The sequence below is a fragment of the Clostridium sp. JN-1 genome, assembly GCF_003718715.1.
Taxonomy (GTDB): domain Bacteria; phylum Bacillota; class Clostridia; order Clostridiales; family Clostridiaceae; genus Clostridium_AV.
The window spans coordinates 1-57,671 of record NZ_CP033465.1; the positions used below are offsets into that span (position 1 = coordinate 1).

Consider the following 57,671-nt stretch of genomic DNA (forward strand, 5'->3'; position numbering starts at 1 on the left):
ATGGATGCCCATTTAAAGGAAATATGGGAAAAAACTTTAAACATAATAAAAGGAGAATTGACCGAAGTAAGTTTCAATACATGGATTAAAAGCATAACTCCTATTTCTATTGATAAAGATACATTAAAATTAGGCGTTCCAAATGATTTTACACGCGGAATATTAAATACAAGATATAAGGATCTTATTTCAAATTCATTAAAATTAATAGGTTCTAAAAAATATACTATAGATTTTCTTATATTATCGGAAGAGGATACATCTGATGACTCCAAAAGCAAAAAAGTGAAAAAAAGTTCTATTAATATTTCTGTAAATGAAAAAATGTCTGCAATGTTAAATCCTAAATATACTTTTGATTCTTTTGTAATAGGTAATAGTAATAGATTTGCCCATGCAGCATCCTTAGCTGTTGCAGAAGCACCCGCTAAGGCTTATAACCCTCTTTTTATATATGGAGGCGTTGGACTTGGTAAAACTCACTTAATGCATGCAATAGGTCATTACATATTACAAAATAATTCTAAATGTAAAGTTATGTATGTTTCTTCAGAAAAGTTTACTAATGAACTTATAAACTCTATAAAAGACGATAAAAATGTAGAGTTTAGAGATAAGTACAGAAACATAGATGTGCTTCTTATAGATGATATTCAATTTATTGCAGGCAAGGAAAGAACTCAAGAAGAATTTTTCCATACATTTAACGCTCTATACGAAGCAAACAAACAAATAATATTATCAAGTGACAGACCACCTAAAGAAATACCTACTCTTGAAGATAGATTACGCTCTCGTTTTGAATGGGGACTTATAGCTGATATACAAGCTCCTGATTTTGAAACAAGAATGGCAATACTCAAAAAAAAGGCTGATGTAGAACATTTAAATATACCTAATGAGGTTATGGTATACATAGCTACAAAAATTAAATCAAACATAAGAGAATTAGAAGGTGCTTTAATTAGAATAGTAGCATTTTCTTCTTTAACTAATAGTGAAATAAGTATTGAATTAGCTGCAGAAGCACTAAAAGATATAATATCAAGCAGACAATCCAAATTAGTTACCATAGAATTAATCCAGGACGTTGTATCAAATTACTTCAACTTAAAAGTAGAAGATCTTAAGTCTTCTAGAAGGACTAGAAGCATAGCTTTCCCAAGACAAATAGCTATGTATCTCTCTAGAAAATTAACAGATATGTCACTTCCTAAGATAGGTGAAGAATTTGGAGGTAGGGATCATACTACAGTAATACATGCTTATGATAAAATATCTCAAAATTTAAAGACTGATGAAAGTCTGCAAAGTGCAGTAAATGATTTAACAAAGAGGATTAATCAAAAATAGTTATCAACATGTGTTTATAATTTTTAAAGAATATCCTGTTAATAAAAAATCAATACTTAGTTAAATGTTAATTGTGTGGATAAAGTTACATAAATATGTTTTACTTATCCACAATTATTTTTTTCTATTTTCTAGTGTTTTCAACGGATTAACAAGATATTAACATAATCACAGCCCCTACTACTATTACTACTAATATAATCTTATTATCTTATCTATATTTACAAAAAGGTATGCTGTGAATAAGGAGGATATAATTAATGAAATTTGTGTGCAATAAAAGTATACTTCAAAATGGAATATCAATAGTTCAAAAATCAATTACAGGAAAATCTTCACTGCCTATATTAAATGGTATTTTGATAACAGCATTAGATGGTAAACTAACTTTAATAGGATCAGATATAGACTTAAGTATCCAAACTAAAGTAGAAGCTGAAGTATATGAAGAAGGCAGCATTGTATTAGATTCAAAAATATTTGGAGAAATAATAAGAAAGTTACCAAATGATGATATACATATAAATACCATAAATAATAATTCAGTAGAAATACTATGTCAAAAATCAAGATTTACTTTAATATATATGGATCCATCTGACTTTCCACCATTACCTAGTATTAATGAAAATGATATATTTTCTATACCTCAAAAAATACTTAAAAATATGATAAAAAGTACTATATTTGCTACTGCTATAGATGAAACTAGACCAATACTTACAGGAGTTTTATTTGAAATAAAAGAAAAAAAGTTAAATTTAGTTGCACTAGATGGTTATAGATTAGCCTTAAAATCAGAAAATCTAGATACTGATAATACTATAAATGCAGTAATACCAGGAAAAACATTAAGTGAAGTATCAAAAATATTAGAAGAAAAAGACGATGTAAAAATTACATTTACACCTAATCACATTTTATTTAACATAAATGAAACTAAAATAATATCTCGACTTTTAGAAGGTGAATTTATTAAATACAATTCAATAATACCAAACGAATTTAACCTAAAAGTAACAGCAAAAAGAGTAGAGTTATTAAATTCTATAGAGAGAGCTTCATTAATGGCTCAAGAAGGTAATACAAACCTTATAAAATTGAGTATACAAGATGAAAGTATGATTATAACATCTAATTCTCAATTGGGAATGGTCAGAGAAGAAACAAGTATAATTTTGCAAGGAGACTCACTTGAAATTGCATTTAATTCAAAATACTTAATAGATGTATTGAAAACTATGGATGAAGATGAGATAATCATGGAATTTTCAAGCAGTATAAGTCCTTGTATTATAAAGAATAGAGAAGTAGATAATTGTATATATCTTGTTTTGCCTGTAAGGTTATCAAAAAATTAATTTTAAGTAGGAGATAGTTTAAATGAATGAAATTAAAATAAATACAGACTTTATAAAATTAGATTCTTTTTTAAAATGGTGCGGTGCGGTAAGTTTAGGCTCGGAAGCTAAAATGCATATATTATCTGGAAATGTAAAGGTCAATGGAAGTATTGAGACTCGAAGAGGAAAAAAGTTAGTAAAAGGTGACATAATTAACTTTTGTGACAATGATTATAAAATTATTTAGTTAGGAGTTAATTTTATTGTTAATTGTACAATAGCTGCTTTATGGTATAATTATGATAGGTGTTTTTTATGTATATTAAATATTTAAAATTCGTCAATTTTAGAAATTATAAAGAAACCAATATTGAATTAAATAAAAATACGAATATTTTTATAGGAGATAATGCCCAGGGCAAAACAAATATTCTAGAAGGGATTTACTACTGCAGTATAGGAAAGTCCCAAAGGACTAGTAGAGATAAAGAACTCATAAATTGGAATGGAAAAGAAGCCTATCTTAGTTTATATGTTGTCAAAGACAGGTTAGATAAAAAAATAGAAATTAAAATATTTAAAGAAGGAAAAAAGGGTATAAATATAAACTCAATCAAAGTAAATAAAATGTCAGAACTTATGGGAGTTCTGAATGTTGTTATGTTTTCACCAGATGATTTAAAAATTGTTAAGGAATCACCAAGTTACAGAAGAAAGTTTTTAGATATAGAGCTTTGCAAATTAAGTAAAAGATATTATTTTAATTTACAGCAGTATAATAAAGTTTTAACTCAAAGAAATATGATATTAAAAAGTTCAAATCAAAAACAGCTTAATATGCTGGATATATATGATGAACAACTATCAAAGTATGGTTCGGAAATAATTAATTTAAGACATAAGTATGTAAAAAAACTTGAAGAAAAGGGTAAAATAATACATAAGGATATAACATCTGGAAAAGAAAAGTTAGAGTTGAATTATATAACTAATGTCGGTAATGTAGAAAATCCCAGAGAAAATATGTTAAAAAAATTAAAGGAAAGTAGGGCTAAAGATTTTCAAAGAAAGTCGACTTCGTTTGGTCCGCATAAAGATGATTTTGAAGTAAAGATTAATGACATGAATGTGAGAAACTATGGCTCTCAAGGACAGCAAAGAACGTCAGTTTTAACTATTAAATTTGCATCATTTGAAATAATAAAGGATGTAACAGGAGAGTACCCGGTGCTCCTTTTAGATGATGTCTTATCAGAACTTGATGCAAGTAGACAAAAGTATATATTGAATTCAATAAATAATATACAAACTTTTATAACATGTACTGGAATTGGAGATATAAAAAAGTATTTAAAAGATGAATATTATCTTTTTATTGTACAAAAAGGTAAGGTTAAAATGGCTTAAAGTTTCGAAAGGAGATTTTTTATGTTTTTACATTTAGGTGAAAATGTAGTTGTACCTATAAAGGATATAATTGGAATTTTTGATATGGAGACTTCAATGTACAGTTCTGATACCATTCAGTTTCTGAGGATGGCTGAAGAAGATGGTTTTATTGAGAGAATTACTAAAGATAAGCCTAAATCTTTTATCATAGCTGAAGTTGATAAGAAAAGTAAAATTTACCTGTCACCAATTTCTTCATCCACATTAGCTAAGAGATCAGAAACTCTGTATTATGAACTTTAAAGGAGGATGAGTATGTTAGAACAAAATAAGCAAGCATATGATGAAAGTCAAATTCAGGTTTTAGAAGGATTAGAAGCCGTTAGAAAAAGGCCTGGAATGTACATAGGGAGTACAAGTCAAACAGGACTTCATCATTTAGTGTATGAAATAATAGATAATAGTATAGATGAAGCTCTAGCGGGATTTTGCAAAAATATAGAAGTTTACATACATCTTGATAACTCAATAACTGTAGTAGACGATGGGCGAGGAATGCCTGTAGGTATGCATCCTAAAATGAAAAAACCTACTGTAGAAGTTATAATGACCATACTTCATGCAGGTGGCAAGTTTGGTGGAGGCGGATACAAGGTTTCTGGTGGTTTGCATGGTGTAGGAGCATCTGTTGTAAATGCACTTTCAGAAGTATGTGAAGTTGAAGTAAAAAGAGAAGGACATGTATGGAAACAAGTTTATAAAAGAGGAAAAGCGGTAACAGGACTAGATATAATTGGTGATAGTTGTGAACATGGTACTAAAATTTACTTTAAACCTGATAGTGAAATATTTGAAGAGACAGAATATGATTATGATACTTTAGTAAAGAGAATAAGGGAATTAGCGTTTTTAAACAAAGGTATAAGAATAACTCTAAGTGATGAAAGAAATGATAAAAAAGAAACTTTCCACTATGAAGGTGGAATAAAGTCTTTTATAAAATACTTAAATAGAAATAAGCAGGTAATTCATAAGGAACCAATATACGTTGAAGGAATTAAAAATGATTGTTCAGTTGAAATGGCATTTCAATACAACGATAGCTATACTGAAAACATATTTGCTTTTGCAAATAATATAGATACTATTGAAGGTGGAACACATTTAGCAGGATTTAAATCTGCGTTAACAAGAGTATTTAATGACTATGCAAAAAAGTTTGGAATATTAAAGGAAAACGATAAAAACCTTGCAGGAGAAGATATAAGAGAAGGACTTACAGCTGTTATATCTGTTAAATTAATGGATCCACAATTTGAGGGGCAGACTAAGACAAAGTTGGGAAATAGTGAAGTACGTGGAATAGTTGACAATGTATTAGGTGAAAATGTTAGTGCCTTTCTAGAAGAAAATCCTCAAGTTGCTAAGGCAATCTTAGATAAGTCGTTATTGGCATCTCATGCCAGGGAAGCAGCTAGACGTGCTAAGGAAATTACAAGGAGAAAATCTGTTTTGGAGAATACTTCTCTTCCTGGAAAACTTGCAGATTGTTCATCTAAAGATCCATCGGAATGTGAAATTTACTTGGTTGAGGGTGATTCAGCCGGAGGATCTGCAAAACAAGGGAGAAATAGAAACTTCCAAGCAATTCTTCCTTTGCGTGGTAAAATAATGAATGTAGAAAAACAAAGAATAGATAAGATACTAGGCTATGCGGAAATAAGAGCAATGATAACAGCATTTGGAGCTGGTATAGGAAAAGACTTTGACATAGAAAAGATAAGGTACGACAAGATAATAATGATGACAGATGCCGATGTAGATGGAGCTCATATAAGAACACTCTTATTGACATTTTTCTTTAGGTATATGAGAGAGTTAGTTGAACAAGGACACGTCTATATTGCACAACCTCCTCTTTACAAGGTTAGTAAAAGTAAGAAAGAGATATACGCTTATTCAGACAAGGAATTAGAAGTAGTACTTAAAGAGTTTGGTGGAAAAGACTCTAATACTAATATTCAAAGATACAAAGGTCTTGGAGAAATGGATGCTGCACAACTATGGGATACTACTATGGATCCTGAAAAGAGAACTCTTCTTAGAGTTAATGTTGATGATGCTATGGCTGCTGATCAAATTTTTACTGTACTTATGGGTGATAAAGTTGAGCCCCGTAGAGAATTTATCCAGCAAAATGCTAAAAATGTTGTAAACTTAGATATATAAAGAGGTGGAATAGATGTTTGATGAAGGAAAAATTTTACCAGTAGACATTAGTAGTGAAATGAAAAAATGTTATATAGATTATGCTATGAGTGTTATAGTTGGCCGTGCACTTCCTGATGTAAGAGATGGTTTAAAGCCTGTTCATAGAAGAATTTTATATTCTATGCATGAACTTGGTATTACACCTGATAAGGGTTATAGAAAATGTGCTAGAATTGTCGGAGATGTTTTAGGTAAATATCACCCACATGGAGATTCATCTGTCTATGATGCTCTTGTTAGATTAGCTCAAGATTTTTCTATAAGATATACTTTAGTTGATGGTCATGGAAATTTTGGTTCAGTAGATGGAGATAGTGCAGCTGCAATGAGATATACTGAAGCAAAATTAAGCAAGATTTCCATGGAAATGATTAGGGACATAAATAAAAATACTGTTGATTTTATGCCTAACTTTGATGGTGAAGAACAAGAGCCTACTGTACTGCCTTCAAGATTTCCTAATTTACTTGTTAATGGTTCAGCAGGCATTGCCGTGGGTATGGCAACTAATATACCTCCGCATAATCTAAATGAAGTTATAAATGGAATAGTTATGCTCATAGATAATCCTGAAGTTACAATAGATGAACTTATGACTCAAATAAAGGGTCCTGATTTTCCTACAGCTGGTGTAATTATAGGTGTTTCTGGAATAAGGTCAGCTTATAATACAGGTAGAGGAAAAATATTAGTAAGGGCTAAAACAGATATAGAAGAAGACGAAAAAGGAAAAAACAAAATAATAATAAATGAACTTCCATATCAGGTAAATAAGGCAAAGTTAATAGAAAACATTGCAGACTTAGTTAAAAATAAAAAAATACAAGGAATTTCAGACATTAGAGATGAAAGTGACAGAGAAGGCATGAGAGTTGTAATAGAACTTAAGAGAGATGTAAATGCAAATATAGTTCTAAATCAACTTTATAAGCATACTAAACTTCAAGATACATTTGGTGTAATAATGCTTGCATTGGTTAACAATGAGACTAAAGTTCTAAATTTAAAGGAAATATTAGTACACTATTTAGACTTTCAAAAAGAAATTATAAGAAGAAGGACTAAGTTTGATTTAGATAAAGCTTTAGCTCGTGCACATATTTTAGAAGGATTGAAGATAGCATTAGACAACATAGATGAAGTAATAAAACTAATTAGGGGATCAAAAACTGGTCAGGAAGCTAAAATTGGTCTTATAAGTAGATTTGAACTTTCTGAAAAACAAGCACAGGCTATTTTGGATATGAGACTGCAAAGGCTTACTGGATTAGAAAGAGAAAAAATTGAGCAAGAGTATAGTGAGCTTGAAAAAAGTATTGCACACTTTAACGATATACTAGCAAGAGAAGAATTAGTACTAGACATAATAAAAGAAGAGCTCATAGAGATAAAAAACAAATATGGCGATGAGAGAAGAACTAAGATAGAACAAAGTGCGGATGAAATAAATATTGAAGATCTAATACATGAGGAAGATGTAGTAATAACCCTTACTCATAGTGGTTACATAAAGAGAATATTAGCAGATACTTATTCATCCCAAAAAAGAGGTGGAAAAGGAATACAGGCAATGACTACAAAAGAAGATGATTTTGTAGAACATATATTCATAACGTCCACACATAATAACATATTATTTTTCACAAATAAAGGTAGAGTATATAAATTAAAGGCTTATGAAATACCTGAAGCAGGAAGAACAGCTAAGGGTACAAATTTAATAAATTTAATACCAATAGGACCTAATGAAAAGATTCAGGCCGTTATAACATTTAAAGAATTTGATGAAAAAAATTACTTTATAATGGGAACAAGAAAAGGACTAATTAAGAAAACTCAAATAAGTAAATATTCCTCTATAAGAAAAACAGGATTAAATGCAATAAATTTAAAAGATGGAGATGAACTTATAGGAGTAAGAATGACAACAGGAGAAAGTGAAGTCTTGGTATTTACTAGAAATGGATATGCCATAAGATTTAGCGAGAAAGATGTTAGACCTATGGGCAGAATAGCAACAGGTGTTAAGGCTATAACTTTAAGAGATGGTGATATAGCTGTTGCTATGGAGATTGTAGATACTCAAGGAGACATTCTTGTTGTAAGTGAAAATGGATTTGGAAAGAGAACATCTGTAGATGAATATACTCCTCACAAAAGAGGCGGAAAAGGCATGATAACCTACAAAGTAAGTGAAAAAACTGGTCATATAGTTGGTGCAAGAGTAGTTAAAGATGAAGATGAAATAATGCTTATAAATAGTAGTAATGTAGCTATAAGAATAAATGCAGCTGATATTTCAATTACTAGTAGAAATACAATGGGTGTTACACTTATGAAAACGCAAGAAGAACAAAAAGTAGTAGCTATGGCTAAAATAAATAATGAGAATGAATAAAAAAAACATCCTTTTAAATTGGCTTATACACTTAAGTATAGGCCAATTTTTAGTTCTACAAGGTAGATAAACATTTCCTAGTGTATCAACATATAAAAAAATGAGAAATATGAAGAAAAATAAAGTATAAGTAATATATATTCAAGTATATATCAAAATAATTTATACATTTAAGAACAAGTTTGATATAATAACACTTGTCGCTTACGAGTGGCAAAACATTAAGACTTAAAAATAATTAAATTAATATATTGACAAGTTAATTTTATTATGTTAAGATTTAAAAGTCGCTTGATTGTGACAAATAACTTATTAAAAAAAAGTTATTGACAAGTTTTAATGTATGTGATAACATATAGAAGTCGCTTAAATAAAGCGATGATGAACCTTGAAAATCAAACAGAGAAGAGAATAATAAACCAGCAATTCTTTTGAAAGCTGTGAAAACAGCTTAAAAGTAAGTAAATGAGCTTAAATTGAACTTGAAACTCTGGAAAGAGTTTATATATAAGAAATTAAATTGAGAGTTTGATCCTGGCTCAGGACGAACGCTGGCGGCGTGCCTAACACATGCAAGTCGAGCGAGAGAAATTCCTTCGGGAATGGATCTAGCGGCGGACGGGTGAGTAACACGTGGGCAACCTGCCTCAAAGAGGGGGATAGCCTCCCGAAAGGGAGATTAATACCGCATAAAGTTATTTTATCGCATGGTAAAATAACCAAAGGAGAAATCCACTTTGAGATGGGCCCGCGGCGCATTAGCTAGTTGGTAAGGTAACGGCTTACCAAGGCAGCGATGCGTAGCCGACCTGAGAGGGTAATCGGCCACATTGGAACTGAGAGACGGTCCAGACTCCTACGGGAGGCAGCAGTGGGGAATATTGCACAATGGGCGAAAGCCTGATGCAGCAACGCCGCGTGGGTGATGAAGGTTTTCGGATTGTAAAGCCCTGTCTTTTGGGACGATAATGACGGTACCAAAGGAGGAAGCCACGGCTAACTACGTGCCAGCAGCCGCGGTAATACGTAGGTGGCGAGCGTTGTCCGGATTTACTGGGCGTAAAGGGTGCGTAGGCGGATATTTAAGTGGGATGTGAAAACCCCGGGCTCAACCTGGGGACTGCATTTCAAACTGGATATCTAGAGTGCAGGAGAGGAAAGCGGAATTCCTAGTGTAGCGGTGAAATGCGTAGAGATTAGGAAGAACACCAGTGGCGAAGGCGGCTTTCTGGACTGTAACTGACGCTGAGGCACGAAAGCGTGGGTAGCAAACAGGATTAGATACCCTGGTAGTCCACGCCGTAAACGATGAGTACTAGGTGTAGGAGGTATCGACCCCTTCTGTGCCGCAGTAAACGCAGTAAGTACTCCGCCTGGGAAGTACGATCGCAAGATTAAAACTCAAAGGAATTGACGGGGGCCCGCACAAGCAGCGGAGCATGTGGTTTAATTCGAAGCAACGCGAAGAACCTTACCTAGACTTGACATCCCCTGAATTACCTGTAATTAGGGAAGCCCTTCGGGGCAGGGAGACAGGTGGTGCATGGTTGTCGTCAGCTCGTGTCGTGAGATGTTAGGTTAAGTCCTGCAACGAGCGCAACCCTTATCATTAGTTGCTACCATTAAGTTGAGCACTCTAGTGAGACTGCCCGGGTTAACCGGGAGGAAGGTGGGGATGACGTCAAATCATCATGCCCCTTATGTCTAGGGCTACACACGTGCTACAATGGTGAATACAGAGAGATGCAAACCCGCGAGGGTGAGCCAAACTTCAAAATTCACCTCAGTTCGGATTGCAGGCTGAAACCCGCCTGCATGAAGCTGGAGTTGCTAGTAATCGCGAATCAGAATGCCGCGGTGAATGCGTTCCCGGGCCTTGTACACACCGCCCGTCACACCATGAGAGTTGGCAACACCCGAAGTCCGTGGGGCAACCGTAAGGGGCCAGCGGCCGAAGGTGGGGTTAATAATTGGGGTGAAGTCGTAACAAGGTAGCCGTAGGAGAACCTGCGGCTGGATCACCTCCTTTCTAAGGAGTCGTAAGATAGTTAATTCTATCTTAAAAGACTGGTTTTATTATACTCTGTTTGATTTTGAGGGATTAAAAACCTAAATGGTTTTTAACAGATAATGAATTAATTATCTGTCATCACTCTCAAAAATTGTTCTTTGAAAATTGCACAGAGAAAATAAGTTAAAAGTAAAGCATATTCATGTATATTTATTCTAAAAAGAATATTTATACTGAATAAAGATTAATATAATTAATCGTACTTTGTAGAATTAAAAGATTCTTATAGTTATAGTTGGTGTAATAATATATCAATTATGAAACAAAAATTAATAATAGCGAGCAAGACAATGAAAAACTTGAGCGAGGAGCGGAGTTTACTTATGTAAATGAGCACCGCAGGGAGAGTTTTGAAGCAGTATTACGAAGCTAGTAGTAATTTTTGAACAAAAGGTCAAGCTACAAAGGGCGCATGGTGAATGCCATGGCACCAGGAGTCGAAGAAGGACGTGATAAGCTGCGATAAGCTTCGGGTAGGCGCAAATAGCCTGTGATCCGGAGATTTCCGAATGGGGAAACCCACATGACTAACGTCATGTACTTTAAACTGAATTCATAGGTTTATAGAGACAAACCCGGGGAACTGAAACATCTAAGTACCCGGAGGAAGAGAAAGAAAAATCGATTTCTTAAGTAGCGGCGAGCGAAAGAGAAAGAGCCCAAACCAGGAACTTGTTCCTGGGGTTGCGGGTAGATCATAAACACTTTTATTTCCTAATTGAAGAGAGCTGGAAGGCTCCGCCGCAGAAGGTAAAAGCCCTGTAAATAAAAAGAAATTTAAGTTAGATCTATTCCAGAGTACCACGAGACACGTGAAACCTTGTGGGAAGCTGGGAGGACCACCTCCCAAGGCTAAATACTACCTGGTGACCGATAGTGAAGCAGTACCGTGAGGGAAAGGTGAAAAGAACCCCGGAAGGGGAGTGAAATAGAACCTGAAACCGTGTGTCCACAACCGGTCGAAGCACATTTAAGTGCGACGGCGTGCTTTTTGTAGAACGAGCCAGCGAGTTGCGGTATGCAGCAAGGTTAAATACTTAAGGTATGGAGCCGAAGGGAAACCGAGTCTGAATAGGGCGACTAGTTGCATGCTGCAGACCCGAAACCGAGTGACCTATCCATGGACAGGATGAAGCGAAAGTAAAATTCCGTGGAGGTCCGAACCGCGTTGGTGTTGAAAAACCATGGGATGAGCTGTGGATAGCGGAGAAATTCCAATCGAACTCGGAGATAGCTGGTTCTCCTCGAAATAGCTTTAGGGCTAGCGTCGAGATTGAGTAATGGAGGTAGAGCACTGAATAGGCTAAGGGCTGAAAACAGTTACTGAACCTTATCAAACTCCGAATGCCATATACTCGTATCTCGGCAGTCAGACTGCGAATGATAAGATCCGCGGTCAAAAGGGAAACAGCCCAGATCATCAGCTAAGGTCCCAAAGTGTAAGTTAAGTGGTAAAGGATGTGGGATTTCTAAGACAACTAGGATGTTGGCTTAGAAGCAGCCACTCATTTAAAGAGTGCGTAATAGCTCACTAGTCGAGAGATCCTGCGCCGAAAATGTCCGGGGCTAAAACTTACCACCGAAGCTATGGACTCGAAAGAGTGGTAGAGGAGCTTCCTGTATGGATTGAAGCTGTACCGTAAGGAGCGGTGGACTGTACAGGAGTGAGTATGCTGGCATAAGTAGCGAGAAATAAGTGAGAATCTTATTGGTCGAAAACCTAAGGTTTCCTGGGGAAGGCTCGTCCTCCCAGGGTTAGTCGGGACCTAAGCCGAGGCCGAAAGGCGTAGGTGATGGACAATTGGCTGACATTCCAATACCGCCAGCTTCCATTTGACAGATGGGATGACGCAGGAGGATAGGATGTGCACACTGTTGGATGTGTGTCTAAGCACTTAGACGTGCCCAGAAGGTAAATCCGCTGGGATTAGTTGAGGTGTTACAGGGATTTCTTTTCTAAGAAAGAAGTATCCGATTCCACGCTGCCAAGAAAAGTCTCTATGGAGGAAACTGGTGCCCGTACCGCAAACCGACACAGGTAGGTGAGGAGAGAATCCTAAGACCATCGGAAGAATTGCTGTTAAGGAACTCGGCAAATTGACCCCGTAACTTCGGGATAAGGGGTGCCGTCCTTACGGACGGCCGCAGAGAATAGGCCCAAGCAACTGTTTAGCAAAAACACAGGTCTCTGCTAAAGCGAAAGCTGAAGTATAGGGGCTGACGCCTGCCCGGTGCTGGAAGGTTAAGGGGAATACTTAGCGCAAGCGAAGGTATGAACTTAAGCCCCAGTAAACGGCGGCCGTAACTATAACGGTCCTAAGGTAGCGAAATTCCTTGTCGGGTAAGTTCCGACCCGCACGAATGGCGTAATGATTTGGGCACTGTCTCAACAGCAAATCCGGCGAAATTGTAGTGCAAGTGAAGATGCTTGCTACCCGCAGTTGGACGGAAAGACCCCGTAGAGCTTTACTGCAGCTTAACATTGAGTTTCGGTATTGTCTGTACAGGATAGGTGGGAGACTTAGAAACTAGGGCGTCAGCCCTAGCGGAGTTATCCTTGGGATACCACCCTGACAGTACTGAGATTCTAACCGGAGGCCATGAAACTGGCCACGGGACATTGTTAGGCGGGCAGTTTGACTGGGGCGGTCGCCTCCTAAAAAGTAACGGAGGCGCCCAAAGGTTCCCTCAGAACGGTTAGAAATCGTTCGAAGAGTGCAAAGGCAGAAGGGAGCCTGACTGCGACACATACAGGTGGAGCAGGGACGAAAGTCGGGCTTAGTGATCCGGTGGTACCTCGTGGGAGGGCCATCGCTCAACGGATAAAAGCTACCTCGGGGATAACAGGCTGATCTCCCCCAAGAGTCCACATCGACGGGGAGGTTTGGCACCTCGATGTCGGCTCGTCGCATCCTGGGGCTGAAGTAGGTCCCAAGGGTTGGGCCGTTCGCCCATTAAAGCGGCACGCGAGCTGGGTTCAGAACGTCGTGAGACAGTTCGGTCCCTATCCGCTGCGGGCGCAGGAAATTTGAGAGGAGCTGTCCTTAGTACGAGAGGACCGGGATGGACTGACCTCTGGTGTACCAGTTGTTCCGCCAGGAGCACGGCTGGGTAGCTATGTCGGGACGGGATAAACGCTGAAAGCATCTAAGCGTGAAGCCCACCTCAAGATTAGATTTCCCATAGCATAAGCTAGTAAGACCCCTTGAAGAACACAAGGTTGATAGGTCAGAGGTGTAAGCATGGCAACATGTTCAGCTGACTGATACTAATAGGTCGAGGGCTTGACCAAATTAACTTAAATCATTTAATTTGACTTTTAACTTAACTGTGCAATTTTGAGAGAACAATTTTCTCAAATAAAGTATCAATTAACAATAAAAATTGATAGAAGCGAACAGTAATGTGAAGCTTATAGCAATTTTTAAAGTAAATCTGGTGGTAATGACGTAAAGGTAACACTCCTTCCCATACCGAACAGGTAGGTTAAGCTTTACAGTGCCGATAGTACTTCAGGGGAGACCCTGCGGGAGAGTAGGTCGCTGCCAGGTATAAATACAATTATATTGTTAGGATCTTTAGCTCAGTTGGTTAGAGCAACCGGCTCATAACCGGTTGGTCCGGGGTTCGAGTCCCTGAAGGTCCACCATATGGGGGTATAGCTCAGTTGGGAGAGCATCTGCCTTGCACGCAGAGGGTCAAGAGTTCGAGTCTCTTTATCTCCACCATAAAAAGTATCTGTAATATTTTATTATTATAGATACTTTTTTTATTTTACAATTTGTTTGTATTGAACTAAAATATAATTATATAGACAATAAGGAGTTTTAATTATGAACTTTTATAGAATAAAACAATTTTATTGGGCTATAAATTCTAACTTAACTCAAGATGATATAAAATTTATAAGAAATAATTTGAATAATGATGAATTTAATTTATTTAGTAAATTAACTATGAGTGAACAAAAGCATTGTATTAATGTTGCATATGATGTAAAAAGTGAATGCGAATTAAAAAATGTTAATTCAAGCTTGTTAATAAAAGCAGCACTATTGCATGATATAGGTAAGATACATAAAAAACTTAATGCAATTGATAAGTCGATTATGGTTATAGCCGATAATATATCTAATGGTTATTTTGAAAGGTTTTCTAACATAGAAAAAGTAAATGTGTATTACAATCATGATAAAATAGGCAAAAAGATACTTGAAAACTATAATGAGCAGGAAAGGTTGTTATATTTAGTAGAAAATCATAATAATTTTAAGATACAGGATGATATAGAACTGGATATATTAAGACAATGTGATAGTAGAAACTAAGGCACTTTTGATAAGTTATATTTTATTTATATTAATAAAGATGGTCATGGAGGTTTTTATGAATTCAATTGAACGAAGAAAGTATATAGAAAAATTATTGAATGAGAGTGATAAACCACAAAAAGGACATGTAATGGCTGAAAACTTAGGGGTAACAAGACAAGTAATAGTAAAGGATATTGCTATACTTAGAGCAGAAGGTAAGAAAGTAATAGCTACCCCAGATGGTTATATAATTTCTAAACAAGAGACAAATTTAATTAAGAAAGTTATAGCAGTTTCTCATAATACTGAAGATATAGAAGATGAACTTAAAACTATAATAAAGTATGGAGGCATTGTTGAAGATGTAATCGTAGAGCATAAAATATATGGAGAAATAAAAGGTATGCTTATGCTTAAAAACTTTTATGATGTTGAAAATTTTATAAAAAAGGTTAATCAGTATAAAGCAGAACCACTTTTGATACTCACAGGGGGATTACATCTGCATACAATTGCAGCTGAAAATTATAGTATAATTCAAAATATAATAAATGACTTAAAGAAAAAGAATTATTTAGTATCAGATTAGATTGATATTATGTAATATATTTAAAATGAAAGAGGTGACGACATGAAGTTTAGTAAAAAGATTGCATTAGGAATTGGCTTGTTTTTATTATTTATATTATTAATTTTCCTTAATAAGATTTCCAATTTTATAGTAAATATAGAATGGTTTAAGGAAGTAGGGTATTTATCTGTATATTTTACTAAAATTATAGCAGTAGTCAAACTTATGATTCCAATTTTTATAGTAAGTTTTATAGCAATTTGGATGTACTATAAAAGCTTACATATGAGCATTATAAAGTATAGAAAAGTAGTAGAAGTAAATTCACGAAGAGATTCTATAAGAAAAAAAGTATTTTTTACATTTAATTTTATAATATCTTTTGTTATATCATATGTATTTTCTGTAACCTATTGGTATAGGATATTACAGTTTACCCATTCTGTTAAGTTTGATACATCTGATCCAATATTCCATATAAATGTATCTTTCTATGTATTTAAATTGCCGCTTATACAATCATTATTTAATAGTGCAGTAAGTTTATTATTAGTTCTTGTGTTTATTACTTTTTTAGTTTATTTCAGTCTAGTTATTAGTGATAAATTAGTATCTACAAGAAAACTTAAAATAAGATTATCACCTATAAGTATATTAAATAATGGTCTTACTAAATTTGCAGGTAAACAACTTGCTGTAATAGCATCACTTTTAATGCTGTGTGTATCAATAGGATATGTACTTAAGTCTCTGAATCTAGTATACAGCCGTAGGGGAGTAGCGTTTGGTGCAAGTTATACGGATATACACGTTAGTCTATTTTTTTATAAGATTGTAATTGTAACTTCTATTATTGCAGCTGGAATTATATTTTGGAGCATAGTTAAGTCAAAAGCAAAACCTATATTTTTATCTATAGGAGTAATAGCCATACTAATTGTATTGGAAAATGTAACTGCAATTGGAGTTCAGAACTTTTTAGTTAAATCTAATGAAAAAACTTTAGAACAGCCATATATAAAATATAATATAGACTATACTAGAAAAGCATTTAATATAAACAATACTGAAGTTGAACCTTTTGAGGTTAAGGATGACTTAAGTTTACAAGATTTAGAATCAAATAAAGATACTATAAATAATATAAGGATAAATTCAATTAATCAAGCATTAGAATTTTATAACCAGGTTCAAATTATAAGATATTATTACGGATTTAATGATGTAGATGTAGATAGATATAATATAGATGGAAAGCTTAATCAAGTTTTTATAGCTGCTAGAGAAGTAAATACACAGTCGTTAGATCCAGGTACATGGCAAAATAAACATCTTATATATACACATGGTTATGGAGTTGTAATGAATAAGGTTAATTCAGTTACATCAGAAGGTCAGCCTGATTTTGTTATAAAAGATATTCCACCGCAAAATAGCACAGATATAAAGCTAAATAATCCTAGAATTTATTTTGGAGAAAAGACTAATGATTATGCAGTAGTTGATACTAAATTGAATGAGTTTGATTATCCACAAGGTGGAAATAATCAAATGAATAAATATGATGGTACTGCTGGAATAAAGTTGAACTTTATGAATAGGCTCCTGTTTGCAATTAATCAAAAGGATTTTAATTTTATTTTATCTAGAGATATAACTAGTAATAGTAAAATATTAATAAATAGAAATGTAGTTGATAGGGCAAAGAAGATAGCTCCATTTTTAAAATATGATTCCAATCCTTATGTAGTGATAAGTAATGGAAAACTTTATTGGATATTAGATGCGTATACTACATCTGATGCATATCCTTTTTCAGAACCTCAAAATAATGTAAATTATATAAGAAATTCTGTAAAAGTTGTAATTGATGCAGAAAACGGAGATACAAATTTCTATATTGTTGATAAAAGTGATCCTATAATAAATAGTTATTCTAAAATTTTTCCAGGACTATTTAAGGATACGTCACAGTTATCTCCAGATATAAAACAGCATTTTAAATATCCACAGGATATGTTTGATATTCAATGTAATGTTTTTGGAAAGTACCATATGACAGATCCAGGGGTATTTTATAATGGAGAAGATTTATGGCAAGTAGCTAAAAATCAAAAACAAGTTGAAGGAGAGAAGAACTCAACTGAATCTCCTTATGTAGTAATGAAGCTGCCTGATAAAGAAAAAGAAGAAATGATATTACTACAGTATTTTAATATGAGAAATAAAGATAATATGGTTGCTTTGTTTGGAGCTAGAATGGATAATGACAACTATGGAAAATTGGTTGTATATAAATTTCCGCCGCAGAAGACAATATATAGTCCATATTTATTTAAGCAAAAATTGAATCAGGATACTACTATATCTCAACAATTATCTTTATGGAATAAAAATGGATCTAAAGTTCAATTTGGTGATACCATGATAGTTCCTATAAATAATTCTCTTTTATATGTTGAACCAATGTATTTAAGAGCAAATGGTAAGAATAGTATTCCTGAAGTAAAGAGGGTTATAGTGTCTTATGGAAACAATATGGTTATTGCAGAAAGTATAGATAGTGCACTTGAACAATTATTTAATTATGATGATAGTGATAATGCTGGCGAAAAACAACAAGATAATAAACAGGGTACTGGTGCTGTAGATAATTCTAAAGCACAGTATATTAAACAGGCTAAAGAATTATATGATAAAGCTATTAATGCACAAAAAAGTGGAGAATGGTCTCAATATGGGGAGTATATAAATAGCCTAGGACAAGTAATAGATTCTTTGAATAAATAAAATGTATAAAAAAACACTTGATTTTCAAAAGTTAAGTGTTTTTTTATTATATATGTGTATATATATATAATAAAGTATTTTTTAATTTTACAAGATAAGTATGATTACAGGATTATTAATTAGTTCCATTAATGAAAAAGTTTATATAAAGGTTTATAAATTTTTATATAAATAGAAGGATTTATAAAAAACATGTCGAATGTATTTATAGATTAATGTGAGGTATAGTATGAAAAGTATATATAATAAATTAGTTATTAAAGATAAGTGTAAAAAGTTGCTGTGTGTAGAAACTGAAAAATTAAATATTGAAAAACATGTGCCTAAAATTATTAGAAACTTTATACTTAAAAGTCTTTTAAACAATGAGAAAGTGATTATATTTATAGATAGTATGCTGCATAAAGATATTATAAATATGTATGGCGGCAGAAAAAATTTAATAACGAATTGTTTCAAAAGCAGATGTTTAAATATTGAATATTATGATGTGGTTGATTTGGGTGTAAATCCACTGCAATTTTTACATATGTTGAATATAATCGCTAAGACTAAGGAAAAGCTTCATGTCATCTGGGACTTCAAGAGTATATCTAAAAGATTTAGTAAGTTAAGTGAAATAAAAAAATGTGTTGAGGATATATTTTCATATTCAAATAAAAATGTATGTAATGTTATATATATGTATAATGTTATTTATGATTTTCCAGATATCGAAAGTTTTTTAAGAAAATTTGATGATATCGTAATTGAAAATCAAAATTCACAAGTTTTATTTTCTTGTCCAGACGAAATTGATAAAGCAGTAGCATCACTTAAATATAGTGAAAGGTTGAAATGTGAAGATAATGCCATACTATCATTTAACAATATGTTTTACAAAATACCGCGGAATATAAAAAAAAATAAATTTAAAGACTTTGTGATAAATGAACTAGTAAATGTTTGTGATGCAGACTTTTGTATAATTCATACTTTAAATAATGAGGAAAATGATGTTTTTAGTCTAGATGTTTCTAGTGGAATAACTAAAGAGTATAAAACTTATTTAGCTGCAAATATTGAAAAACTAAAGTTTAGAAAATGTGTATTAATAAATGCAAATAGTGATATAGATGAATCCGTAAAAAAATGTTTTAAAAAGATTGGAATTAAATCATGTGCAGTAGTATATGCAAAATACTATAATACAGCGGAAGGCTTTATATATGTAGGAAGATATCATAATTATATGTCAGAATTTGATTTAAGATATATACAGTCAATATGTAAAGCCGCATTTTGTATAATACAGCATCAATATATGAATTTTAACTTAAAAAGTAAGCTTATAGAGAATGAAAAATCAAAGCTTATGGGCGAAATTGGAGGAGGAATAGCTCACGATATAAATAATATATTAACACCCATAATTGGATGTACACAACTTTTAAAGGATAAAATAAATGATAGAAATTTATTAAAACAACTGAAAATAATAGAAATTTGTGCTTATGATGGAATGAATATAACGAGTAAAGTTAAAAAGATTTTTAAACAGTGCAATAAAAGCGATACAAAAATATTTGATATTGATGATTTAGTAACAGATGCAGTAGAGCTTACTAAAAATAAGTGGCTTATGGAAAGTGCTGCAAATGGAATAAAAGTAGGAATGTCTATTTCACTTAATTCAAAAGCTAAAATTAAAGGAAATTCAACTGAAATAAGAGAAGTTTTTATAAATATTATAAGAAATTGTGTAGATGCTATGCCAAGTGGAGGTATTATAAGCATAAGTAGTAAGTGTGTTAAACAAAAAGTGATATTACGCATAAGTGATAATGGCATAGGGATGAGTAAAGAAGTTACAGAAAAAGTATTTGATCCTTTTTTTACTACTAAAGGAAATAAAGGTTCAGGGTTAGGACTTAGTGTATCTTATGAAATAATACGATCACATGATGGATTTATTAGGGTGTTTAGTAAAGAAAATGTTGGCACGACATTTGAAATTGAGCTGCCTATATCGACAGAACTTATAAATGTTAATGATAACTTAAATGATAAACAAATAGACTTTAATGGAAGTATCTTAATAATAGATGATAGACCGCAGATAAGAAGTGTAGTAGCAGATATGATAAAATCTATAGCTAATTGTAAAGTGAAAAGTTGTGGATGTGAAGATATAGAACAAGAAATACACAGAAGACGATATGATATTGTCATATGTGATTTCTGTATGCCGGATATTAATGGATTACAAGTAGCTAGTATGGTAAAGGACTTATATAAAGACAGTTACTTTTGTCTTATGACAGGATGGATTGGAAGTTTTAAAGAGGATAAAGTTAGTAAAGTAGATTTTATATTAAATAAGCCTATTAGTAAAGAAAAAATAATAGAGCTGTTTACAAATTATAATAGAGTCAAATTATAGAAATTAAAAAATACAGGTTTAAGGTATAAGATTGTTGTAAATAATACCAGTAGTTATATGTTGGAGGATTTTACAATGAAAAAAATCTTTATGTATAGTTTTATACTTACCTGTGTTTTTATTTTTTGCCCTTTATTCAATACAAATTTTAATAAGGAAAATGCATACGGAAGTGATAAAAGTAGAGAAGCTGTGTGCAATAATATGAAAATATCGTACTATACTAAATTGGATAATACAAAAGTATATGATGATAGTTCTAATGTACATAATGTAAAATATGTTTTGGGTAAAAATGAAGAAGTAATAGGGTACTATAAAAAAAATAGATATGTTTATTGTGAAGAAAATAAAAATGGAAGATTTGGCTGGATAAAAGAAAATGATTTAAAAGATGTTATCTATAAAGATACAGAATATATATTGGATGTCGATTTAAATTCTTCAAATATCAATGTTATAAAGAAAAATAAAGTTATAAAAACCATTCCTTATTTTTTGAATGATGAACAACATTCTTATAGCCAAGTTCCAGTAGGTACGTTTTATATAAACAGCAGAGGAAGTTATAATTACGAAGGTCAAAAAAGATATTATCTTAAATTCTTTTCAAATTATTTAATACACTCTATACCACTAGATGAAAAAGGTAATATAATAGAATATGGAAAGAATAAATTTGAATTTAATATAGCTTATGGTAGTATTAGAGTATCGACTCAGGATTCAGGCTGGATATTCAAGTTTGTTCCAGATGGTTCTGCTGTCATTATACATTATTAATTCTCTAATTGAGTTTTTAATAAGGAAGGTTTGTTAATATGGATTATGATGTACTTATATTAGGCGGTGGAGTGATTGGGTGTGCTGCTGCTTATGAACTTTCAAAATATAGTTTAAATATAGCCCTTATTGAAAAAGATTATGATATAGCAGATGATGTTGCATTATTTAATTCAGCTATAATATATGATGGACTAGAATGTCAAAATAACATAATGTCAAAATTGGAGGCCTCAGGTAATAAGCTTGTAAGAAAAATGGCTAAAAAATTTAATGTAAATTTAAAAGATTATAATTATATGATTATTACAGAAGATAAAAAAGATGAAGATAAACTTATAGAAATGTATAATAATGCCCAAAGTATCGGAATAGATAATGTATATTTATTAAGTAGTGATGAGGTTTCTAAAATAGAGCCTGCTTTAGCTGGTAAAGTAAATATGGCACTATACTCCAAGAATACTGCAGTAATAGAGCCCTATGACTTAGCTTTAGCTTATGGAGAAATAGCATTTGATAATGGAGTTAATTTTAAACTTGAAGAAGAAGTTTTAGATATACAAAAAATATCCAAGGGTTTCAGGGTAGTAACTAATAAAAATAAGTTTACGTGTAATATGGTGTTAAATACAACACCGGGTAAAAACTACAGCATAGGTAGTTTAAATAAGACAAATAAAAACAGAAGTAACCAAAGGTACTTCCTACTTAATAATAACTTTAAAAAAACATTTAATGGTATAGTAGCTGCCTTGGAGAAAAACGGCAATCAAGTTTATATAACACCTACAATTGGAGGAAATTCTGGAGTTTATGTAAAGTCAGATGATGATATAAATTATGATGAAGCTTTAAATGAAATTCTTAAGTTTAATAGTTGTATAAAAGGAGAGAATATAAATCAATTTTATGAAATCCCATTTTATAATGATACTTTAATTATAGATGACAGTTTTATTGAAAATGGTTATATAAGTGTAAACGGTAAAAGTTATGCTCAAGTTACGGTTACACCTGCTATAGCAAAAATAGTATGTGAAATTATAGTTAATAATTTCAATTGTGTATTAAAGAAAGATTTTATAGATAAGAGAAGAGAATTTTATAAGTTTAGGGATTTATCCAATGATGACAGAAAAAAGATTATAAAATTAAATAAAAGTTATGGCAAGATAATATGTTACTGTAATAAAATAACTGAAGGTGAAATAATAGATGCAATAAGAAGACCTTTAGGTGCACGTACTTTAGAAGGAGTTAAAAGAAGAACTGGTGTAACATTTGGTGAGTGTATGGGAACTCAATGTCTAAGTAAAATAGTAAAGATTCTAGCAAGGGAAATGAATAAAAATATGACTGATGTTGTTAAGAAATCTAAGGATTCAAAGCTTATAGCTGGACGAATAAAAGAATTTGATGATATGTGATTTAATGGGGGAGTTAAATTGATAAGACAGTGTATTTGTCCTAAATGTAATAAAAGATGTATACTGGACATAGATAAATATGATGGTAAAATAGAAGTATCAGGAAATCTATGTAACCAAGGTATAAAATATGCGAATGTGGAAATGAATAATAATAAAGCTACATTAACTACACTCGTGAGAATAAAAGGAGCTAAATGTAATGTAATACCTGTTAAAAGCAATAAACCTTTAGATAAATCTATGTGGATAGAGTGTTCAAAGGCACTAAGTAGATTGCATGTTGGTGCTCCTATAAAATGCGGCGATATAGTATGCACAAATATATTAAACACAGGAATCGACATAATATGCACTAAAACTGTGAGTAAAGGTGCTCCATAAGTGTATAGTTACGTTTACATGAATGAATTAAAATAATTATTGACATAAATAATTAAAGTATATATAATTAAGTAAAAACTACAAGTTAAACCTAAGATGAGGCTAGTAATGATATTGAAGTTTAAGAGAGTCAGTGGTGATTATTGGTGAAAACTGATACGGATATATTGTGAATCCACCTCGGAGTGACTGCTATAAAAACAGTACGGTAATGCCGTTATAATTTTAAGAGAACCAAAATGAATTTAATTTATTTTGATTAATCAGGGTGGCAACGCGGAAGTCTTTCGTCCCTTTATAGGGATAAAAGGCTTTTTTTATATTAAATGCAAAAATATATATAATTAAGGAGGAATTTAAAGTGTTAGATCTAAAAAGAATTAGAAATAATCCTGAAGAGGTAAAAGTAGCATTACAAAATAGGGGTGAGGAGTTTGACCCTAAGACCATAGATGAAGTTTTATCATTAGATGAAAATAGAAGAAAAATCTTAGTTGAAGTTGAGGCTTTAAAAAATAAGAGGAACCAAGATTCAGCTCAAATACCAAAGTTGAAAAAGGAAGGAAAGAATACTGATGATATAATGGCTGAAATGAAAAAACTTTCCGATACTATAAAAGGTTATGATGTTGATCTTGCAGATATAGATAAAAAAATAGAATACATAATGCTTAGGCTGCCTAATATACCAAATCCAGCAGTTCCAGCAGGTGAATCAGATGCAGATAATGTAGAAATAAGAAAATGGGGAGAGCCTACTAAATTTGACTTTAAAATAAAACCTCATTGGGATTTAGGTACTGACTTAAATATACTTGATTTTGAAAGAGCAAGTAAGGTCGCTGGATCAAGATTTACATTTTATAGAGGGCTGGGAGCAAAGCTTGAAAGAGCTGTTATAACTTATTATTTGGATTTGCATACAGAAAAGCATGGTTATGAAGAATTATTCCCTCCATACATGGTAAATAGGACTAGTATGATAGGAACAGGCCAGCTCCCAAAGTTTGAAGAGGATGCATTTAACGTTTCAAATAATGACTTTTTCTTAATACCTACAGCAGAAGTACCTGTAACTAATTTCTATAGAAATGAAGTACTAGATGGTAATAAGTTACCAATAAAACATGTTGCTTATAGTGCATGCTTTAGATCAGAAGCAGGTTCAGCTGGTAGAGATACAAGAGGTCTTGTAAGACAGCATCAATTTAATAAAGTTGAAATGGTTAAGTTTACTAAACCAGAACAATCTTATGATGAACTTGAAAAGTTAACCCACGATGCAGAAGAAGCACTGCAAATTTTAGGATTACCTTATAGAGTAGTTAGAATATGCAGAGGAGATTTAGGATTTACAGCAGCTTTAAAATATGACATTGAAGTTTGGATGCCAAGTTATAATAGATATGTTGAGATTTCAAGCTGTAGTAATTTTGAAGATTTCCAAGCAAGACGTGCTAATATAAAATACAAAGATAACCCAAAAGATAAGCCAAAATATGTTCATACTTTAAATGGTTCAGGTTTAGCTGTAGGAAGAACAGTTGCTGCACTACTTGAAAACTATCAACAAGCAGACGGCAGCGTAGTAATACCTAAGGCATTAAGACCTTATATGGGTGGAAAAGAAGTAATAAAATAAAATAAGATAAAAAAGGCTGTTGACATGTGCTCTAAGTATGTTATAATAGTACATGTCAGCAAACGTGGAAAGATGGTCGAGTTGGTTTAAGGCACCGGTCTTGAAAACCGGCGTGCGGGTAACCGCACCAAGGGTTCGAATCCCTTTCTTTCCGCCACATATATTTATTAAAAAGTAAGGCATGGAGAAATACTCAAGTGGCTGAAGAGGCGCCCCTGCTAAGGGCGTAGGTCGGGTAACCGGCGCGAGGGTTCAAATCCCTCTTTCTCCGCCAGAAGACACCTAGTTAAAAGGTGTTTTTTATTTTTAATGTTTATTAGTCAGTTCATCCTATTGCTGGATGAAGTGGCTTTTTTAATATAAATTTAGAAAAATAAAAACTGCTGAAACTTAATAGTTTCAACAGTTTGTGGTGCGTCAGAGAGGATTCGAACCCCCGGCACGCTGGTTCGTAGCCAACTGCTCTATCCAACTGAGCTACTAACGCAAGTTAACATTATTATATTAACATAATGCTAATAAAAAATCAAATTACTTTTAATTTATAATCTTTACAATTTCTTGCCTATGTGTTCGCCCATTATAATTTTAGTTTCATAACCTTTTTTAGATTGATTTAATATATCATCATCTATACTTACTGTACCTTGTTTTAAAAATAAGATAGCAGTAGAACCTCCAAATTTAAAGTATCCTTTTTCATCACCTTTTTGAACTGTTTTACCAGGTGTATAAGTTTGAATTATTGATCCAACACAAGTAGCTCCTACTTCGATATACAGTATGTCATCAAAGTTTTGTGAATGAAATAAAGCATATTCACGTTTATTTTTACAAAATAGCTCTGGTATCTTTTTTAGAGCTGCTGGATTTACGGAGTAATAATCTCCACTAATTTTTTTAGTTTGATCACAGATTCCGCTGTCTATAAAATGAAACCTATGGTAATCAGTTGGACATAACCTTAATATCAAACAAGTTCCATTTGAAAATTTAGAAGCTATTTTATCATCTAGTATGAGATCTTGCAGTCTATATGTAAATCCTTTTACTTGAACAATTTTATCCATATCTATGTTTTGATATGCTGTAAGACGTCCATCACCAGGTGACATCAAAGTATCTTTGTTTGTATCTATAGGTCTTGCATTTGAATTTAATTTTCGTGTAAAAAAGTCATTAAATGATTTAAAGTCTTTTATTGAAGCTTTAGATTCAGTTATGTTTATATTAAATGTTTTAATAAAATCATCAATTTTTTTCTTACTAATATGACTGTCACAATAAATGCCATATAATTTTGAAAATATCTTTTTCTTAATAAACATCTCTAAAAACTTCATTCCAATAGGAGAAGAATAAGTCCAATTTAAGTATGTATCTCCTGCAACTTGTTCTATTTCATATTGTTTAGTTTTTCTATTATAGTACTTTATCATATTATTAACCTTTCTATATTAACAAAATTTCCAACTTAAATTATTCACTACTAAATATAAAATGTCAACTTATATTTTGATTTTAAGTGGTTAGCATTATAAATAAAAAATAATAGTTATTAGACTATTGAGTTATTAGAATAAGATAGTATAATGTAATTGAGAAACTGTACTGACTGGTCAATAAATATTGATAAGTGATCGGAGTGAGGTTAAAATGAATAAAACCAAAAAAGCTATATATGAATCAGCTATGAAAGTTTTTTCTAATTGTGGATATAGTGGTGCTACAATGGATATGATAGCATCTGAGGCAGGAGTAGCAAAGGGAACTTTGTATTATTATTTTAAAGGTAAACAAGAAATTTTTAAATATATAATAGATGAAGGAATGAAGATAATAAAAGAAGAGATAGAAGCTATGGCAAAAGAAAAGAAAGATCCTCTATCTAAGCTTAAAGTACTATGTGAAGTTCAATTAGATTTAGTTCATGATAAAAGGGATTTTATTAAAGTTGTATTAAGCCAATTTTGGGGAGAAGAGACCAGACAAATTCAACTGAGAGACGTAGTAAAGATGTATATTACTTATATACAATCTTACATAAAGGATGCTATGGCTGATAAGAAAGTAAAAAATGGAGATTCTCTTGCAATGGCTTATAGTTTATTTGGAACTATGTATGCAGCAGCAACCTATGAACTATTCAATAATAATGAAGAAAATCCAGAAGAGTTTAAAAAGGATCTAACAGATCATTTATTAAATGGTATTCAGGTGTAGTATGGTAAATTTGGGGATTGACTTTTTAAATGATTTATAATAAAATACTAAGGTAGTACAAAAGAATATGCACTCGTAGCTCAGCAGGATAGAGCAGCGGTTTCCTAAACCGCGTGCCGGAGGTTCGAATCCCCTCGGGTGCACCAATTAGAAAGTCAGTAATCCCGATTGATTACCGACTTTAGTTTTTTTTTAATATATAGAAAAGTTTAATTTAGAACAGCTGTGCAGTAATATTTTTAATTACAATATTCTATCTTCTATATTTCTAAAATTTATTAAATATATCTTGTATAAATTTCTCAAAATTTTCTCTCTGAGTATGATTATTATCTTGATATATTTCTTTTGAAGTTACTATACTATTTAATTCATATCCATCTAATGAGTTCATTTTTTGAAATTCATTATTTTCATACAAATATCTTAAAGTTTTACCTATTTTTAAAAGGCTTTCATAATACATGCTATTAGAAAATCCTCTAATCATCGAACTATCCCTATATTTCATCGGAAAAAATAAGGATTTAGCCAGCCATCCCTCATCTGCTATTCCCTTTCTTGTAGTGTTTGTCAATACAAAATTTAGATATTCTGTAAATTCTGTAAATGTTCCCGTACGGGTCTTTATTCCAACAATAGGATACCATAATCCTTTGATTTTTCCACTATTAGTTCCTGATGATCTAAAGTATGATAAAGTTACTTTTTCTATTCCATAAATATATTTAATACTTACATCTATCAATCCAATCATCCTAAAAGGTTCGACAGAGTATAAATTAGCTCTGAAACTTTCAGGGTATATTTTTAATATTTTTATTGAATTTGGCATAATAAATATCTCCTCAATTTAATCCTGCGCTTATCATATGGCAAGACCATATGATATTTAGAACTAAAATTCCTAATCATATGGTCTATTTCAAATATCAATTTGCATTTTTAATTTTTTCAAGCTGTTTCTTTATTTCTTCAATGCTTTTATAATTTTCTTCGATATTCATTAACTTTTTTAAAAAAATTTCTTCTTCTGAATTTAAATCAAGTTCTTCATACCAAGGTTTGTCTTCTGTATCAGTTACTTTATATGACGAATAATATAGATGGATTAAAAAATCACCTATAAACCAATAATCTATATCTTTTACATATCTTTTATTATCGATGATTCTAGCTAGTCCAAAATCAATCAAAGCTATATCTTTGTTTTCTTTCAATATTACATTAGGAAGCCTAATATCACGGTGTACTATACCATTATTATGCAGTACCTCCACTAATTCTAAAAGCTGCTGCCCAATTTTGTAAATCTCGCCTTTAGTAAATTCATATTTATCTATGACTAATAAATCTTCAAATACTTTTCCTTCAATATATTCTAATATATAACCTTCTCTATCTTCATCTTTGAATTTTGATATGAATTTGGGAAAGCTTGGATTATCCAAAGCTTTTAATATCTTTTCCTCATAAAACAATTTTTTTCTAGTATCATCAAGCATATCTTTTTTTAATTGTTTTATCACACATTTTTCATGTTTGTCATTCACTGCTAAATATACAATTCCATATCTGCCTTCACCTATTATTTTTATAATGGAATATCCATTTACCTTTTCTCCAGTTTTATAATATCTATCCACATTACTAATTTCATGGCTGCTCATTTCAAACAATATTATCGACTATATGATTCACTATATGGTCTGCTATATGATCTACTATATGATTCACTGTATGATCTGCTTCTTGAACTACTTCTAGATCTACTTCTAGATCTGCTTCTAGATCTGCTTCTTGAACTACTTCTAGATCTGCTTCTTGAATTACTCCTTGATGCACTGCTAACTTTGTAATAATTATGGCCATGACATGATTCATTAACATAATAACTCATACATAACACCTCTTTTGTATTTTTAAAAATATTATAATTTGTTTTATAGTTATATAATATGTATTACATAAGTATTATGTTACTTATTTAGAAATAAGTTTAAGCATTTATATCATATCAAAAGTAAAAATAACTTATAAAGGATGTGTATAAAATAAGACTTTAAGGAACAAAACATCATTGTATAAAATATTCTTTAGTATGATATAATTACCATACAGGTAATTTCATTACTTACAGTATAATTATTTAAAGATTATATTTAGGAGGAAAATGCATTGTGTAAAAGGACATCAATTTTTATTTGTACGTTATTTATAGCATTTGGAATTTTAACAGGACCTCATGTTATGGCTGATTCTTCTATAAAAACTAAGAGAATATGGGGAAGTGATAGGTACATTACCTGTTCTGAAGTGGTAAAAACAGGATGGGAAAGTTCGGATTATGCAGTAATAGTGAATGGAGAAAATTTTCCAGATGCCTTAAGTGCTTCAAGTTTAGCAAAAAAATTTAATGCACCTATTTTATTAACTCAATCAAATACAATTGACCAAAATGCTTTAGCTCAATTGCAAAGACTTAAAGTAAAAAATGTATTCATAGTTGGAGGGGACTTTGTAGTAAGTAAAAACATTGAAGAACATATTAGAAGCTTAGGGGTAAATATTACAAGATGCAGCGGACTTGATAGAAATGAAACTTCAGCTGCAGTTGCAGAACAAATTGGAACTAATAATGGAATTATAGCAGCTGTAGATAGTGATTTTACAGATGCACTTTCTGCAGCACCGATCGCAGGAAAGTTGAATATGCCTATTATATTGGTGCCTAAAGACAAAATGCCTGATTCAGTTAAGAACTTTATTTCGAATAAGTATATTCCTAAAACTTATGTATTAGGTGACAAAAATATAATTAGTGATAAAGTAGCAAATGAATTTCCAAATGTACAGAGAATAACAGGCAGGGATAGTTATGAAAGAAATATAAATATTATAAATACATTTTCAGATAAATTAGATTTTAGCAGTGCATTTTTAGTTTATTCAGGTGGATTTGCAGATGCTTTAAGTGTGTCAGCTCTAGCAGCTTTGAAGGGAAATCCAGTAATTTTAGTAGGAGATCAGCTTGCAAGTGTAACACAGAATTTTATGAAATCAAAACATTTTACGAATCTAACTATATTAGGTGGTAAGAATTTAATAACTGATACAATTTTAAATGAACTAACTGGTACAAATCAAGATAATAATTATAACACATAATTTAATAAAGAAATAGTTTTTAATTAAAGAACTGACAATCCAGTGTGAGGAGAATGATTATGGGCAAAAAAGTTTATGCTATAAAAGAAGGATTTGACTTTGAAAATAATGAAAAAATAGAAAATAAGATAGTTAGTACGTGGAATGAATGCTTAAAGTATGTAAAGGGAGTAAAGGGTGCTAAGTATAAGAGTTTCTTAAAAGTTGAAGATGCAAATAAGTATTTAAATGAAGGCAGTAAGATGCTGAAAAAGGGAGTAGATGATTATCCTAAAGACTGTCTGCACATTTATGTTGATGGAAGTTACAATATAAGTACAGAAAAATACTCTTATGGTATGGCAGCCGTTAGAGATAATGTAGTTGAATACATTGAAAGTGATGTATCAAAAGATAATTCTAAAAAAAGTATAAGACAAATAGCAGGTGAACTTAAAGCCGCAGTTAGAGCTGTGGAGTATGCCTTGGAAAATAAAGAAAAAAGGGTAGTTATCTTCCATGATTATGAAGGGGTTAGTCATCATGCTACAGGCTTTTGGGAGAGAAGGGGAGAATCTTCAATTGAGTATTATAAAAAGATGAATGAACTTATGAACTCGGGAATTGAAGTTATTTTTGTCAAAGTAGACAGTCATACTGGCGATATATTTAATGAACTTGTTGATGAAAAGTGTAAGGAAAAGGTTTTCTTAAAGTCAGATAAGGTTGTAGAAAAGTGGCTTACTAAGAATACTTTAAGAGTTATAAGTGAAGATATTAAAAATGAAATTTTAAAAATTGCACCAAATTCAAGTGAAAATATAGTTGTAATTGGATCTGAAGTAATTAAAAACATATAGAATCAGGTGGAGTTTTCTTACTAGGCAGGTGTTAAATTTATGGAGGATTTTATGATGAAGGCAATAGATGAAGCAAAAAAGTCAATGGAGCTTTATGAAGTTCCTGTAGGAGCAGTAATAGTCAAAAATGGAGTTATAATAGCTAGGGCACATAATTTAAAGGAAAAATTGAAAGACCCTACAGCTCATGCAGAAATCCTTGCTATAAAAAAAGCATCAGCATTTCTTAATAATTGGAGACTTATGGATTGCAGTATGTATGTGACATTGGAACCATGTCCAATGTGTGCAGGAGCTATACTTCAATCCAGAATAAGCAAATTATATATAGGAACATTTGATCCAGTATGCGGAGCTTGTGGATCTGTTATAAATGTAATTCAAAATAATAATTTAAATCGATGGACTGACATAAAGTGGTGTTATGATGACAGATGCAGTGATATTTTAAAAGACTTTTTTAAGAACAGGAGATAGATACCTCAAAATGCAAGGGTTTTTAAATGTAAAAGTTGTTGACTTATTATACAAAAGGCAATATAATTTTTTTAAACAAAGATTAACATATTGAACAAATGTAAAAATGCACGTTAAACATCGCTGTATATAAAATAGTGATGGAATAAAATTATATTGTTTTTAATAAAACATTGAATATTTAAGTTATACAATCAATTGAGGTGATAAAAATGCTAAATCAATTAAAAGTCTTGCAAAATGGCACTGATATAAGAGGAATTGCAATTGATCATGAAGATAAGAAAGCCAACTTAACTTTTGAATCGGTAAAGTCTATAAGCTGTGGATTTGTAAAATGGCTGGGAGAAAAGATGAATGTAAATTCTAGTGAATTAAAGATAGCTGTTGGTATGGATTCAAGGTTATCAGGACCAAAAATAAAAGATTCTGTTATTCAGGAATTGATTAATTTAGGATGCAGTGTTTATGACTGCAAAATGTGTACAACCCCAGCAATGTTTATGACTACAATTTTAAAAGGCTGTGAATGTGATGGAGCCATAATGATAACTGCAAGTCATTTACCTTACTATTATAATGGAATGAAGTTCTTTACTAAGGAAGGTGGATGCGAGAAAGAAGATATAACAAATATCATATCTAAATCTTCAGTTCAGAAGTACGGTAAACTTCAAAATAAAGGGAAAGTATATAAAATAGACTTTATTTCTGAGTATTCAAATTTACTAGTTAATATGATTCGAAAAGGTGTTTCTTCAAGTCAAAATTATGACAAACCTATGTCAGGTTTTAAAATTGTAGTTGATGCTGGAAATGGTGCAGGGGGTTTCTTTGCACATAAAGTTTTAGAAGTACTTGGAGCAGATATAACTCAAAGTCAATTTATTGAACCTGATGGAAGGTTTCCAAATCACATTCCTAACCCAGAATCTGAAGAAGCTATGGAATCTATAAAAAATGCAGTATTAAAAAGTAATGCTGATCTTGGAATAATATTTGATGCAGATGTAGATAGAGCAGCTATTGTAGATTCAAGCGGCACGGAGATAAATAAAAATACACTTATAGCTTTAATTTCATCTATAATTTTGGAAGAACATCCAGGTACAACGGTAGTTACTGATTCTGTAACCTCAATTGGATTGAGTGAATTTATTTCTGAACTTGGAGGAATACATCATAGGTTTAAAAGAGGCTATAAAAATGTTATAAATGAAGCAAAACGACTTAATGATGAAGGTAAGGAGTGTTACTTAGCAATTGAAACATCGGGACATGCAGCACTAAAACAAAATTACTTTTTAGATGATGGAGCATATTTAGTATCAAAAATACTTATAAAAATGGCAAAGTTAAATTTTGAGGGCAAGAACATACATAGCCTAATAGAAAAGCTAAAAGTTCCTGTTGAAAGTTCAGAGCACAGAATAAATATTAAAAGTGATAGCTTTCAAAAAGTTGGTAAGTCTGTTCTGCAGGAGTTAAAAGGTTATGCTCAAGAGATGGAAGGCTGGAGCATAGTACCTAATAACTATGAAGGAATTAGAGTAAATTGTGACAAATCAAGTGGTAATGGTTGGTTCTTATTAAGAATGTCATTACATGAACCTGTTTTAGTATTTAATGTTGAATCAGATTCAAATGGCGGAACAAAGATTGCTGCAGATAATTTAAAGCCGCTTTTATGTAAATATAAAGAGCTTGATATATAATTTAAAAAGATGTCTCAAAATAATTTATAGCTAATCTATAAGTTATCTTGAGACATTTTTTTTAATACTTTTCATAAATGATTTTCGCATTACTATAGTTAGTTATTAAGACGTTAATTAAATTTCCATTTAATGCTCCGACAATGGCTTCTATTTTCCCTTTCCCATTAGCTATACCAATTACCGTGTTTATTTTCTTTATATTGTCTAAGTTAACTCCTATAATATGATTATTTGGTTTAAATTCTCTGAAGTTACCGTTGATATCATAAAATTGTAAGCATATATCACCAACAGCTCCTTCTTTTTTGAATATTTTTAAATCATTTAATGAAAAATAACCACTGCTCATCATCGTAGAGTTTTCCATTGCAGGTGATCCAATGCCTACAATTGCAATATCAACATGTTTTCCACTCTCGATTATATCTTTTATGCTTTCTTCTTGTAAAAAGTCATTTCTAATAAGGGTATTAGATACAACTGCAGGTGCGTGTAATAACTTAAAGCTTCCCCCAAATGCTCTTGCCAAATCTACTACTATTTGATTAGGGTGAATTTCAATTTGAGTTTGACCAATACCGCCTATAAGAGGAATGAATGTTAATTTTAATTTGGGGTTTGGATTAATATATCTTGCAATATTTCTCATGGTTGTCCCCATAGAAACTCCAATTTTGTTGTCCAACTTTATTATTCTTTCCAAGTAATCAGCACAAGACTTTGCAATATGCTTCTTTTCAATATTATCATCAGCATCATCATCAACTATAATAACTTCCCTAAGACCAAACTTCTTTTCAATATTTCTTTCTAGAACTCCATAGGTGTTCCCTATAGGGCTTACTATTTCAATTTTTACAATTCCAGACCTTCGACCTTCATCTAATAGTCTAGATACAGTAGGTCTTGAAACGCATAATATATTACTGATTTCGTTTTGAGTAAGTGAATCTTCGTAGTATAACTTACAGCATTTTATCATTAAATTTGTTTCTCCAACAATTTTTTTCATAATAAACATTTCCCCTATCTATATTAGTTTTTATAAAAGTCCTAATTTTGCAATTAAGCATGTTGATTATATCATCTCTTTAATTTATGTTCAATTTAATATTGCTTTTTTAACTGAATAAGTATATAATTAACGTTGCAATTTATAATTATGTATATGCTTTAATTTGTTTGGATTTTGGAGAGATGTCCGAGTGGTCGAAGGTGATTGACTCGAAATCAATTGTACAATTAACATTGTACCGGGAGTTCGAATCCCCCTCTCTCCGCCATGTTTTAGGCAATTTATGTACAAGTTAATTTATAATTCAATTATTTTAAAAAAAGAGTTGAATTATATGAAAATTAATAGTATAATAAGGTTTGTCTTGATTACTGAGACAGTATTATACAAAAAAAGTTAATATATTTAGTAATTTAAATTCATGAGTAAACTGTGGAGAGATGTCCGAGTGGTTGAAGGAGCACGCCTGGAAAGCGTGTGTAGGGGAAACTCTACCAGGGGTTCGAATCCCCTTCTCTCCGCCATTTAAAATTTGTCGTGCTAGATGGGGAGTTAGCGGTGCCCTGTAACCTGCAATCCGCTATAGCAGGATTGAATTCCTCGCATAGATTACAAACTGTGAGGTCTGGCCCATAAAAGTGGTGTTGAGAATTGGGTCCCACGCAATAAAAACTCATGAAACCCGTCAGATCCGGAAGGAAGCAGCGGTAAATGATAATTTTTGTGTGCCGTGGATAAACCTAATTTGAGTTAACTATATGGGTAACGCTTATAGTTTGTAAATCGAAGTGAGGTGCACGACTTTATAAATTTAGATACAATGATACCTAGTTCTAGGTATCTTTTTTGTTATATATTAACTTTTATAAATTCATAGGATATAATATAAGAGATAAACTATCTTAATTGAAAAGAGAAGGTGATTTTTTGGCTTATACAGCTTTATATAGAGAGTGGAGGCCTAAAAATTTTGATGAAGTAGTAGGTCAAGAACATATAACTAGAACTCTAAAAAACCAAGTAAAGGATAATAGAATAGCACATGCATATCTTTTTTCAGGTACAAGGGGTACTGGTAAAACTTCTACGGCAAAGATATTAGCTAAAGCTGTAAATTGCACTAATACTAAAGACGGAGAGCCTTGTAATGAGTGTGAAATGTGTAAAAAAATAAATGCAGGTATTTCAATGGATGTTATAGAAATGGATGCAGCTTCTAAAAGAAGACTAGAGGATATAAAGGATGTAATAGAAAATGTAAAGTATCCTCCGCAAGATGGAAAATATAAGGTATATATAATGGATGAGGTACATATGTTAACTCAAGAAGCCGTAAATGCCTTCTTAAAGACTTTGGAGGAACCACCTTCAAATGTTTTATTTATACTTGCAACTACCGATCCACAAAAGCTTCCAGTTACAATTTTATCAAGATGCCAGAGATTTGATTTTAGAAGAATAAAAAATGAAGATATATTTAAAAGGCTTAGAAAAATTACTGATGAAAAAGGCATATTTGCTGATGATAAGAGTTTAAATACGATAGCAAGAATGTGCGATGGAGCTATGAGAGATGCTATTAGTATATTAGATGAAGCTATATCAATGGGCGGTGGAAAAGTTGAGTATGAAAATATAATAAACATGCTTGGACTTGTTACAAATGAAAATTTAATAAATCTCATGGATAATATAATAGAAAAAGATATAGAAAAGTCAATGAAGGTAGTAGATGATATAGTATTAAGTGGTAAAGACATATATGGATTTATAAGAGAGGCTATAACGCACCTTAGAAACTTATTAATGGTTAAGGTTTCACAAAATCCTGAAGAAATGCTGGATATGTCTGAAGAAAATATAAATCTTATAAAAGAACAGGCACCTAAGATAAGAGTTGAAGAAATAATGAGGGACATAAGGATTCTTCAGGAAGCAGAAGAACAATCAAAGTGGACTAAACAAAGCAGAATATTTTTGGAACTTGCAGTTATCAAAATGTGTAGAATAGAATATGATAGTTCAAAGGAAGTAATACTTGCAAGGTTAAACAGACTTGAAGGTTTAATAAAAAATGGAGAAATAAAGGTAGAAAGTAAAGGTGCTGAAAAAGAAAAGGTAAAAAAACCAGAGGTAAAGATAAGTAAAAACAAAAGTGAAAAACAGCAGCAAGACACAAATAATATAGAAGAAAATTTACATTCAAAATTAACTTTAAATGATGTAAAAAAGAGCTGGAAGGATATACTTGAAACTTTTAAAAGCAGAAGGCATATGGTATTATTTGCAGCACTTACTACAGGTGAAGTAGTTAACTGTAAAAATGGCATCATAACTATAAGATACGATAAAAATTATTCATTTAATAAAAAGAGATTGGAGAGATCAGAAAATAAAAAGGCAGTTGAAGATATTTTTTCAGAAATGTTGAAAGAAAGAGTTTCTATTAGGTATGAAGTAGAAGTTGATTCAATTGAAAACACAGAAAAGTCTCAAGAAGAAATGCTTAAGAATACATTTGGTGACAATATGGTTGAAATTATTGATGAATAAAAGTTTTTAATATACTTGTATAATCTATAAGCACGAAAAAAATTATGATATAATTAAGTTTGAATTGATCAAAAGTTTACTAGATTAAGTATTATTGAGGAGGAATAAATTATGGCAAAGGGTGGATTTCCTAATTTCGGCGGAGGAAATATGAACAATTTAATGAAACAAGCACAAAAGTTTCAAAAGCAAATGCAAGAAATGCAGGATGATCTTCAAGATAAAGAATTTACAGCAGAAGTTGGAGGCGGAGCAGTAGCTGCAACTGCAAATGGTAAAAAGAGAATAGTTGACATAAAAATAAAAGAAGAAGTAGTGGATCCCGATGATGTTGAAATGCTTCAAGATTTAATCTTAAGTGCTTGCAATGAAGCGCTTAAAAAGGCAGAAAGTGAAACTGAATCAGAAATGAAGAAATTAACAGGCGGACTTAATATTCCAGGAATGTTTTAGAATATTAAAAAATAACCCTACCTTCTTCAAGAGGTGGGGTTTTAATTGAGGTGAAATAAATTGGATTTTTATCCTGTAGTTATAGAAAAGCTTATAGAAGAGTTTGCAAAACTTCCTGGTATAGGGTATAAGACAGCACAAAGACTCACGCTTTATGTATTGAATCTTCCTCAAGAAGAAGTTAGAGAGTTTGCAGATGCACTTATTAAAGCAAGAGGCACTATAAAATATTGTTCTGTTTGTGGAAATTTTACTGATACTGATCCATGTGCTGTATGCTCTAATCCAAATAGGGACAAAAGTATGATATGTGTTGTGGAGCAGCCTAAGGATATTATAGCAATGGAAAAGGTAAGAGAGTTTAATGGTGTGTATCACGTACTTCACGGCAACATATCACCTATGGCAGGCAGGGGACCTGATGATATAAGACTAAAAGAACTTATAAGAAGGATAAATGGTGAAATAAAGGAAGTTATAGTAGCAACTAACCCAAATGTAGAAGGAGAAGCTACAGCTATGTATATATCAAAGATTTTAAAACCTTTAGGTGTAAAAGTTACAAGGATAGCCCATGGAATACCTGTTGGTGGAGATTTGGAGTATGCAGATGAAGTAACTTTGGCCAAGGCACTTGAAGGACGAACAGAAATATAAAGTGTATAAACTTACTACTTTATGTCAATTATCTTAAATATTAAGTAAAGTAGGAGGTTTTTTATGGATAAAGGTGTAATAGCTCAATATATAATTAAAAAGTCTAAGTCTCAAAAAGATAAAAGAGAAATGCATCTAATAGAGGATATAGAAGAAGCACGAGAAGAACTTAAAAATTTAAGACAATACTTTGATACGGTTAAGGATCCTAGATTAGTAGATTATGCTATATACATGGAGGAAGCAGCTAAGGCAAAGTATGACTACTTACTGAATAAGGCGAAGAAAAATAAATTAAGAACTACTAACAGCAGTGTGGTTAGAAAATTAAATGTTGGTTAAAAGATGGAGGTCACTCTATCTTTTTATTTTTGTTAATAATTTTATGGTAGAATAATATATATTAATAATAAATAAATGACTATATTATAGGGAGGAGTATTATGGGAGTAGAATATATGGGGTATTTTTTAATTGCTGTCGTTGGACTTTATATATTAGTTAAAGTATTTGCGTGGCCTTTAAAGATACTTTTTAAGCTAATCATAAATGGTGTACTTGGTACTATACTTCTTGTTTTAGTAAACCTTGTGGGTCATTATTTTAATTTTTATATAGGAATTAATGCGGCAACAGCACTTATTGCTGGATTTTTCGGTATACCAGGTGTTATATTTTTAATTGTATTCAAATTGTTTTTATAGTATTTTAAGTAAGTTATTAACAGAATGTGTATAAATTCTGTTGATATGTGAATAACTTTTATAAAACTGAGGATAATAAATAAATTACTTATAAATTTTGCTGCTGTGAATTTTATTACATAGATATTATTTTAAGTTTATAATATAATTAATCTATAAGTTAAATACTGTAATATGGTGCATTTGATAACTTTGCTAGCATAAGTTTATTAAAGTAAATTTTGTGCTTACAATTAAGAGTATTTGCAGTATACTGATGTATTTTAAGGGGGTGAAACTACTCGAGTTATTTGAGTAGTAAATTATGAAATTTAATTATTGTCCAATTTGCGGAAATAAGCTGGAGATTAAATATAGTTGGGATGAAGGTGGAGTTCCATATTGTCCCATAGACAATATTATGTATTTTAATACCCCAAAACCTTGTATTATGGTAGCAATATTAAATGAAGATAAGATACTGTTACTTAAACAAAGCTACATATTTAAAAATTCAAAAGTACTGTTATCTGGATATGTTACGAGTGGAGAAACGATAGAACAGACTGTTCATAGAGAAGTATTTGAGGAAGCTGGAATAAAGATAAAAGACTTGGAGTACCTTGGCAGTGAATATTTAAGTCCAAAAGATATAGTTATGATTACTTTTATGGCATACTATGACGGTGGTAAAATAAAAAAATCTCCAGAAGTAGAGGAACTTAATTGGGAATGCATGGATAATGCTATAAATGAAATGAGTGAAGACGAAATAGGAAAGAAAATAGTTAGAAAAGTACTTGAAAAAATACGGCATAATGAAAAGATTTAATTAAATATATTTGAGTTTACTAAAAATTTTGTGCTAAAATAAGGTAATGTTAAGTTACAATAATTACAAGGAGGACATGAAAATGGCTAAGTATGTACCAGAAGTTAAAGGCATATTGAGAAAGCATGTAGTAGAAGTCCCTCAAGTAATAAGAGAATCAAGTGGTATAAGTATATTTGGCAAAAGATTAAAATCATTTTTATTTAGTACTGATGTTGCTATCATTAAAAATACTAATGCAGATGCAGTAATTGCCGTATATCCATTTACTCCGCAGCCTATAATAACAGAAGCTATTTTGTTATCAGCAGATATTCCTGTACTTTGTGGGGTAGGTGGAGCTATTAGCCCTGGAAGAAGAGTAGTTAATTTAGCTCATGATGCAGAGTTTAAAGGAGCTTTGGGAGTTGTTTTGAATAGTCCAGTTTCAAATGAAGTTATAACAAAGATAAAAAATACTATTGATATACCCGTAGTTGTATCTGTAGTGTCAAAAGACGAAGATATAGAAGCAAGGGTGAAAGCGGGAACAGCTATTTTTAACGTTTCTGGTGCGGAGAAGACAGTTGATATTGTGAAGAAAATAAGAAGCAAATTTTCTGAAATTCCTATAATAGCAACTGGAGGACCTAATGATGACAGCATACTTAAAACTATAAGAGCAGGGGCTAATGCGATTACTTATACACCGCCAACAACAGGAGAAATACTATCTAAAATAATGACGTATTACAGACATGAATCTTAGTACATAGTTGTACTATAACCTCTACTGAAATATAATCAAGTAGAGGTTATTTTATTTACATTTATTAATTAGTTAACAAGCTGTATGTGAGCTGCTTTAAATGCAGAAATATAAAATGGAGGAATAGTATGTCTATTAATAATAATTGCAAAGGTTGTCCTGAATTTAATAAAGGTTGTGATGGTAAAGACAAAGGATGTATGTGCAGAATATGTCCTAGAAAACTTGGCAAATGTTTAATTACAAGATATTGTAGAGAAACAGAATCAGTTTTAAACTAGCGGAGCGGGACTGTCTCATTTGAGACAGTCCTATTAATTTGAACAAAAAACTTTTTAAGGTTAATTAGAATTATATAGATTATTAAGGTAATAATATTATTATAAATTTAGTGAAAAAAGTTTTAAAGTATCGGTAATTAACAGAACCTTATGAGAGGGTGATGCTTATGTTATCATTTCAAAATAAAATGTTGGTAGCACAAAATTGTCATGAATACAAGGCATACATAGTTTTTACAAATATGAGTGCATTGTCTCCGAATTGTGATTACTGCGTAAATTACGAAAATGAAAGCTGCACTAAAAATTTATTTGAAAAAATTGACCAAATAATTAAAGTAAATTAATTTATAAAGGAGGAATTAGCATGAGTAATATTGAACAAATGATGCAAGTAGCCAAAAACTGTCCAGGGTATAATCCTGTAAATGATAAATTAGAGGCTGTTTGTAATTTACCTTCACAAAAAAGCTGCACAAATTGTAAAAATTATGACTATGGTAAATGTGTAAAGGATCTTTTTGATGATGTACTTACAAGCTTGCCAGATTGGACTAGGTAATAAAAACTTTTAAAAAGTTTAAAAATATATATTGACAAACTTAAAATTGAAATATATAATGATAAATAATCTTATATAATTAATATCCAGTGAAGAGAATAGTAACTAAAATTGAGTTTAAGAGAGTCAGTGAGTGGTGAGAACTGATAATGAAGTTTTAGCGAATCCATCTTGGAGGATTATTACGATGAGTAATACGGTACAGCCGTTATGTAAATTGAGAGGATCAATTTTTATTGATCAATGAGGGTGGCAGCGCGAACCAATCGTCCCTATACGGGGTGATTGGTTTTATTTTTATATAAAAATAAATATTTTTCTATGAAGAGAATAGTAACTAAAATTGAGTTTAAGAGAGTCAGCGGCTGGTGAGAACTGATAATGAAGTTTTAGTGAATCCGCCTTGGAGAATTATTACGATGAGTAATACGGTACAGCCGTTATATAAATTAAGAGGATCAATTTTATTGGTCAATAAGGGTGGCAAGCGCGAACTAATTCGTCCCTACTAGGGATAATTAGTTATTTTTTTATATACTTTAGTTTAGTGCTTTATCAAAGCGCAACTTTATACTATAAAATAATTGGAGGTATACTCATGCATAAAAAATTATTTATTCCAGGACCAGTAGAAGTAACTCAAGATGTATTAGATAAAATGGCGACTCCTATGATTGGACATAGAAGCAAAGAAGCTTCGGATCTTCAAAGAAGAATAAGTGATAAATTGAGAAAGGTATTTTATACAAAAGAAGAAATACTTTTATCAACCACATCAGGCAGCGGACTTATGGAAGGAGCTGTAAGATCGTGTACTGCTAAAAGAGCAGCTGTATTTTCGATAGGAGCTTTCGGAAAAAGGTGGTATGAAATGGCTGTAAACAATAATGTTCCAGCTGATTTATTTGAAGTTGAATGGGGAAAAGCAGTTGATCCCAAGGAAGTTGATAAAGTTTTACAAACTGGAAAGTATGATTTGATTTGTATAACACACAATGAAACATCTACAGGAGTAATGAATCCAGTGGAAGAAATATCACCTGTTATAAAAAAATATCCTGAAATAGTTTGGTGCCTTGATACAGTAAGTTCAATGGGCGGAACAAAAATAGAAGTAGATAAGTTAGGAGTTGATATATGTTTAACTTCAAGTCAAAAAGCATTGGCACTTCCACCAGGACTAGCAGCTTGCTCATTTTCAGAAAAGGCAGTAGAAAGAGCTAAAAAGGTTAAATTCAGAGGATATTATTTAGACTTACTATCACTTTATAACTATATACAAAAGAAAGATTATCAGTATCCATCAACACCTTCTCTTTCACATATGTTTGCAATGGATTATCAACTAGATAATATCTTAAAAGAAGGACTCGAAAATAGATACAGAAGACATAGAGAAATGGCAAATTACGTTAGAGAATGGGCAAAAGAGTACTTTGAACTATATGCAGATGAGAGATATCTATCAAATACCCTTACAAATATTAAGAATACGAGAAATATAAACGCCGCAAATTTAAATAAGGAATTAGGGGAAAGAGGATTTCAAATATCAAATGGATATGGAAAGCTTAAAGAAAAAGCTTTTAGAATAGCACACATGGGAGAATGTACTTTAGATGATGTTAAAGAACTTTTGGAAAATATAAATCACATATTGAAACTTTAGTATAGTTATAAACTAAGATTTTGAAATGATAATAAATTAAAAAGTTGGAATATTGACATTATTCCAAATGTTTAGGAGGATTTTTATGTTAAAAATATTAGTTTGCGATGGAATGGAAAAAGGAGCTTTAAATAAACTTGTACAAGAAGGATTTGAAGTAGAAGATAAACATTATGAAGAGAAAGAACTTAAAGAAAAGATAAAAGATTATGATATTGCAGTTGTAAGATCTGCAACTAAGATAAGAAAAGAAGTAATAGATGAAGGTATAAAAGGAAGATTAAAACTTGTAATCAGGGGTGGAGTTGGCGTAGATAATATAGATGTACAATATGCTAAAAATAAAGGGGTACAAGTTAGAAATACTCCTAATGCCAGCAGTATTTCTGTAGCAGAACTTACTTTAGCTCATATGTTTGCAATAACTAGATATATTCCAAATGCGAATATGACAATACGCCAAGGCAAATGGGAAAAGAAGCAGTATAAAGGAGTAGAGCTGTACGGAAAAACTTTAGGACTTATAGGCTTTGGAAGAATAGCCAGGGAAGTAGCTAAAAGAGCAGAAGTTTTAGGAATGAAAATAATCTATACAGATAAGCTTGGAAAAGCAGTGGGGTTTGATAAGTATAAGTTTGTTACTTTTGGAAATTTACTTGCTGATTCTGATTTTATATCAGTTCATATACCTTTTAATAAGAAAGATAAACCTGTTATAGATTATAAGGAATTTAGTTTAATGAAGGATGGAGTTTACGTAATAAATTGTGCTAGAGGTGGAGTTATAAATGAAAAGGCACTTGTAGAAGCACTTCAAAATGGTAAAGTAGCAGGTGCAGGAATAGACGTGTTTGAAGATGAGCCAACTCCTAATCCTGAATTAGTAAATAATCCAAGGGTATCTGTTACTCCGCATATAGGTGCATCTACTAAAGAAGCACAAAGGAGAATAGGAGAAGAGATAGTTGATATAATACAAGAATTTGCTGAGTTAAATAATAAACCTGCGGTAAATGCTTAAGAAAGGAGAAAATGTATGGCTATTTTAAGACCATTTAAGGCTATAAGACCGAGAAAAGATTTAGTTTCTAAAGTTGCAGAACTTCCATATGATGTTATGAATAGACAAGAAGCAAAGAATATGGCAAAGGGAAATCCTGTATCATTTTTACATGTGGATAGAGCAGAAATTGATCTAGATGACAGTATCAGTCCATATGATGGTAAAGTCTATGAAAAAGCAAGAGAAAATCTATATCATATGATTAAAAAAAATGTGCTTGTAAAAGATGAAAAAAAGTATTTATATATATATAGATTAATAATGAATGGAAGAGCCCAAACTGGAATAGTTGGCTGTACAGCTGTAGATGATTATTTAAGTGATGTTATAAAAAAGCACGAATTTACAAGAAAGGAAAAGGAACAAGATAGAATAAATCATATCGATTTTTGTGATTCAAATACAGGACCTATTTTCTTGACTTACAAGTATAATGAAAAAGTAGGAGAGATAGTAGATACTTGGACTAAAAAGGTACCAATATATGATTTTACTGCAAAAGATGGAGTAGAGCATATTGTTTGGGTCATAGATAATGAAGAAACTATAAAAACTTTAACAAATTTATTTAAAAGTATAGATAAGCTATATATAGCAGATGGTCATCATAGAGCAGCTTCTGCAGTAAAAGTAGGACTTAAGAGAAGGGTTCAAAATCCTAATTATGATGGCAGTGAAGAATTCAATTTCTTCTTATCGGTAATTTTCCCTGACAAGGATTTAAAAATACTTGACTATAATAGGATAGTTAAAGATTTAAATGGTCTTAATAAAGATGAATATTTAAATAAAATATCCGATAAATTTGAAGTAAGTGAGTATAAGGGTGATGGACAATATAAACCGCAGTGTAAGCATACTTATGGTATGTATTTAGATGAAAAGTGGTATGAGCTTAAAGCTAAGGATGGAAGCTATGATTTAAATGATGTTGTCCAAAGACTTGATGTATCTATTCTTCAAAATAATCTATTAACTCCAGTCTTAGGAATAGGTGATCCTAGAACCGATGAGAGAATAGATTTTGTAGGTGGTATAAGAGGACTTAAAGAGCTAGAAGAAAGAGCAAACCATAATAAAGGAAGACTTGCTTTTTCAATGTACCCACCTGATATGCAGGACCTAATGAATATTGCAGATGCGGGCAAAGTTATGCCTCCAAAGTCAACCTGGTTTGAACCAAAACTTAGAAGCGGAATCTTTATACATGAGCTGAAATAATATTTGAATTTAAAAAGCCTTTTAGGGCTTTTTATTTTGATTTTATTTATTATAATAATAGTAAGAATGTGAGGTATAATATGAATAATATAGAAAAGAAAGCCTTAATTGCAGATGGTGCTCTTTTAATTGTTGCTATTATATGGGGAGGTGGATTTATAGCTGCAAAAATAGCACTATCAATTGTTACACCATTTTATTTATTATCATTTAGATTTTTGTTTTCAGGGTTAATACTTGGGACAATATTTTTTAAGAAGGTTATAAAGATAGACAGAAGAAGCTTAATAAGTGGAATTATCTTAGGAACCGTCTTATATGTAGGACAAACATTTCAAACAGTCGGACTTAAGTACACAACTTCTGGCAAGCAGTCCTTTTTAACTGCTTCATATGCAGTATTAGTACCTTTTGCATCTTGGGCTTTAACTAGAAAAAAACCAGATATTTATGCTCTAATATCAGGGGTATTAACCTTTGTTGGAATAGGATTTTTGACTTTGCAGCAAAATGTATCCATAAGTTACGGAGACTTTTTAACTATTATGTTTACTATTGTATATTCGATACAAGTAGTTTTGATTGGAATTTATGCTAAAGATATAGATCCAGTACATCTTACAACTATACAATTACTAACTGCTGGAGCTCTTACACTTATAAGTGCGTTTATATTTGAACCTCCTATAAAATACATTGATCAAAAATCATTATATGGAATACTATATCTTATTATATTTAATACAACTATAGCATTTTTTGTTCAAAATGTAGCTCAAAAGTATACGTCTGACACTCATGCTTCAATAATATTATCATTGGAATCAGTTTTTGGCTGTATATTATCAATAATTTTAATGGGAGAGATATTTACTAAGAGGATGGTTATTGGATGTATATTAATATTTATTGCAGTAATATTATCAAAGGTTAAAGATGGTCCCTTTTTAGCTATCAGAAAATTAATGAAATGATTATATTATTTTAATGCACTGAAATTGACTCGAATTTGTTTGTTAAATTAATACAAAAGAATTATAATTATAAGTATAGATATTAAGTTAAATTGGGAGAGATCAGTATGTTAAAACAGCAATATGTAACTATAGATTTAGTTAAAGGAAGTGAAGATGAGTATATAATAAGAGATGAATCAGGTATAACTATAGGAAGGACTTTCATAATAGAGTATTCTCTTAAAAATGGATACTGCTCATTTAGAATAAAATTTTATAAAGATAGAAAGTACAGCTATAAGTTATTGAAGGAATCTTTAAAAATGTTTTTACTATCTTTATTTAAAAATATGAACATATATAAAGTTGATGTTATAGCAGATGAAGGAATAAATATAATGTCATTTACTGATCTTGGATTTAAATTAGAAGGAATAATTTCTGAAAGTTTGATATGTGATGGTGTACGCAGAGACGAGTTACTATTTGGCATAGATTTAGATACATTTAAAAATATGAGTAGAAGTAAGTACTTTGAAAGAAGAGGCAAAAATGTTAGTATATCAGTTTTAACACCAGATGATGGTGAAGACGTTTTAGCTTACTATATAAAGAATAGAGATTACCTGAAGCAATTTGAGCCAGAGAGAGAAGAAAGCTTTTATACACTGCAATTTCAAAGGAGAAATTTAATAGAGAGCTATAAACAATTTATAAACTCTGAAAGTGTTAATTTTGGAATATATAAAGATGAGAAGTTCATAGGGAAAATACAAATATCCAATATTGTTCTTGGAGTTTTCAAAAGTGCAATTGCAGGATATTCTATAGATCAAGATGAACAGGGGAAAGGTTATATGAAGGAAGCTTTAGGATTAGTTTGCGATTATGCATGTTATGATATTGGATTACATAGACTTGAAGCTTCTACATTAGTAGATAATATAAAATCACAAAAAGTGTTGAAACATTGTGGATTTCAAGAGCTGGGGGTTAATAAAAAATATCTATTTATAAATGGTAAGTGGCAGGATCATATAACATTTTATAAGATATTATAAGTTAAAGTACAAAAAACTTGTCCAAGCGTATCGGTAGGAAGATAAGTGTGAAAAATACAGATATACTTAGTAATAACAACATAACTTGATATAAATAAAATTATATTCAATTTGATTATTAAATTTTGTGATAGAATAACACTTGTCGCTTACGAGTGGCAAAACATTAAGACTTAAAAATAATTAAATTAATATATTGACAAGTTAATTTGATTATGTTAAGATTTAAAAGTCGCTTGATTGTGACAAATAACTTATTAAAAAAAAGTTATTGACAAGTTTTAATGTATGTGATAACATATAGAAGTCGCTTAAATGAAGCGATGATGAACCTTGAAAATCAAACAGAGAAGAGAATAATAAACCAGCAATTCTTTTGAAAGCTGTGAAAACAGCTTAAAAGTAAGTAAATGAGCTTAAATTGAACTTGAAACTCTGGAAAGAGTTTATATATAAGAAATTAAATTGAGAGTTTGATCCTGGCTCAGGACGAACGCTGGCGGCGTGCCTAACACATGCAAGTCGAGCGAGAGAAATTCCTTCGGGAATGGATCTAGCGGCGGACGGGTGAGTAACACGTGGGCAACCTGCCTCAAAGAGGGGGATAGCCTCCCGAAAGGGAGATTAATACCGCATAAAGTTATTTTATCACATGGTAAAATAACCAAAGGAGAAATCCACTTTGAGATGGGCCCGCGGCGCATTAGCTAGTTGGTAAGGTAACGGCTTACCAAGGCAGCGATGCGTAGCCGACCTGAGAGGGTAATCGGCCACATTGGAACTGAGAGACGGTCCAGACTCCTACGGGAGGCAGCAGTGGGGAATATTGCACAATGGGCGAAAGCCTGATGCAGCAACGCCGCGTGGGTGATGAAGGTTTTCGGATTGTAAAGCCCTGTCTTTTGGGACGATAATGACGGTACCAAAGGAGGAAGCCACGGCTAACTACGTGCCAGCAGCCGCGGTAATACGTAGGTGGCGAGCGTTGTCCGGATTTACTGGGCGTAAAGGGTGCGTAGGCGGATATTTAAGTGGGATGTGAAAACCCCAGGCTCAACCTGGGGACTGCATTTCAAACTGGATATCTAGAGTGCAGGAGAGGAAAGCGGAATTCCTAGTGTAGCGGTGAAATGCGTAGAGATTAGGAAGAACACCAGTGGCGAAGGCGGCTTTCTGGACTGTAACTGACGCTGAGGCACGAAAGCGTGGGTAGCAAACAGGATTAGATACCCTGGTAGTCCACGCCGTAAACGATGAGTACTAGGTGTAGGAGGTATCGACCCCTTCTGTGCCGCAGTAAACGCAGTAAGTACTCCGCCTGGGAAGTACGATCGCAAGATTAAAACTCAAAGGAATTGACGGGGGCCCGCACAAGCAGCGGAGCATGTGGTTTAATTCGAAGCAACGCGAAGAACCTTACCTAGACTTGACATCCCCTGAATTACCTGTAATTAGGGAAGCCCTTCGGGGCAGGGAGACAGGTGGTGCATGGTTGTCGTCAGCTCGTGTCGTGAGATGTTAGGTTAAGTCCTGCAACGAGCGCAACCCTTATCATTAGTTGCTACCATTAAGTTGAGCACTCTAGTGAGACTGCCCGGGTTAACCGGGAGGAAGGTGGGGATGACGTCAAATCATCATGCCCCTTATGTCTAGGGCTACACACGTGCTACAATGGTGAATACAGAGAGATGCAAACCCGCGAGGGTGAGCCAAACTTCAAAATTCACCTCAGTTCGGATTGCAGGCTGAAACCCGCCTGCATGAAGCTGGAGTTGCTAGTAATCGCGAATCAGAATGCCGCGGTGAATGCGTTCCCGGGCCTTGTACACACCGCCCGTCACACCATGAGAGTTGGCAACACCCGAAGTCCGTGGGGCAACCGTAAGGGGCCAGCGGCCGAAGGTGGGGTTAATAATTGGGGTGAAGTCGTAACAAGGTAGCCGTAGGAGAACCTGCGGCTGGATCACCTCCTTTCTAAGGAGTCGTAAGATAGTTAATTCTATCTTAAAAGACTGGTTTTATTATACTCTGTTTGATTTTGAGGGATTAAAAACCTAAATGGTTTTTAACAGATAATGAATTAATTATCTGTCATCACTCTCAAAAATTGTTCTTTGAAAATTGCACAGAGAAAATAAGTTAAAAGTAAAGCATATTCATGTATATTTATTCTAAAAAGAATATTTATACTGAATGAAGATTAATATAATTAATCGTACTTTGTAGAATTAAAAGATTCTTATAGTTATAGTTGGTGTAATAATATATCAACTAACAAACAAACATTAATAATAGTGTATAACTTATTATTAATGAAATAAAAATTGCTTATAGCAATTTTTAACTTAAAGGTCAAGCTACAAAGGGCGCATGGTGAATGCCATGGCACCAGGAGTCGAAGAAGGACGTGATAAGCTGCGATAAGCTTCGGGTAGGCGCAAATAGCCTGTGATCCGGAGATTTCCGAATGGGGAAACCCACATGACTAACGTCATGTACTTTAAACTGAATTCATAGGTTTATAGAGACAAACCCGGGGAACTGAAACATCTAAGTACCCGGAGGAAGAGAAAGAAAAATCGATTTCTTAAGTAGCGGCGAGCGAAAGAGAAAGAGCCCAAACCAGGAACTTGTTCCTGGGGTTGCGGGTAGATCATAAACACTTTTATTTCCTAATTGAAGGGAGCTGGAAGGCTCCGCCACAGAAGGTAAAAGCCCTGTAAATAAAAAGAAATTTAAGTTAGATCTATTCCAGAGTACCACGAGACACGTGAAACCTTGTGGGAAGCTGGGAGGACTACCTCCCAAGGCTAAATACTACCTGGTGACCGATAGTGAAGCAGTACCGTGAGGGAAAGGTGAAAAGAACCCCGGAAGGGGAGTGAAATAGAACCTGAAACCGTGTGTCCACAACCGGTCGAAGCACATTTAAGTGCGACGGCGTGCTTTTTGTAGAACGAGCCAGCGAGTTGCGGTATGCAGCAAGGTTAAATACTTAAGGTATGGAGCCGAAGGGAAACCGAGTCTGAATAGGGCGACTAGTTGCATGCTGCAGACCCGAAACCGAGTGACCTATCCATGGACAGGATGAAGCGGAAGTAAAATTCCGTGGAGGTCCGAACCGCGTTGGTGTTGAAAAACCATGGGATGAGCTGTGGATAGCGGAGAAATTCCAATCGAACTCGGAGATAGCTGGTTCTCCTCGAAATAGCTTTAGGGCTAGCGTCGAGATTGAGTAATGGAGGTAGAGCACTGAATAGGCTAAGGGCTGAAAACAGTTACTGAACCTTATCAAACTCCGAATGCCATATACTCGTATCTCGGCAGTCAGACTGCGAATGATAAGATCCGCGGTCAAAAGGGAAACAGCCCAGATCATCAGCTAAGGTCCCAAAGTGTAAGTTAAGTGGTAAAGGATGTGGGATTTCTAAGACAACTAGGATGTTGGCTTAGAAGCAGCCACTCATTTAAAGAGTGCGTAATAGCTCACTAGTCGAGAGATCCTGCGCCGAAAATGTCCGGGGCTAAAACTTACCACCGAAGCTATGGACTCGAAAGAGTGGTAGAGGAGCTTCCTGTATGGATTGAAGCTGTACCGTAAGGAGCGGTGGACTGTACAGGAGTGAGTATGCTGGCATAAGTAGCGAGAAATAAGTGAGAATCTTATTGGTCGAAAACCTAAGGTTTCCTGGGGAAGGCTCGTCCTCCCAGGGTTAGTCGGGACCTAAGCCGAGGCCGAAAGGCGTAGGTGATGGACAATTGGCTGACATTCCAATACCGCCAGCTTCCATTTGACAGATGGGATGACGCAGGAGGATAGGATGTGCACACTGTTGGATGTGTGTCTAAGCACTTAGACGTGCCCAGAAGGTAAATCCGCTGGGATTAGTTGAGGTGTTACAGGGATTTCTTTTCTAAGAAAGAAGTATCCGATTCCACGCTGCCAAGAAAAGTCTCTATGGAGGAAACTGGTGCCCGTACCGCAAACCGACACAGGTAGGTGAGGAGAGAATCCTAAGACCATCGGAAGAATTGCTGTTAAGGAACTCGGCAAATTGACCCCGTAACTTCGGGATAAGGGGTGCCGTCCTTACGGACGGCCGCAGAGAATAGGCCCAAGCAACTGTTTAGCAAAAACACAGGTCTCTGCTAAAGCGAAAGCTGAAGTATAGGGGCTGACGCCTGCCCGGTGCTGGAAGGTTAAGGGGAATACTTAGCGCAAGCGAAGGTATGAACTTAAGCCCCAGTAAACGGCGGCCGTAACTATAACGGTCCTAAGGTAGCGAAATTCCTTGTCGGGTAAGTTCCGACCCGCACGAATGGCGTAATGATTTGGGCACTGTCTCAACAGCAAATCCGGCGAAATTGTAGTGCAAGTGAAGATGCTTGCTACCCGCAGTTGGACGGAAAGACCCCGTAGAGCTTTACTGCAGCTTAACATTGAGTTTCGGTATTGTCTGTACAGGATAGGTGGGAGACTTAGAAACTAGGGCGTCAGCCCTAGCGGAGTCATCCTTGGGATACCACCCTGACAGTACTGAGATTCTAACCGGAGGCCATGAAACTGGCCACGGGACATTGTTAGGCGGGCAGTTTGACTGGGGCGGTCGCCTCCTAAAAAGTAACGGAGGCGCCCAAAGGTTCCCTCAGAACGGTTAGAAATCGTTCGAAGAGTGCAAAGGCAGAAGGGAGCCTGACTGCGACACATACAGGTGGAGCAGGGACGAAAGTCGGGCTTAGTGATCCGGTGGTACCTCGTGGGAGGGCCATCGCTCAACGGATAAAAGCTACCTCGGGGATAACAGGCTGATCTCCCCCAAGAGTCCACATCGACGGGGAGGTTTGGCACCTCGATGTCGGCTCGTCGCATCCTGGGGCTGAAGTAGGTCCCAAGGGTTGGGCCGTTCGCCCATTAAAGCGGCACGCGAGCTGGGTTCAGAACGTCGTGAGACAGTTCGGTCCCTATCCGCTGCGGGCGCAGGAAATTTGAGAGGAGCTGTCCTTAGTACGAGAGGACCGGGATGGACTGACCTCTGGTGTACCAGTTGTTCCGCCAGGAGCACGGCTGGGTAGCTATGTCGGGACGGGATAAACGCTGAAAGCATCTAAGCGTGAAGCCCACCTCAAGATTAGATTTCCCATAGCATAAGCTAGTAAGACCCCTTGAAGAACACAAGGTTGATAGGTCAGAGGTGTAAGCATGGCAACATGTTCAGCTGACTGATACTAATAGGTCGAGGGCTTGACCAAATTAACTTAAATCATTTAATTTGACTTTTAACTTAACTGTGCAATTTTGAGAGAACAATTTTCTCAAATAAAGTATCAATTAACAATAAAAATTGATAGAAGCGAACAGTAATGTGAAGCTTATAGCAATTTTTAAAGTAAATCTGGTGGTAATGACGTAAAGGTAACACTCCTTCCCATACCGAACAGGTAGGTTAAGCTTTACAGTGCCGATAGTACTTCAGGGGAGACCCTGCGGGAGAGTAAGTCGCTGCCAGGTAATATGGTTTACTAGCTCAGTTGGTAGAGCACATGACTTTTAATCATGGTGTCCGGGGTTCGATTCCCCGGTAAGCCACCAAAGTATCTTTAGTTAGATACTTTTTTTATTTTTTGATATAAATTTGATATAAACTAGATCAACATGTATATACGAAAAGCTGTATTTAATTAATTATCTTATTATAATTAATTAAATACGGCTTTTTTATTAAAAGTTATTTATTATGCCAATAGTTATTATATAATGATAATATATATATGAAGAAGGAGGAATACTATCATTGAAATTCCAGTTAATTTAAATGATAGAAATTATGAATAATGACGGAGACAGAATTATTAAAAAGTTTATGTGAAACTTATTCGCCTAGTGGACGAGAAGAAAAAATTTATCCAACTATAAAATCTATTTTCAAAAGTATAGGAGAAATTTCAATAAGTGATTTAAATAATGTATATATACATAAAAGAGGACAAGGCCAAGGTAAGGTAATGGTAATGGCACATAGTGATGAAGTATTTTTAATTGTTACTGATATACTGGATAAGGGATTTTTGAAATTTAAAAGTGTGGGAATAGATCCAAAAACTTTGGTATCTCAGGAAGTCATAATTCATGGAAGTCAGAGTATAGATGGAATTATTGGAGTAAAATTTATAGGAGATTCTAATTACAATGATGAGAATAAAGGATTTTCAGAAGAAAATTTAGTTATTGATACTGGATTTAATAAAAATTATATTCAAAAGTACGTAAAAGTAGGAGATTACATAGAATTAAAGAGAAAATTTGTAAAGCTTCTAAATAACAATGTTTCTTGTAAAGCAATTGATGATAGGGCAGGAATTGCTGCAATGTATTTTTGTGCTAAAGAACTAGAAAGTATTAATCATGCCGTGGATGTATATTTCGTTTGTTCATGTCAGGAAGAAGTAGGGCATAGAGGTGCCAAAATGGCAACTTATGATATAAATCCTGATATAGGCATAGCTTTGGATGTTACTTTTGATGGTGGAGCTATGGGTGATACAGAAAGAGAAAATAAATTAGGGGCAGGTCCAGTTATTTGTATAGGACCTAATGTTCACAGCAAGTTAAGACAAAAAATCATAGATATAGCTTTAGAATATAACATACCATATCAGATTGAAGTAGAACCAGGTAATACAGGTACTGATGCTTGGGACATTCAGGTTTCTAGAGATGGGGTACCAAGTGTTTTAATTTCTATTCCTATAAAATATATGCACACATCAGTTGAAATTGCAAATATGGATGACATAAAGAATACTGGGAGACTTATAGCTAAGTTTATAGAAAAATTAGATTCTAAAGAACTGGAGGGAGTATTTTGCTTTTAGTTGATCTTTGCAATTCTATAGCACCTTCTGGTTATGAAGAGTGCGCTAGAAATATAATAAGGGAAAAAGTAAAAGATTTAGTAGATGAAATAAATATAGATAAAATGGGCAATTTAATAGCTCATAAGAAGGGCAGCGGACCTAAAGTAGCATTATATTCTCATATGGACGAGATTGGATTTATAATTACGGGTTATAATGATGATGGTACATTGAGGTTTTCTACATTAGGTAATATTGATTCAAATGCAGTTGCTTCTAAAGTCGTGTGTGTAGGTCAAAAAAAGATACCTGGTGTTATAGGACTAAAACCTATACACCTCCAAGATAAAAAAGAGAGGATGGAAAAAATAAAATTTTCTAACTGCTGTATAGATATTGGTTCAGCTTCTAAAGAGGAAACCAGGGAAGTTGTTAAACTAGGCGATTATGCAGTATTTAATACTGAATTTAAGGAATTTGGAGATAACCTCATAAAAGGGAAAGGTTTTGATGATAGAATTGGATGTTCAGTTTTAATTAATATACTAAAGGAAGAATATGAATGTGACTTGTATTGTATATTTAATGTGCAAGAAAAGGTCGGTCAAAGAGGTGCATTTGTTTCTACTTTTAATGTAAAGCCAGATTTATGTATAGTAGTTGATGCATATGAAAGTAATGATATACCGGGAACCCCAAAATATTTGGAGATAAGTGACATAGGAGGCGGACCTGTTATATCTGTAAAAAGTGGCAGCTTGTTGTTTAATAATAATATTACAAACAGCATAATATCAATTGCTATTCAAAGCGGAATTAACTACCAGTGGAAAAGTGATTCAATGTGTAAAAATGAAGCACATGCTATTGATATGATAGGTGAAGGAACTAATATAGCAGCTGTATCAATTCCATGTAGATATATCCATTCATCTGTATCAGTTTGCAGCTTAAATGATTACAACAATACTATAGATTTATTAATAAATTATCTTAAATCTTTTAAATAAAAGGAGGTAGTTTTAGGTGGATAAATTACTTGGTAAATTAATAGACAGTTTTTCAGTTAGTGGAAGTGAGGAAGAAGCTAAGAAGGTTATAAAAGAGGAGTTAGAAGCTGCGCAGAGTGATGTAATTGAGGATAAAATGGGAAATTTAATAGCCAGTGCAGGTGAAGGTGATAAAAAAGTTATGATATGTGCACATATGGATAGTATAGGATTTATAGTATCTTATATAGAAGACAATGGACTTATAAGAGTAGAAAAAATAGGACGTTTTGAAAATGAGTATGCAATTAACAGCTTTGTGAGATTTAAAAATGGAACTATAGGCAGGCTGTGTAACTCTGGAAAACAGCTATTTATAGATATAGGTTTAGATAATAAAGTAAAATCATCTGACAAAGTAAAAGTTGGTGATACTGCATGTTTAGTTGGTCCATATATTAAAGTTGGTAAAAGAAATGTAATAAGTCCAATGCTAGATAATAAGGTAGGATGCTACATACTTATTAAATTAATAAGGGATTCTATAGACATTAAGGACAAAAAGGTTTATTTTGTATTTTCGACTGAGGAAGAATTATGTGGAAGAGGAGCTAGAGCAGCGGCTTATAATATAAATCCAGATTATTGTATTGTATTAGGTGTTGAAAAGGCTAAGGATATGGAAGGGTCAAAAGGAAATGTAGAATTAGGTAAAGGTCCTGTGCTTAAGATTATGGATAAATCACTTATAATGCATAGGGATATCAAAAAAATGCTTGAAGAATCAGCACAAAAAGCAGGTATAAGTATTCAATATAGTATAAGTTCAGGAACTTCAGAAGGAGGATTACTTCACAAGGAGAGAGCTGGTATTAAAACAGGAGAATTAGACATACCTTGTAGGTATAAACATTCATGTTCTGAAATGGTTTGTATAGATGATGTAGAAAGTACAATAAAACTTCTAAAACAAATAATATAAAAATAGAGAAGCTCTAGTTAAATTTCATCTAGAGCTTTTTTAAAGTTTTGCCAGTCAATTTCATATGATTTGTAAAAGTCTTCATTTCTATTGTATATTAAAGATGAAGGATGATACATAGGAAATACATATCTGTTCAGTTTTTCTATAAAGTAAGGTTTACCATGACATTCACCAATAGATTTAAAGTTTGTAAGTCTCTTTAATGGTACATTACCTAGTGTTACTATTATTTTAGGATTTACTAAATTAATTTCTTCATCAAGAATATCACTAAATAAGGATATTTCGGAGACTTTTGGCGGACGATTACTTATTGAAATTTTATTATTTTTACCTGTCTTCTTTTTAATTGGTCTGAAAAAACATGCATTTGTGATTCTCACATCTTCTCTCTTTATACCTATAGAGTTTAAATATTTCTCAAAGTTTTTACCAGCCATTCCTACAAAAGGCTTACCAGTATCTACTTCTGTTTTACCAGGAGCTTCACCTACGAACATAATGTCACATGGGATTGGTCCATCACCTGTTATGTATCCAGATACATCATTAGTATTATAATTATCATAAATATTTTTGACTTTTTCTTTTAAATATTCTTTTGTATTCAAGTGCGTTCATCCTCTCAATAATGTTTTCTTTAATTAATTTTAACATGTTCATTGGCATTTATGTATGAGATTTTGGGTAAAATATATTACATTTCGATGAAATTGTACTAATACATTTTTCAATAAAGGCTTCTAATGTTATAATTCCTATTAAAGTTTAATTAGGGGTGATATTAATGAAAGTTCCATATGTTATGACACCTGGACCAACTCAGGTTAGAGAAAATGTTAGATTAGCAAGAAGCCTTGAATGTACAAATCCAGATTTGGATTTTAATTTTTATGATTTTTACAGGGAAACTTGTATTAAAATAGGTCAGTTTTTGAATACAAAAAATAGAGTGAGAATATTAAGTGGAGAAGGTATACTTGGGTTAGAAGCTGCTTGTGCATCTTTAACTGAAAAAGATGATAGAGTTTTAGTAATAGACAATGGAATATTTGGAGAAGGATTTGCTGATTTTATAAAAATATATGGGGGAGATGTTGTATTTTTTAAAGGAGATAGAACTAAAAGTATAGATATCGAAAAATTAAAAGAATTTCTAGATAAAGATAGTAATTTTAAATATGCCACAGTAGTTCATTGTGATACTCCATCAGGAATGTTAAATGATATTTCAAAAATATGTCCCCTGCTGAAGGAAAAAGGTATATTAACAGTTGTAGATAGTGTAGCTGCTATGGGTGGAGAAGAAGTAAGAGTAGATGATTGGAAAATAGATATTATCTTAGGTGGATCACAAAAATGTATATCAGCTCCTCCAGGACTTACAATATTAAGTGTAAGTAATGATGCTATTGAATCTATGAAGGCAAGAAAAACTCCAATAGCATCGTTTTACTGCAACTTGCTCATATGGGAAAACTATTATGAAAACAAGTGGTTCCC

The 57,671-nt window shown here is 32.8% G+C and carries 44 protein-coding genes, 9 tRNA genes, 6 rRNA genes, 1 other RNA gene, 1 pseudogene and 3 other annotated features (1 of these 64 running past the window's edge); of the genes and pseudogenes, 54 read left to right on the forward strand and 7 right to left on the reverse strand.

The annotated features are described in order from the left end of the window. From dnaA to EBB51_RS00110, 22 genes are all read left to right on the forward strand, one after another. Positions 1-1,353, forward strand: a complete 1,353-nt coding sequence (gene dnaA, locus EBB51_RS00005; RefSeq protein WP_123052574.1) for a chromosomal replication initiator protein DnaA — start codon at positions 1-3, stop codon at positions 1,351-1,353. Positions 1,354-1,613: 260 nt separating this feature from the next. Continuing rightward, entirely contained in the window at positions 1,614-2,714 is a 1,101-nt protein-coding gene (gene dnaN, locus EBB51_RS00010; protein ID WP_123052575.1) for a DNA polymerase III subunit beta, read from the forward strand. Between the two features lie 22 nt (positions 2,715-2,736). Then, positions 2,737-2,943, forward strand: coding sequence for a S4 domain-containing protein YaaA (gene yaaA, locus EBB51_RS00015; RefSeq protein WP_123052576.1), 207 nt, complete (start codon positions 2,737-2,739; stop codon positions 2,941-2,943). Positions 2,944-3,011: 68 nt separating this feature from the next. Further along, the gene (gene recF / locus EBB51_RS00020) at positions 3,012-4,103 is read left to right on the forward strand and encodes a DNA replication/repair protein RecF (RefSeq protein ID WP_123052577.1); all 1,092 of its coding nucleotides are present in this window, start codon (positions 3,012-3,014) and stop codon (positions 4,101-4,103) included. A 21-nt stretch (positions 4,104-4,124) separates the two neighbouring features. Further along, positions 4,125-4,388: an extracellular matrix/biofilm biosynthesis regulator RemA family protein gene (locus EBB51_RS00025; protein WP_123052578.1), complete on the forward strand. Its 264-nt coding sequence runs from the start codon at positions 4,125-4,127 to the stop codon at positions 4,386-4,388. 12 nt (positions 4,389-4,400) lie between these two features. After that, positions 4,401-6,314: a DNA topoisomerase (ATP-hydrolyzing) subunit B gene (gyrB, locus tag EBB51_RS00030; protein WP_123052579.1), complete on the forward strand. Its 1,914-nt coding sequence runs from the start codon at positions 4,401-4,403 to the stop codon at positions 6,312-6,314. A 13-nt stretch (positions 6,315-6,327) separates the two neighbouring features. After that, positions 6,328-8,754 carry a DNA gyrase subunit A gene (gene gyrA / locus EBB51_RS00035; RefSeq protein ID WP_123052580.1) on the forward strand — a complete coding sequence of 809 codons (2,427 nt, stop codon included), beginning with the start codon at positions 6,328-6,330 and terminating at the stop codon, positions 8,752-8,754. A 516-nt stretch (positions 8,755-9,270) separates the two neighbouring features. Next, positions 9,271-10,783: ribosomal RNA gene (locus EBB51_RS00040) — 16S ribosomal RNA — on the forward strand. Between the two features lie 434 nt (positions 10,784-11,217). Next, positions 11,218-14,117: ribosomal RNA gene (locus EBB51_RS00045) — 23S ribosomal RNA — on the forward strand. A 142-nt stretch (positions 14,118-14,259) separates the two neighbouring features. Beyond that, positions 14,260-14,376 (forward strand): 5S ribosomal RNA (gene rrf, locus EBB51_RS00050). Together the 16S, 23S and 5S rRNA genes with 2 tRNA genes alongside form the textbook arrangement of a ribosomal RNA operon. A 21-nt stretch (positions 14,377-14,397) precedes the next feature. Next, positions 14,398-14,474, forward strand: a tRNA-Ile gene (locus EBB51_RS00055). Positions 14,475-14,477: 3 nt separating this feature from the next. Further along, a tRNA-Ala gene (locus EBB51_RS00060) sits at positions 14,478-14,553 on the forward strand. Positions 14,554-14,658: 105 nt separating this feature from the next. Then, positions 14,659-15,153, forward strand: a complete 495-nt coding sequence (locus tag EBB51_RS00065) for an HDIG domain-containing metalloprotein (protein WP_123052581.1) — start codon at positions 14,659-14,661, stop codon at positions 15,151-15,153. Positions 15,154-15,211: 58 nt separating this feature from the next. Further along, positions 15,212-15,727 (forward strand): transcription repressor NadR, encoded by a 516-nt coding sequence (locus EBB51_RS00070; protein WP_123052582.1) that lies wholly within the window; start codon positions 15,212-15,214, stop codon positions 15,725-15,727. A gap of 42 nt (positions 15,728-15,769) precedes the next feature. Further along, positions 15,770-18,499: a UPF0182 family protein gene (locus EBB51_RS00075; RefSeq protein WP_123052583.1), complete on the forward strand. Its 2,730-nt coding sequence runs from the start codon at positions 15,770-15,772 to the stop codon at positions 18,497-18,499. A gap of 229 nt (positions 18,500-18,728) precedes the next feature. After that, positions 18,729-20,921: a hybrid sensor histidine kinase/response regulator gene (locus EBB51_RS00080; protein ID WP_123052584.1), complete on the forward strand. Its 2,193-nt coding sequence runs from the start codon at positions 18,729-18,731 to the stop codon at positions 20,919-20,921. 75 nt (positions 20,922-20,996) lie between these two features. Continuing rightward, the gene (locus EBB51_RS13755; RefSeq protein ID WP_243103863.1) at positions 20,997-21,704 is read left to right on the forward strand and encodes a L,D-transpeptidase; all 708 of its coding nucleotides are present in this window, start codon (positions 20,997-20,999) and stop codon (positions 21,702-21,704) included. Between the two features lie 38 nt (positions 21,705-21,742). After that, a complete protein-coding gene (locus EBB51_RS00090) occupies positions 21,743-23,134 on the forward strand; it encodes an FAD-dependent oxidoreductase (protein WP_123052585.1) in 1,392 nt (463 codons plus the stop codon). A gap of 18 nt (positions 23,135-23,152) precedes the next feature. Next, complete coding sequence (locus EBB51_RS00095; RefSeq protein WP_123052586.1) at positions 23,153-23,518, forward strand: DUF1667 domain-containing protein; 366 nt, start codon at positions 23,153-23,155, stop codon at positions 23,516-23,518. A gap of 84 nt (positions 23,519-23,602) precedes the next feature. Beyond that, positions 23,603-23,816 (forward strand) — a binding site (T-box leader). 63 nt (positions 23,817-23,879) lie between these two features. Next, positions 23,880-25,160, forward strand: a complete 1,281-nt coding sequence (gene serS / locus EBB51_RS00100) for a serine--tRNA ligase (RefSeq protein WP_123052587.1) — start codon at positions 23,880-23,882, stop codon at positions 25,158-25,160. A gap of 66 nt (positions 25,161-25,226) precedes the next feature. Beyond that, positions 25,227-25,317 (forward strand) — tRNA-Ser (locus EBB51_RS00105). 26 nt (positions 25,318-25,343) lie between these two features. Further along, a tRNA-Ser gene (locus EBB51_RS00110) sits at positions 25,344-25,434 on the forward strand. Between the two features lie 136 nt (positions 25,435-25,570). On the opposite strand, the gene EBB51_RS00115 is transcribed toward EBB51_RS00110, so the two are convergent. Then, positions 25,571-25,647 (reverse strand) — tRNA-Arg (locus tag EBB51_RS00115). Positions 25,648-25,711: 64 nt separating this feature from the next. Then, positions 25,712-26,599 (reverse strand): phosphatidylserine decarboxylase, encoded by an 888-nt coding sequence (locus tag EBB51_RS00120; protein ID WP_123052588.1) that lies wholly within the window; start codon positions 26,597-26,599, stop codon positions 25,712-25,714. Positions 26,600-26,816: 217 nt separating this feature from the next. Between EBB51_RS00120 and EBB51_RS00125 the strand changes: the two genes are divergently transcribed. Continuing rightward, positions 26,817-27,383: a TetR/AcrR family transcriptional regulator gene (locus EBB51_RS00125; protein WP_123052589.1), complete on the forward strand. Its 567-nt coding sequence runs from the start codon at positions 26,817-26,819 to the stop codon at positions 27,381-27,383. Positions 27,384-27,452: 69 nt separating this feature from the next. After that, positions 27,453-27,529 (forward strand) — tRNA-Arg (locus EBB51_RS00130). A 122-nt stretch (positions 27,530-27,651) separates the two neighbouring features. Here the strand turns inward: EBB51_RS00130 and EBB51_RS00135 are convergent. From EBB51_RS00135 to EBB51_RS00145, 3 genes are all read right to left on the reverse strand, one after another. Next, the gene (locus tag EBB51_RS00135; protein WP_123052590.1) at positions 27,652-28,218 is read right to left on the reverse strand and encodes a hypothetical protein; all 567 of its coding nucleotides are present in this window, start codon (positions 28,216-28,218) and stop codon (positions 27,652-27,654) included. Positions 28,219-28,315: 97 nt separating this feature from the next. Beyond that, entirely contained in the window at positions 28,316-29,029 is a 714-nt protein-coding gene (locus EBB51_RS00140) for a protein kinase family protein (RefSeq protein WP_123054937.1), read from the reverse strand. 25 nt (positions 29,030-29,054) lie between these two features. Then, entirely contained in the window at positions 29,055-29,267 is a 213-nt protein-coding gene (locus EBB51_RS00145) for a hypothetical protein (protein WP_190285290.1), read from the reverse strand. 294 nt (positions 29,268-29,561) lie between these two features. Between EBB51_RS00145 and EBB51_RS00150 the strand changes: the two genes are divergently transcribed. The 4 genes and pseudogenes from EBB51_RS00150 to EBB51_RS00165 all read left to right on the forward strand — a co-directional run bounded on the left by EBB51_RS00150 (position 29,562) and on the right by EBB51_RS00165 (position 33,582). Continuing rightward, positions 29,562-30,551 (forward strand): cell wall-binding repeat-containing protein, encoded by a 990-nt coding sequence (locus EBB51_RS00150; RefSeq protein ID WP_123052592.1) that lies wholly within the window; start codon positions 29,562-29,564, stop codon positions 30,549-30,551. Positions 30,552-30,610: 59 nt separating this feature from the next. Continuing rightward, a pseudogene (locus EBB51_RS00155) lies at positions 30,611-31,369 on the forward strand (ribonuclease H family protein); the annotation flags it as partial. Between the two features lie 60 nt (positions 31,370-31,429). Then, complete coding sequence (locus EBB51_RS00160; protein WP_123052594.1) at positions 31,430-31,867, forward strand: nucleoside deaminase; 438 nt, start codon at positions 31,430-31,432, stop codon at positions 31,865-31,867. 212 nt (positions 31,868-32,079) lie between these two features. Beyond that, the gene (locus EBB51_RS00165) at positions 32,080-33,582 is read left to right on the forward strand and encodes a phosphomannomutase/phosphoglucomutase (protein ID WP_123052595.1); all 1,503 of its coding nucleotides are present in this window, start codon (positions 32,080-32,082) and stop codon (positions 33,580-33,582) included. A 61-nt stretch (positions 33,583-33,643) separates the two neighbouring features. Here the strand turns inward: EBB51_RS00165 and EBB51_RS00170 are convergent, their stop codons facing one another. Further along, a complete protein-coding gene (locus EBB51_RS00170) occupies positions 33,644-34,597 on the reverse strand; it encodes a sugar-binding transcriptional regulator (protein WP_123052596.1) in 954 nt (317 codons plus the stop codon). A gap of 179 nt (positions 34,598-34,776) precedes the next feature. Between EBB51_RS00170 and EBB51_RS00175 the strand changes: the two genes are divergently transcribed. The 25 genes from EBB51_RS00175 (at position 34,777) to EBB51_RS00290 (ending at position 56,165) form a co-directional block, all read left to right on the forward strand. Further along, a tRNA-Ser gene (locus EBB51_RS00175) sits at positions 34,777-34,868 on the forward strand. A gap of 166 nt (positions 34,869-35,034) precedes the next feature. After that, positions 35,035-35,124: transfer RNA gene (locus tag EBB51_RS00180), tRNA-Ser, on the forward strand. An 11-nt stretch (positions 35,125-35,135) separates the two neighbouring features. Next, an RNA gene (gene ffs / locus EBB51_RS00185) (signal recognition particle sRNA large type) lies at positions 35,136-35,401 on the forward strand. A gap of 126 nt (positions 35,402-35,527) precedes the next feature. After that, a complete protein-coding gene (dnaX, locus tag EBB51_RS00190; protein WP_123052597.1) occupies positions 35,528-37,153 on the forward strand; it encodes a DNA polymerase III subunit gamma/tau in 1,626 nt (541 codons plus the stop codon). 111 nt (positions 37,154-37,264) lie between these two features. After that, complete coding sequence (locus tag EBB51_RS00195; RefSeq protein WP_123052598.1) at positions 37,265-37,606, forward strand: YbaB/EbfC family nucleoid-associated protein; 342 nt, start codon at positions 37,265-37,267, stop codon at positions 37,604-37,606. 60 nt (positions 37,607-37,666) lie between these two features. Further along, positions 37,667-38,263, forward strand: coding sequence for a recombination mediator RecR (recR, locus tag EBB51_RS00200; RefSeq protein WP_123052599.1), 597 nt, complete (start codon positions 37,667-37,669; stop codon positions 38,261-38,263). A gap of 63 nt (positions 38,264-38,326) precedes the next feature. Next, positions 38,327-38,605 (forward strand): DUF2508 family protein, encoded by a 279-nt coding sequence (locus EBB51_RS00205; protein ID WP_123052600.1) that lies wholly within the window; start codon positions 38,327-38,329, stop codon positions 38,603-38,605. A gap of 101 nt (positions 38,606-38,706) precedes the next feature. After that, positions 38,707-38,967, forward strand: a complete 261-nt coding sequence (locus EBB51_RS00210) for a pro-sigmaK processing inhibitor BofA family protein (protein ID WP_123052601.1) — start codon at positions 38,707-38,709, stop codon at positions 38,965-38,967. A gap of 304 nt (positions 38,968-39,271) precedes the next feature. Beyond that, positions 39,272-39,778, forward strand: coding sequence for an NUDIX domain-containing protein (locus EBB51_RS00215; protein ID WP_123052602.1), 507 nt, complete (start codon positions 39,272-39,274; stop codon positions 39,776-39,778). A gap of 82 nt (positions 39,779-39,860) precedes the next feature. Further along, positions 39,861-40,526, forward strand: coding sequence for a hydrolase (locus tag EBB51_RS00220; protein ID WP_123052603.1), 666 nt, complete (start codon positions 39,861-39,863; stop codon positions 40,524-40,526). A 128-nt stretch (positions 40,527-40,654) separates the two neighbouring features. Continuing rightward, entirely contained in the window at positions 40,655-40,807 is a 153-nt protein-coding gene (locus tag EBB51_RS13560; RefSeq protein WP_190285291.1) for a hypothetical protein, read from the forward strand. A gap of 167 nt (positions 40,808-40,974) precedes the next feature. Continuing rightward, a complete protein-coding gene (locus EBB51_RS00225; protein ID WP_123052604.1) occupies positions 40,975-41,154 on the forward strand; it encodes a hypothetical protein in 180 nt (59 codons plus the stop codon). A 20-nt stretch (positions 41,155-41,174) separates the two neighbouring features. Then, the gene (locus tag EBB51_RS00230; RefSeq protein ID WP_123052605.1) at positions 41,175-41,369 is read left to right on the forward strand and encodes a hypothetical protein; all 195 of its coding nucleotides are present in this window, start codon (positions 41,175-41,177) and stop codon (positions 41,367-41,369) included. Between the two features lie 80 nt (positions 41,370-41,449). Then, positions 41,450-41,646: a binding site (T-box leader), on the forward strand. Positions 41,647-41,681: 35 nt separating this feature from the next. Then, positions 41,682-41,879 (forward strand) — a binding site (T-box leader). Between the two features lie 88 nt (positions 41,880-41,967). Further along, positions 41,968-43,038: an alanine--glyoxylate aminotransferase family protein gene (locus EBB51_RS00235; protein WP_123052606.1), complete on the forward strand. Its 1,071-nt coding sequence runs from the start codon at positions 41,968-41,970 to the stop codon at positions 43,036-43,038. A gap of 85 nt (positions 43,039-43,123) precedes the next feature. Continuing rightward, positions 43,124-44,059, forward strand: coding sequence for a D-2-hydroxyacid dehydrogenase (locus EBB51_RS00240; RefSeq protein WP_123052607.1), 936 nt, complete (start codon positions 43,124-43,126; stop codon positions 44,057-44,059). 15 nt (positions 44,060-44,074) lie between these two features. Next, complete coding sequence (locus EBB51_RS00245; RefSeq protein ID WP_123052608.1) at positions 44,075-45,322, forward strand: DUF1015 family protein; 1,248 nt, start codon at positions 44,075-44,077, stop codon at positions 45,320-45,322. 80 nt (positions 45,323-45,402) lie between these two features. Next, positions 45,403-46,296, forward strand: coding sequence for a DMT family transporter (locus EBB51_RS00250; protein WP_123052609.1), 894 nt, complete (start codon positions 45,403-45,405; stop codon positions 46,294-46,296). A gap of 107 nt (positions 46,297-46,403) precedes the next feature. After that, positions 46,404-47,339 (forward strand): GNAT family protein, encoded by a 936-nt coding sequence (locus tag EBB51_RS00255; protein WP_123052610.1) that lies wholly within the window; start codon positions 46,404-46,406, stop codon positions 47,337-47,339. Positions 47,340-47,800: 461 nt separating this feature from the next. Beyond that, positions 47,801-49,313 (forward strand): 16S ribosomal RNA (locus EBB51_RS00260). Between the two features lie 376 nt (positions 49,314-49,689). Continuing rightward, a 23S ribosomal RNA gene (locus EBB51_RS00265) occupies positions 49,690-52,589 on the forward strand. A gap of 142 nt (positions 52,590-52,731) precedes the next feature. Further along, a 5S ribosomal RNA gene (rrf, locus tag EBB51_RS00270) occupies positions 52,732-52,848 on the forward strand. Positions 52,849-52,853: 5 nt separating this feature from the next. Next, positions 52,854-52,929, forward strand: a tRNA-Lys gene (locus EBB51_RS00275). Positions 52,930-53,171: 242 nt separating this feature from the next. Further along, entirely contained in the window at positions 53,172-54,212 is a 1,041-nt protein-coding gene (locus EBB51_RS00280; protein WP_123052611.1) for a M20/M25/M40 family metallo-hydrolase, read from the forward strand. Next, entirely contained in the window at positions 54,203-55,204 is a 1,002-nt protein-coding gene (locus tag EBB51_RS00285) for a M42 family peptidase (protein WP_123052612.1), read from the forward strand. The genes EBB51_RS00280 and EBB51_RS00285 overlap by 10 nt, the downstream gene beginning before the upstream one ends. A 16-nt stretch (positions 55,205-55,220) precedes the next feature. Then, complete coding sequence (locus EBB51_RS00290; protein WP_123052613.1) at positions 55,221-56,165, forward strand: M20/M25/M40 family metallo-hydrolase; 945 nt, start codon at positions 55,221-55,223, stop codon at positions 56,163-56,165. 17 nt (positions 56,166-56,182) lie between these two features. Here the strand turns inward: EBB51_RS00290 and EBB51_RS00295 are convergent, their stop codons facing one another. After that, on the reverse strand, positions 56,183-56,779 hold the full coding sequence (locus EBB51_RS00295; protein WP_123052614.1) for a uracil-DNA glycosylase: 597 nt from the start codon (positions 56,777-56,779) through the stop codon (positions 56,183-56,185). 176 nt (positions 56,780-56,955) lie between these two features. Here EBB51_RS00295 and EBB51_RS00300 point away from each other — a divergent pair, with 176 nt between their 5' ends. Beyond that, positions 56,956-57,671, forward strand: the 5' portion of a protein-coding gene (locus tag EBB51_RS00300; RefSeq protein ID WP_123052615.1) for an alanine--glyoxylate aminotransferase family protein. The gene runs 418 nt beyond the window's last position; only the first 716 of its 1,134 coding nucleotides appear in the window; its start codon is at positions 56,956-56,958; its stop codon lies beyond the right edge, outside the window.

Excerpts from the sequence above, each read along its gene's own strand:
- dnaA (WP_123052574.1), top strand. The coding sequence starts at position 1 with ATGGATGCCCATTTAAAGGAAATATGGGAAAAAACTTTAAACATAATA.
- dnaN (WP_123052575.1), top strand. The coding sequence starts at position 1,614 with ATGAAATTTGTGTGCAATAAAAGTATACTTCAAAATGGAATATCAATA.
- yaaA (WP_123052576.1), top strand. The coding sequence starts at position 2,737 with ATGAATGAAATTAAAATAAATACAGACTTTATAAAATTAGATTCTTTT.
- recF (WP_123052577.1), top strand. The coding sequence starts at position 3,012 with ATGTATATTAAATATTTAAAATTCGTCAATTTTAGAAATTATAAAGAA.
- EBB51_RS00025 (WP_123052578.1), top strand. The coding sequence starts at position 4,125 with ATGTTTTTACATTTAGGTGAAAATGTAGTTGTACCTATAAAGGATATA.
- gyrB (WP_123052579.1), top strand. The coding sequence starts at position 4,401 with ATGTTAGAACAAAATAAGCAAGCATATGATGAAAGTCAAATTCAGGTT.
- gyrA (WP_123052580.1), top strand. The coding sequence starts at position 6,328 with ATGTTTGATGAAGGAAAAATTTTACCAGTAGACATTAGTAGTGAAATG.
- EBB51_RS00065 (WP_123052581.1), top strand. The coding sequence starts at position 14,659 with ATGAACTTTTATAGAATAAAACAATTTTATTGGGCTATAAATTCTAAC.
- EBB51_RS00070 (WP_123052582.1), top strand. The coding sequence starts at position 15,212 with ATGAATTCAATTGAACGAAGAAAGTATATAGAAAAATTATTGAATGAG.
- EBB51_RS00075 (WP_123052583.1), top strand. The coding sequence starts at position 15,770 with ATGAAGTTTAGTAAAAAGATTGCATTAGGAATTGGCTTGTTTTTATTA.
- EBB51_RS00080 (WP_123052584.1), top strand. The coding sequence starts at position 18,729 with ATGAAAAGTATATATAATAAATTAGTTATTAAAGATAAGTGTAAAAAG.
- EBB51_RS13755 (WP_243103863.1), top strand. The coding sequence starts at position 20,997 with ATGAAAAAAATCTTTATGTATAGTTTTATACTTACCTGTGTTTTTATT.
- EBB51_RS00090 (WP_123052585.1), top strand. The coding sequence starts at position 21,743 with ATGGATTATGATGTACTTATATTAGGCGGTGGAGTGATTGGGTGTGCT.
- EBB51_RS00120 (WP_123052588.1), bottom strand. The coding sequence starts at position 26,599 with ATGATAAAGTACTATAATAGAAAAACTAAACAATATGAAATAGAACAA.
- EBB51_RS00125 (WP_123052589.1), top strand. The coding sequence starts at position 26,817 with ATGAATAAAACCAAAAAAGCTATATATGAATCAGCTATGAAAGTTTTT.
- EBB51_RS00135 (WP_123052590.1), bottom strand. The coding sequence starts at position 28,218 with ATGCCAAATTCAATAAAAATATTAAAAATATACCCTGAAAGTTTCAGA.
- EBB51_RS00145 (WP_190285290.1), bottom strand. The coding sequence starts at position 29,267 with ATGAATCATGTCATGGCCATAATTATTACAAAGTTAGCAGTGCATCAA.
- EBB51_RS00160 (WP_123052594.1), top strand. The coding sequence starts at position 31,430 with ATGGAGGATTTTATGATGAAGGCAATAGATGAAGCAAAAAAGTCAATG.
- EBB51_RS00165 (WP_123052595.1), top strand. The coding sequence starts at position 32,080 with ATGCTAAATCAATTAAAAGTCTTGCAAAATGGCACTGATATAAGAGGA.
- EBB51_RS00170 (WP_123052596.1), bottom strand. The coding sequence starts at position 34,597 with ATGAAAAAAATTGTTGGAGAAACAAATTTAATGATAAAATGCTGTAAG.
- EBB51_RS00195 (WP_123052598.1), top strand. The coding sequence starts at position 37,265 with ATGGCAAAGGGTGGATTTCCTAATTTCGGCGGAGGAAATATGAACAAT.
- EBB51_RS00205 (WP_123052600.1), top strand. The coding sequence starts at position 38,327 with ATGGATAAAGGTGTAATAGCTCAATATATAATTAAAAAGTCTAAGTCT.
- EBB51_RS00210 (WP_123052601.1), top strand. The coding sequence starts at position 38,707 with ATGGGAGTAGAATATATGGGGTATTTTTTAATTGCTGTCGTTGGACTT.
- EBB51_RS00215 (WP_123052602.1), top strand. The coding sequence starts at position 39,272 with ATGAAATTTAATTATTGTCCAATTTGCGGAAATAAGCTGGAGATTAAA.
- EBB51_RS00220 (WP_123052603.1), top strand. The coding sequence starts at position 39,861 with ATGGCTAAGTATGTACCAGAAGTTAAAGGCATATTGAGAAAGCATGTA.
- EBB51_RS13560 (WP_190285291.1), top strand. The coding sequence starts at position 40,655 with ATGTCTATTAATAATAATTGCAAAGGTTGTCCTGAATTTAATAAAGGT.
- EBB51_RS00225 (WP_123052604.1), top strand. The coding sequence starts at position 40,975 with ATGTTATCATTTCAAAATAAAATGTTGGTAGCACAAAATTGTCATGAA.
- EBB51_RS00230 (WP_123052605.1), top strand. The coding sequence starts at position 41,175 with ATGAGTAATATTGAACAAATGATGCAAGTAGCCAAAAACTGTCCAGGG.
- EBB51_RS00235 (WP_123052606.1), top strand. The coding sequence starts at position 41,968 with ATGCATAAAAAATTATTTATTCCAGGACCAGTAGAAGTAACTCAAGAT.
- EBB51_RS00240 (WP_123052607.1), top strand. The coding sequence starts at position 43,124 with ATGTTAAAAATATTAGTTTGCGATGGAATGGAAAAAGGAGCTTTAAAT.
- EBB51_RS00245 (WP_123052608.1), top strand. The coding sequence starts at position 44,075 with ATGGCTATTTTAAGACCATTTAAGGCTATAAGACCGAGAAAAGATTTA.
- EBB51_RS00250 (WP_123052609.1), top strand. The coding sequence starts at position 45,403 with ATGAATAATATAGAAAAGAAAGCCTTAATTGCAGATGGTGCTCTTTTA.
- EBB51_RS00255 (WP_123052610.1), top strand. The coding sequence starts at position 46,404 with ATGTTAAAACAGCAATATGTAACTATAGATTTAGTTAAAGGAAGTGAA.
- EBB51_RS00280 (WP_123052611.1), top strand. The coding sequence starts at position 53,172 with ATGACGGAGACAGAATTATTAAAAAGTTTATGTGAAACTTATTCGCCT.